Source organism: Micromonospora sp. NPDC051924, from assembly GCF_055586005.1.
Genome location: NZ_JBVJJA010000041.1, coordinates 1 through 55,777, shown reverse-complemented (window position 1 = coordinate 55,777; position 55,777 = coordinate 1). Strand labels below are relative to the sequence as shown.

Annotated in this window: 56 protein-coding genes and 4 tRNA genes (1 of these 60 cut by a window edge); 7 read left to right on the top strand and 53 right to left on the bottom strand. The window is 71.4% G+C overall.

The annotated features are described in order from the left end of the window. The 40 genes from rplX to ACZ6S5_RS26990 all read right to left on the bottom strand — a co-directional run. Positions 1-21: the start of a 50S ribosomal protein L24 gene (rplX, locus tag ACZ6S5_RS27185; protein WP_007465276.1), read on the bottom strand. It extends 300 nt beyond the left edge of the window; the window shows 21 of its 321 coding nt (coding positions 1-21); its start codon is at positions 19-21; its stop codon lies beyond the left edge, outside the window. Continuing rightward, entirely contained in the window at positions 18-386 is a 369-nt protein-coding gene (gene rplN / locus ACZ6S5_RS27180) for a 50S ribosomal protein L14 (protein WP_007073026.1), read from the bottom strand. Before rplN ends, rplX begins: the two co-directional genes overlap by 4 nt. 97 nt (positions 387-483) lie before the next feature. Further along, positions 484-762 (bottom strand): 30S ribosomal protein S17, encoded by a 279-nt coding sequence (gene rpsQ, locus ACZ6S5_RS27175; protein WP_466004872.1) that lies wholly within the window; start codon positions 760-762, stop codon positions 484-486. After that, positions 759-995: a 50S ribosomal protein L29 gene (rpmC, locus tag ACZ6S5_RS27170; RefSeq protein ID WP_466004870.1), complete on the bottom strand. Its 237-nt coding sequence runs from the start codon at positions 993-995 to the stop codon at positions 759-761. Before rpmC ends, rpsQ begins: the two co-directional genes overlap by 4 nt. Next, a complete protein-coding gene (gene rplP, locus ACZ6S5_RS27165; RefSeq protein WP_073834927.1) occupies positions 995-1,420 on the bottom strand; it encodes a 50S ribosomal protein L16 in 426 nt (141 codons plus the stop codon). Before rplP ends, rpmC begins: the two co-directional genes overlap by 1 nt. A gap of 3 nt (positions 1,421-1,423) precedes the next feature. Beyond that, complete coding sequence (rpsC, locus tag ACZ6S5_RS27160) at positions 1,424-2,281, bottom strand: 30S ribosomal protein S3 (protein ID WP_466004868.1); 858 nt, start codon at positions 2,279-2,281, stop codon at positions 1,424-1,426. Beyond that, on the bottom strand, positions 2,281-2,736 hold the full coding sequence (gene rplV, locus ACZ6S5_RS27155; RefSeq protein ID WP_073834929.1) for a 50S ribosomal protein L22: 456 nt from the start codon (positions 2,734-2,736) through the stop codon (positions 2,281-2,283). The genes rpsC and rplV overlap by 1 nt, the downstream gene beginning before the upstream one ends. A gap of 40 nt (positions 2,737-2,776) precedes the next feature. Further along, complete coding sequence (rpsS, locus tag ACZ6S5_RS27150; RefSeq protein ID WP_007073032.1) at positions 2,777-3,058, bottom strand: 30S ribosomal protein S19; 282 nt, start codon at positions 3,056-3,058, stop codon at positions 2,777-2,779. 12 nt (positions 3,059-3,070) lie between these two features. Next, a complete protein-coding gene (gene rplB / locus ACZ6S5_RS27145) occupies positions 3,071-3,910 on the bottom strand; it encodes a 50S ribosomal protein L2 (RefSeq protein ID WP_046567215.1) in 840 nt (279 codons plus the stop codon). Positions 3,911-3,922: 12 nt separating this feature from the next. Further along, entirely contained in the window at positions 3,923-4,225 is a 303-nt protein-coding gene (gene rplW / locus ACZ6S5_RS27140; protein WP_073834931.1) for a 50S ribosomal protein L23, read from the bottom strand. Next, positions 4,222-4,872, bottom strand: a complete 651-nt coding sequence (gene rplD, locus ACZ6S5_RS27135) for a 50S ribosomal protein L4 (protein ID WP_466004866.1) — start codon at positions 4,870-4,872, stop codon at positions 4,222-4,224. Before rplD ends, rplW begins: the two co-directional genes overlap by 4 nt. Continuing rightward, positions 4,869-5,534, bottom strand: coding sequence for a 50S ribosomal protein L3 (gene rplC, locus ACZ6S5_RS27130; RefSeq protein WP_466004864.1), 666 nt, complete (start codon positions 5,532-5,534; stop codon positions 4,869-4,871). The genes rplD and rplC overlap by 4 nt, the downstream gene beginning before the upstream one ends. An 11-nt stretch (positions 5,535-5,545) precedes the next feature. Continuing rightward, a complete protein-coding gene (gene rpsJ / locus ACZ6S5_RS27125) occupies positions 5,546-5,854 on the bottom strand; it encodes a 30S ribosomal protein S10 (protein WP_007073037.1) in 309 nt (102 codons plus the stop codon). Positions 5,855-6,211: 357 nt separating this feature from the next. Beyond that, positions 6,212-7,405 carry an elongation factor Tu gene (gene tuf / locus ACZ6S5_RS27120; protein ID WP_393182429.1) on the bottom strand — a complete coding sequence of 398 codons (1,194 nt, stop codon included), beginning with the start codon at positions 7,403-7,405 and terminating at the stop codon, positions 6,212-6,214. A gap of 222 nt (positions 7,406-7,627) precedes the next feature. After that, positions 7,628-9,724 carry an elongation factor G gene (gene fusA / locus ACZ6S5_RS27115; RefSeq protein WP_466004863.1) on the bottom strand — a complete coding sequence of 699 codons (2,097 nt, stop codon included), beginning with the start codon at positions 9,722-9,724 and terminating at the stop codon, positions 7,628-7,630. 75 nt (positions 9,725-9,799) lie between these two features. Further along, positions 9,800-10,270, bottom strand: a complete 471-nt coding sequence (gene rpsG / locus ACZ6S5_RS27110) for a 30S ribosomal protein S7 (RefSeq protein ID WP_088647009.1) — start codon at positions 10,268-10,270, stop codon at positions 9,800-9,802. Between the two features lies 1 nt (position 10,271). Then, a complete protein-coding gene (gene rpsL, locus ACZ6S5_RS27105; RefSeq protein WP_007465318.1) occupies positions 10,272-10,646 on the bottom strand; it encodes a 30S ribosomal protein S12 in 375 nt (124 codons plus the stop codon). Between the two features lie 533 nt (positions 10,647-11,179). Continuing rightward, the gene (locus tag ACZ6S5_RS27100) at positions 11,180-11,602 is read right to left on the bottom strand and encodes a hypothetical protein (protein ID WP_466004861.1); all 423 of its coding nucleotides are present in this window, start codon (positions 11,600-11,602) and stop codon (positions 11,180-11,182) included. Positions 11,603-12,133: 531 nt separating this feature from the next. After that, a complete protein-coding gene (locus ACZ6S5_RS27095; RefSeq protein WP_466004859.1) occupies positions 12,134-12,502 on the bottom strand; it encodes a hypothetical protein in 369 nt (122 codons plus the stop codon). Beyond that, a complete protein-coding gene (locus ACZ6S5_RS27090) occupies positions 12,438-13,760 on the bottom strand; it encodes an MFS transporter (RefSeq protein WP_466004857.1) in 1,323 nt (440 codons plus the stop codon). Before ACZ6S5_RS27090 ends, ACZ6S5_RS27095 begins: the two co-directional genes overlap by 65 nt. Beyond that, the gene (locus ACZ6S5_RS27085) at positions 13,735-14,349 is read right to left on the bottom strand and encodes an ArsR/SmtB family transcription factor (RefSeq protein WP_466004856.1); all 615 of its coding nucleotides are present in this window, start codon (positions 14,347-14,349) and stop codon (positions 13,735-13,737) included. The genes ACZ6S5_RS27090 and ACZ6S5_RS27085 overlap by 26 nt, the downstream gene beginning before the upstream one ends. Positions 14,350-14,463: 114 nt before the next feature. Then, positions 14,464-18,351 (bottom strand): DNA-directed RNA polymerase subunit beta', encoded by a 3,888-nt coding sequence (locus ACZ6S5_RS27080; RefSeq protein WP_466004854.1) that lies wholly within the window; start codon positions 18,349-18,351, stop codon positions 14,464-14,466. Between the two features lie 81 nt (positions 18,352-18,432). Continuing rightward, positions 18,433-21,864, bottom strand: a complete 3,432-nt coding sequence (rpoB, locus tag ACZ6S5_RS27075) for a DNA-directed RNA polymerase subunit beta (RefSeq protein WP_466004853.1) — start codon at positions 21,862-21,864, stop codon at positions 18,433-18,435. Positions 21,865-22,437: 573 nt separating this feature from the next. Beyond that, on the bottom strand, positions 22,438-22,824 hold the full coding sequence (rplL, locus tag ACZ6S5_RS27070; RefSeq protein WP_431942556.1) for a 50S ribosomal protein L7/L12: 387 nt from the start codon (positions 22,822-22,824) through the stop codon (positions 22,438-22,440). A gap of 54 nt (positions 22,825-22,878) precedes the next feature. Then, positions 22,879-23,424, bottom strand: coding sequence for a 50S ribosomal protein L10 (gene rplJ, locus ACZ6S5_RS27065; protein WP_130320445.1), 546 nt, complete (start codon positions 23,422-23,424; stop codon positions 22,879-22,881). 509 nt (positions 23,425-23,933) lie between these two features. Then, complete coding sequence (locus ACZ6S5_RS27060; RefSeq protein WP_466004850.1) at positions 23,934-24,623, bottom strand: hypothetical protein; 690 nt, start codon at positions 24,621-24,623, stop codon at positions 23,934-23,936. Continuing rightward, complete coding sequence (locus ACZ6S5_RS27055; protein ID WP_466004849.1) at positions 24,620-25,618, bottom strand: ABC transporter ATP-binding protein; 999 nt, start codon at positions 25,616-25,618, stop codon at positions 24,620-24,622. The genes ACZ6S5_RS27060 and ACZ6S5_RS27055 overlap by 4 nt, the downstream gene beginning before the upstream one ends. A 77-nt stretch (positions 25,619-25,695) precedes the next feature. Next, positions 25,696-26,412 carry a 50S ribosomal protein L1 gene (gene rplA / locus ACZ6S5_RS27050; RefSeq protein ID WP_466004847.1) on the bottom strand — a complete coding sequence of 239 codons (717 nt, stop codon included), beginning with the start codon at positions 26,410-26,412 and terminating at the stop codon, positions 25,696-25,698. Between the two features lie 82 nt (positions 26,413-26,494). Continuing rightward, positions 26,495-26,926: a 50S ribosomal protein L11 gene (gene rplK / locus ACZ6S5_RS27045; protein WP_466004845.1), complete on the bottom strand. Its 432-nt coding sequence runs from the start codon at positions 26,924-26,926 to the stop codon at positions 26,495-26,497. 187 nt (positions 26,927-27,113) lie between these two features. After that, positions 27,114-27,833: a transcription termination/antitermination protein NusG gene (gene nusG / locus ACZ6S5_RS27040; protein ID WP_466004843.1), complete on the bottom strand. Its 720-nt coding sequence runs from the start codon at positions 27,831-27,833 to the stop codon at positions 27,114-27,116. A 35-nt stretch (positions 27,834-27,868) separates the two neighbouring features. Next, positions 27,869-28,264, bottom strand: coding sequence for a preprotein translocase subunit SecE (secE, locus tag ACZ6S5_RS27035; protein WP_466004842.1), 396 nt, complete (start codon positions 28,262-28,264; stop codon positions 27,869-27,871). 213 nt (positions 28,265-28,477) lie between these two features. Then, positions 28,478-28,550 (bottom strand) — tRNA-Trp (locus ACZ6S5_RS27030). Between the two features lie 128 nt (positions 28,551-28,678). Next, on the bottom strand, positions 28,679-29,071 hold the full coding sequence (locus tag ACZ6S5_RS27025) for a MaoC family dehydratase (RefSeq protein WP_452307334.1): 393 nt from the start codon (positions 29,069-29,071) through the stop codon (positions 28,679-28,681). 2 nt (positions 29,072-29,073) lie between these two features. Further along, entirely contained in the window at positions 29,074-29,520 is a 447-nt protein-coding gene (locus ACZ6S5_RS27020; protein WP_466004840.1) for an FAS1-like dehydratase domain-containing protein, read from the bottom strand. A 124-nt stretch (positions 29,521-29,644) separates the two neighbouring features. Further along, positions 29,645-29,812 carry a 50S ribosomal protein L33 gene (gene rpmG / locus ACZ6S5_RS27015; protein WP_013288652.1) on the bottom strand — a complete coding sequence of 56 codons (168 nt, stop codon included), beginning with the start codon at positions 29,810-29,812 and terminating at the stop codon, positions 29,645-29,647. A 131-nt stretch (positions 29,813-29,943) separates the two neighbouring features. After that, positions 29,944-30,016, bottom strand: a tRNA-Met gene (locus tag ACZ6S5_RS27010). A gap of 25 nt (positions 30,017-30,041) precedes the next feature. After that, positions 30,042-30,114, bottom strand: a tRNA-Thr gene (locus tag ACZ6S5_RS27005). A 96-nt stretch (positions 30,115-30,210) separates the two neighbouring features. Beyond that, positions 30,211-32,739: a putative bifunctional diguanylate cyclase/phosphodiesterase gene (locus tag ACZ6S5_RS27000; protein WP_466004838.1), complete on the bottom strand. Its 2,529-nt coding sequence runs from the start codon at positions 32,737-32,739 to the stop codon at positions 30,211-30,213. 65 nt (positions 32,740-32,804) lie between these two features. Continuing rightward, a complete protein-coding gene (locus ACZ6S5_RS26995; RefSeq protein WP_466004836.1) occupies positions 32,805-32,993 on the bottom strand; it encodes a hypothetical protein in 189 nt (62 codons plus the stop codon). Between the two features lie 543 nt (positions 32,994-33,536). After that, positions 33,537-33,620, bottom strand: a tRNA-Tyr gene (locus ACZ6S5_RS26990). 148 nt (positions 33,621-33,768) lie between these two features. Here ACZ6S5_RS26990 and ACZ6S5_RS26985 point away from each other — a divergent pair. After that, a complete protein-coding gene (locus ACZ6S5_RS26985; RefSeq protein WP_466004834.1) occupies positions 33,769-34,263 on the top strand; it encodes a YajQ family cyclic di-GMP-binding protein in 495 nt (164 codons plus the stop codon). Positions 34,264-34,420: 157 nt separating this feature from the next. Then, on the top strand, positions 34,421-34,684 hold the full coding sequence (locus ACZ6S5_RS26980; protein ID WP_466004832.1) for a zinc finger domain-containing protein: 264 nt from the start codon (positions 34,421-34,423) through the stop codon (positions 34,682-34,684). 224 nt (positions 34,685-34,908) lie between these two features. Here the strand turns inward: ACZ6S5_RS26980 and ACZ6S5_RS26975 are convergent, their stop codons facing one another. Continuing rightward, entirely contained in the window at positions 34,909-36,168 is a 1,260-nt protein-coding gene (locus ACZ6S5_RS26975; RefSeq protein WP_466004831.1) for an MFS transporter, read from the bottom strand. Positions 36,169-36,458: 290 nt separating this feature from the next. Here ACZ6S5_RS26975 and ACZ6S5_RS26970 point away from each other — a divergent pair, with 290 nt between their 5' ends. Beyond that, positions 36,459-37,655 carry an MFS transporter gene (locus tag ACZ6S5_RS26970; RefSeq protein WP_466004829.1) on the top strand — a complete coding sequence of 399 codons (1,197 nt, stop codon included), beginning with the start codon at positions 36,459-36,461 and terminating at the stop codon, positions 37,653-37,655. A gap of 58 nt (positions 37,656-37,713) precedes the next feature. Here the strand turns inward: ACZ6S5_RS26970 and htpX are convergent, their stop codons facing one another. The 7 genes from htpX to ACZ6S5_RS26935 form a co-directional block, all read right to left on the bottom strand. Beyond that, positions 37,714-38,592, bottom strand: a complete 879-nt coding sequence (htpX, locus tag ACZ6S5_RS26965) for a zinc metalloprotease HtpX (RefSeq protein ID WP_466004828.1) — start codon at positions 38,590-38,592, stop codon at positions 37,714-37,716. 152 nt (positions 38,593-38,744) lie between these two features. Beyond that, on the bottom strand, positions 38,745-40,208 hold the full coding sequence (locus ACZ6S5_RS26960) for an NADH-quinone oxidoreductase subunit N (RefSeq protein WP_466004826.1): 1,464 nt from the start codon (positions 40,206-40,208) through the stop codon (positions 38,745-38,747). Beyond that, positions 40,205-41,710 carry a complex I subunit 4 family protein gene (locus tag ACZ6S5_RS26955; protein ID WP_466004824.1) on the bottom strand — a complete coding sequence of 502 codons (1,506 nt, stop codon included), beginning with the start codon at positions 41,708-41,710 and terminating at the stop codon, positions 40,205-40,207. The genes ACZ6S5_RS26960 and ACZ6S5_RS26955 overlap by 4 nt, the downstream gene beginning before the upstream one ends. Further along, positions 41,707-43,632, bottom strand: coding sequence for an NADH-quinone oxidoreductase subunit 5 family protein (locus ACZ6S5_RS26950; RefSeq protein ID WP_466004823.1), 1,926 nt, complete (start codon positions 43,630-43,632; stop codon positions 41,707-41,709). The genes ACZ6S5_RS26955 and ACZ6S5_RS26950 overlap by 4 nt, the downstream gene beginning before the upstream one ends. Beyond that, positions 43,629-43,958, bottom strand: a complete 330-nt coding sequence (nuoK, locus tag ACZ6S5_RS26945) for an NADH-quinone oxidoreductase subunit NuoK (RefSeq protein WP_466004821.1) — start codon at positions 43,956-43,958, stop codon at positions 43,629-43,631. Before nuoK ends, ACZ6S5_RS26950 begins: the two co-directional genes overlap by 4 nt. Then, positions 43,955-44,587, bottom strand: coding sequence for an NADH-quinone oxidoreductase subunit J family protein (locus ACZ6S5_RS26940; protein ID WP_466004820.1), 633 nt, complete (start codon positions 44,585-44,587; stop codon positions 43,955-43,957). The genes nuoK and ACZ6S5_RS26940 overlap by 4 nt, the downstream gene beginning before the upstream one ends. Then, positions 44,584-45,162 (bottom strand): NuoI/complex I 23 kDa subunit family protein, encoded by a 579-nt coding sequence (locus ACZ6S5_RS26935; RefSeq protein WP_466004818.1) that lies wholly within the window; start codon positions 45,160-45,162, stop codon positions 44,584-44,586. The genes ACZ6S5_RS26940 and ACZ6S5_RS26935 overlap by 4 nt, the downstream gene beginning before the upstream one ends. Positions 45,163-45,384: 222 nt before the next feature. On the opposite strand from ACZ6S5_RS26935, the gene ACZ6S5_RS26930 reads away from it, so the two are divergent. Further along, on the top strand, positions 45,385-47,868 hold the full coding sequence (locus tag ACZ6S5_RS26930; protein WP_466004817.1) for an MSCRAMM family protein: 2,484 nt from the start codon (positions 45,385-45,387) through the stop codon (positions 47,866-47,868). A 69-nt stretch (positions 47,869-47,937) separates the two neighbouring features. Here ACZ6S5_RS26930 and ACZ6S5_RS26925 read toward each other — a convergent pair whose 3' ends face one another. Continuing rightward, entirely contained in the window at positions 47,938-48,345 is a 408-nt protein-coding gene (locus ACZ6S5_RS26925) for an ester cyclase (protein WP_466004815.1), read from the bottom strand. Positions 48,346-48,427: 82 nt separating this feature from the next. On the opposite strand from ACZ6S5_RS26925, the gene ACZ6S5_RS26920 reads away from it, so the two are divergent. Next, the gene (locus tag ACZ6S5_RS26920; protein ID WP_466004813.1) at positions 48,428-49,474 is read left to right on the top strand and encodes a glutathione S-transferase family protein; all 1,047 of its coding nucleotides are present in this window, start codon (positions 48,428-48,430) and stop codon (positions 49,472-49,474) included. A gap of 106 nt (positions 49,475-49,580) precedes the next feature. On the opposite strand, the gene nuoH is transcribed toward ACZ6S5_RS26920, so the two are convergent. Continuing rightward, a complete protein-coding gene (gene nuoH / locus ACZ6S5_RS26915) occupies positions 49,581-50,543 on the bottom strand; it encodes an NADH-quinone oxidoreductase subunit NuoH (protein ID WP_466004811.1) in 963 nt (320 codons plus the stop codon). Next, a complete protein-coding gene (locus ACZ6S5_RS26910; RefSeq protein WP_466004810.1) occupies positions 50,543-51,361 on the bottom strand; it encodes an NADH-quinone oxidoreductase subunit C in 819 nt (272 codons plus the stop codon). Before ACZ6S5_RS26910 ends, nuoH begins: the two co-directional genes overlap by 1 nt. 114 nt (positions 51,362-51,475) lie before the next feature. Here ACZ6S5_RS26910 and ACZ6S5_RS26905 point away from each other — a divergent pair, with 114 nt between their 5' ends. Beyond that, the gene (locus ACZ6S5_RS26905; RefSeq protein WP_466004809.1) at positions 51,476-52,522 is read left to right on the top strand and encodes a glucose 1-dehydrogenase; all 1,047 of its coding nucleotides are present in this window, start codon (positions 51,476-51,478) and stop codon (positions 52,520-52,522) included. 34 nt (positions 52,523-52,556) lie between these two features. Here the strand turns inward: ACZ6S5_RS26905 and ACZ6S5_RS26900 are convergent, their stop codons facing one another. Both ACZ6S5_RS26900 and ACZ6S5_RS26895 read right to left on the bottom strand, forming a co-directional pair. After that, positions 52,557-53,873 carry a DUF2252 domain-containing protein gene (locus tag ACZ6S5_RS26900; protein ID WP_466004807.1) on the bottom strand — a complete coding sequence of 439 codons (1,317 nt, stop codon included), beginning with the start codon at positions 53,871-53,873 and terminating at the stop codon, positions 52,557-52,559. A gap of 36 nt (positions 53,874-53,909) precedes the next feature. Beyond that, complete coding sequence (locus ACZ6S5_RS26895) at positions 53,910-54,470, bottom strand: NADH-quinone oxidoreductase subunit B (protein ID WP_466004805.1); 561 nt, start codon at positions 54,468-54,470, stop codon at positions 53,910-53,912. A 237-nt stretch (positions 54,471-54,707) separates the two neighbouring features. On the opposite strand from ACZ6S5_RS26895, the gene ACZ6S5_RS26890 reads away from it, so the two are divergent. Next, positions 54,708-55,634 carry a hypothetical protein gene (locus ACZ6S5_RS26890; protein ID WP_466004804.1) on the top strand — a complete coding sequence of 309 codons (927 nt, stop codon included), beginning with the start codon at positions 54,708-54,710 and terminating at the stop codon, positions 55,632-55,634. Positions 55,635-55,777 lie beyond the last annotated feature (143 nt).

Sequence of the window (55,777 nt, the reverse complement as noted above, 5' to 3'; positions counted from 1 at the left end):
CTTCTTGACCTTCACGGTCACAACACCTCCGGCGCGAGAGAGATGATCTTCATGAACCGCTTGTCCCGCAGCTCGCGCCCCACCGGGCCGAAGATACGGGTACCGCGCGGGTCCCCACCGTCCTTGATGATGACGGCGGCGTTCTCGTCGAAGCGGATGTACGAGCCGTCCGGCCGCCGCTTCTCCTTGGCGGTGCGAACGACGACGGCCTTGACGACGTCGCCCTTCTTCACACCGGCACCGGGGATCGCGTCCTTGACCGTGGCCACGATGACGTCGCCGATGCTCGCGTAGCGCCGACCGGAGCCACCGAGAACCCGGATGCACAGGATCTCCCGGGCACCCGTGTTGTCGGCGACGCGCAGTCGCGACTCCTGCTGAATCACGTCTATCTCCTATGTCTGCCGGTTCTCCGGCCGCCCAGGGACGGCCGGAGCCTGGCGGAACCTGCGCCCGACCATGCCGGCCGAGCTCGAGCCTTCGCTACTTGGCCTTCTCGAGGATCTCCACGAGCCGCCAGCGCTTGGTGGCGGAGAGCGGCCGGGTCTCCATGATCAGGACCCGGTCGCCGATGCCGGCGGAGTTCTGCTCGTCGTGGACCTTCAGCTTGCTGGTACGGCGCATGATCTTGCCGTACAGCGCGTGCTTGACCCGGTCCTCGACCTCGACCACGACGGTCTTTTCCATCTTGTCGCTGACCACGAGGCCCTCACGCACCTTGCGGCGGGCCCGCGCGGCGGCGGCGGTGGTGTTCTCACTCATGATGCAGTCACCTCAGTCGGCGCGGTCGAGAGACCCAGCTCACGCTCACGCATGATCGTGTAGATCCGGGCGATCTCCCGACGGATGACCTGCAGCCGCCGGTTGTTGTCCAGCTGCCCGGTTGCGGCCTGCACGCGGAGGTTGAACAGCTCCGCCTTGGCCTCACGCAGCTTCGTGACCAGCTCCTCCTCGGAGAGCTCACGCAGCTCGGAAGGCTTGACGCCCGCTGCCATCAGGATTCACCCACTTCGCGCGTAACAATGCGGCACTTCATCGGGAGCTTGTGGATCGCGCGACGCATCGCCTCTCGCGCGATCTGCTCGTTGGGGAAGGACATCTCGAAGAGAACCCGCCCCGGCTTGACGTTGGCGACCCACCACTCGGGCGAACCCTTACCGGAACCCATCCGGGTTTCCGCCGGCTTCTTGGTGAGGGCCTGGTCCGGGAAGATCGTGATCCAGACCTTTCCACCACGCTTGATGTGGCGGGTCATCGCGATACGCGCCGACTCGATCTGGCGGTTCGTCACGTACGCCGGCTCGAGAGCCTGGATCCCGAACTCGCCGAACACCACCCGGTTACCACCCTTGGACGCGCCGTGGCGGTCCGGGTGGTGCGGCTTGCGGAAGCCCTTCGGGGGCTTGCGCGGCATCAGCATCTGTCAGCCCTCCTGCTGCGTTTCTGCCGCGGCGGCGACGGCGGAAGCGTCCACCGGCTCGCCGCTCGGCGTCTCGGCCTGCTGCGCGATGGTGGTCGCGGCAGCGCGGCCGGCCTCGGTGCCACCGGCGGTCGTGCCGGACGAACCCGACCGGCCACGGCGCGGCCGCTCGGGGCGGTCGCCGCGGTCACGGCGCGGGCGGGACGGACCGGCCTCGGCCGGAGCCTCCCGGCCCGGGACGGCGTCGCCCTTGTAGATCCAGACCTTCACGCCGATCCGGCCGAAGGTGGTACGGGCCTCGAAGAAGCCGTACTCGATGTTGGCCCGCAGCGTGTGCAGCGGAACCCGGCCCTCGCGGTAGAACTCGGTCCGGCTCATCTCGGCGCCGCCGAGACGGCCCGAGACCTGCACTCGGATGCCCTTGCAGACCGGGTTCTTCATGGCGGACTGCATCGCCTTGCGCATGGCCCGACGGAAGCTGACCCGGCTGGACAGCTGCTCGGCGACGCCCTGGGCGACCAGCTGCGCGTCCGACTCGGGGCTCTTCACCTCGATGATGTTCAGCTGGACCTGCTTGCCGGTGAGCTTCTCCAGCTCGCCGCGGATCCGGTCGGCCTCCGCGCCCTTACGGCCGATGACGATGCCCGGCCGGGCGGTGTGGATGTCGACGCGGACCCGGTCCCGGGTGCGCTCGATGTCGACCTTGGAAATGCCGGCGCGCTCCAGGCCCTTGGACATCATCCGGCGGATCTTGACGTCCTCGCCGATGTAGTCCTTGTAGAGCTTGTCCGCGAACCAGCGGGACTTCCAGTCGGTCGAGATGCCGAGCCGGAACCCAGTGGGGTGAACCTTCTGACCCATTACTCGGCACCCTCCGTCGTGCTCTGCCCCTCGGCGGCCTCGGCCTGCTTGGCCGGAGCGGCCTTCTTCGCCGACTTCTTCGGCGCGGCCGGCGCCACCGCCTCGACCGCCACGGTGATGTGGCAGGTGCGCTTGCGGATCCGGTACGCCCGGCCCTGCGCCCGCGGCCGGAACCGCTTCATCGTCGGGCCCTCGTCGACGAACGCCTCGCTGACGAGCAGCGCGTCGGGGTCCAGCCGCTCGTTGTTCTCCGCGTTGGCGATCGCGCTCGCGAGGACCTTGTACACCTGCTCGCTCGCAGCCTGCGGCGCGAACTGCAGCACCGTGAGCGCCTCCTTCGCGGGCAGGCCGCGGACGAGGTTGACCACCCGGCGCGCCTTCATCGGCGAGATGCGCACGTGCCGCGCAACCGCCCGCGCGCCCGGAAGCACCGGAGCGTCGCCCTTTCCTGGCATCGCTGTAACCCCTTGTTCCTCTATCCGTATGCCCGCGGCGTCAGCGCCGGCGGCTCTTCCGGTCGTCCTTCTCGTGACCCTTGAACGTGCGGGTCAGCGCGAACTCGCCGAGCTTGTGCCCGACCATGGCCTCGGTCACGAAGACCGGGACGTGCTTGCGTCCGTCGTGCACGGCGATCGTGTGACCCAGCATCTCCGGGATGATCGTCGAGCGCCGCGACCAGGTCTTGATGACGTTCTTGGAGCCCTTGTCGTTCTGCGTCTCCACCTTCTTGAGCAGGTGGTCGTCGACGAACGGGCCCTTCTTCAGGCTGCGAGGCATGTCTTATCTCCCTCAGCCGCGCTTACGCGTGGCGTAGCGGCGGCGGACGATCAGCCGGTCGCTCGGCTGGCCCTTACGACGGGTGCGGCCCTCGGGCTTACCCTGCGGGTTGACCGGGTGGCGACCACCGGAGGTCTTACCCTCACCACCACCGTGCGGGTGGTCGACCGGGTTCATGGCGACACCACGGACGGTCGGGCGCTTGCCCTTCCACCGCATCCGGCCGGCCTTACCCCAGTTGATGTTCGACTGGTCGGCGTTGCCGATCTCGCCGATGCTGGCGCGGCAGCGCACGTCGACACGCCGGATCTCACCGGACGGCATGCGCAGGGTCGCGTACGCACCCTCACGGCCGAGCAGCTGGATGCCGACGCCGGCCGAGCGGGCCAGCTTGGCGCCGCCGCCCGGACGCAGCTCCACGTTGTGGATGGTGGTACCGACCGGGATGTTGCGCAGCGGCAGGTTGTTGCCCGGCTTGATGTCGGCGCCCGGGCCCGACTCCACGGCGTCGCCCTGCTTCAGGTCCTTCGGCGCGATGATGTAGCGCTTCTCGCCGTCGGCGTAGTGCAGCAGCGCGATGCGCGCGGTGCGGTTCGGGTCGTACTCGATGTGGGCGACCTTCGCCGGCACGCCGTCCTTGTCGACCCGCTTGAAGTCGATCAGACGGTACTGGCGCTTGTGGCCGCCACCGTGGTGCCGCGTGGTGATCCGGCCGTGGGCGTTGCGCCCGCCCTTCTTCGGCAGCGGAGCGAGCAGCGACTTCTCGGGCGTCGACCGGGTGATCTCGGCGAAGTCGGCGACGCTCGAGCCACGCCGGCCCGGCGTCGTCGGCTTGTACTTACGGATAGCCATTGTCTACACCCCTCAGCTGACCGGGCCGCCGAAGGCCTCGATACGGTCACCGTCAGCCAGCTTCACGATCGCCCGCTTGGTGGCCTTGCGCTGACCGAAGCCGGTCTTGGTGCGCTTGCGCTTGCCCTCGCGGTTGAGCGTGTTGACCGTCAGGACGCGGACGTTGAAGATCTGCTGGATAGCGATCTTGATCTCGGTCTTGTTCGCGTCCGGGTGCACCAGGAAGGTGTACCAGTTGCGGTTCAGCTCGCTGTAGCTCTTCTCCGAGACGACCGGCGCGACGATGATGTCGCGCGGATCGGCGATCGTGCTCACTTGCCACCCTCCTCGGTGGTCTCGGCGGGAACGCCCAGGAACTCGTCCAGGGCCTCCTTCGTGAAGACCACGTCGTCGGCCACCAGCACGTCGTACGTGTTGAGCTGGCCGGCCTCGATCAGGTGCACCCGCGGCTCGTTGCGCAGCGACACCCAGTTCAGCTCGTCGGTGCTGCTCAGCACGACCAGGACGCGACGCGCCTCGGTCAGCTTCGCCAGCGTGGCCAGCGCGGCCTTGGTCGACGGCTTCTCGCCCGAGACGAACGCCTCGACGACGTGCACCTGGCCGGCGCGGGCCCGGTCGGAGAGGGCGCCACGCAGGGCGGCGGCCTTCATCTTCTTCGGGGTCCGCTGGCTGTAGTCGCGCGGCACCGGGCCGTGGACCACGCCACCGCCGGCGAACTGCGGCGCGCGGGTCGAGCCCTGGCGGGCACGACCGGTGCCCTTCTGCTTGTACGGCTTCCTGCCTCCACCGGAGACCTCGCCGCGGGTCTTGGCCTTGTGCGTGCCCTGCCGGGCCGCCGCGAGCTGAGCCACCACGACCTGGTGCATCAGCGCGATGTTGGCCTGGACGTCGAAGATGTCGGCCGGCAGCTCGACCGAGCCGCTCTTGGCGCCTTCGACGTTGCGGACGTCAACGGTGGTCACTTGGCCGCACCGCCCTTCTTCGCCTTGGTCTTGGCCGCGGTACGGACCAGGACCAGCGCGCCCTTGGGGCCGGGGATGGCGCCGCGGACGAGCAGGAGGTTGTTCTCGGTGTCGATCGCCTGGACCGTCAGGTTCTGGACGGTGTAGCGCACGCCACCCATCCGACCGGCCATCCGGGTGCCCTTGAAGACGCGGCCCGGGGTGGCGCAGGCGCCGATGGAGCCCGGCGAGCGGTGCTTGCGCTCCACACCGTGGCTGGCGCGCAGACCGTGGAAGCCGTGCCGCTTCATCGGGCCGGCGTAGCCCTTGCCCTTGGTCTTGCCGGTGACGTCGATGGTGATGCCGGCGGGGAACTCCTCGACCGTGACCTCCTGGCCCGGCGAGTAGTCCGCGGCGTCCACGGTCCGCAGCTCGACGATGTGCCGGCGCGGGGCGACGTCCGCCTTCGCGTAGTGCCCGCTGATCGGCTTCTTGACCTTGCGCGGGTCGATCGTGCCGTACGCCAGCTGGACCGCGGAGTAACCGTCCTTCTCGGCGCTACGAACCTGGCTGATGACGCAGGGGCCGGCCTGAACCACGGTCACCGGGACAACCTTGTTGTTGTCCCAGACCTGGGTCATGCCGAGCTTCGCGCCCAGGATCCCCTTGACTTGCCTGTCCATTTGTCCGGTCCCTACAGCTTGATCTCGATGTCGACGCCAGCCGGCAGGTCGAGGCGCATGAGCGAGTCGACCGTCTTCGGGGTCGGGTCGATGATGTCGATCAGCCGCTTGTGCGTGCGCATCTCGAAGTGCTCGCGCGAGTCCTTGTACTTGTGCGGCGAGCGGATAACGCAGAAACGGTTGATCTCCGTGGGCAGCGGCACCGGGCCAGCGACCTGCGCCCCGGTACGCGTCACCGTCTCGACGATCTTCCGAGCCGAGGAGTCGACGACCTCGTGGTCATAGGCCTTGAGCCGGATGCGGATCTTCTGTCCCGCCATGGTGGCTTCTGTTCCTTCTCTCGATGCCGCTGTGTTGCGGGCGCCTGTACCGGCTGGCACAGGCCCACTTCCGCCGACCCCCGCGGTCGGGCGTGTCGCGCCCGTTGACCAGGCTCCGCCCCGGGGCTCCGGAGCGATTCTCTGACCACGCGGTGGGTCATGGCGCCGATCGCGTCACCGCGACCTGGACGCCGTGCGAGGGTGGTTGACCGCCAGGGGCGATCAACCACCCTGCGCGCGACTGTTGGTCTGCCCGGAGGTCCAGCATTGCACCGGACGCAGGCGACTAACCGTCGTTACGCAACCTGACCAGTATGCCGTACTACCGCACGGCAACGCTAATCGGGGTTACCCAGCTCACTTGATGATCTTGGTGACGCGACCCGCGCCGACCGTACGACCACCCTCGCGGATCGCGAACTTCAGGTTCTCCTCCATGGCGATGGGCTGGATCAGCTTCACCGTCATGGTGGTGTTGTCGCCCGGCATGACCATCTCGGTGCCCTCGGGCAGCGTGACGACGCCGGTGACGTCCGTGGTCCGGAAGTAGAACTGCGGACGGTAGTTCTGGAAGAACGGGGTGTGGCGGCCGCCCTCCTCCTTGGAGAGGATGTAGACCGTCGCCTCGAACTCCGTGTGCGGGGTCGTGGTGCCCGGCTTGATGACGACCATGCCGCGCTCGACGTCCTCGCGCTTGATGCCGCGGAGGAGCAGACCGACGTTCTCGCCGGCGCGGGCCTCGTCGAGCAGCTTGCGGAACATCTCGATGCCGGTGCAGGTGGTCTTCATCGACTTCTCGCGGATGCCGACGATCTCCACCTCCTCGTTCGGCTTGAGGATGCCACGCTCGGCGCGACCGGTGACGACGGTGCCACGACCGGTGATCGTGAACACGTCCTCGATCGGCATGAGGAACGGCTTGTCGGTCTCGCGCTCCGGCTGCGGGATCGCGGTGTCGACGGCGTTCATCAGGTCGAGCAGCTTGGCGGTCCACTCGGGGTCACCCTCGAGGGCCTTCAGCGCCGAGACCCGGACGACCGGCAGGTCGTCACCCGGGTACTCCTGCGAGGAGAGCAGCTCGCGGACCTCGAGCTCGACGAGCTCCAGGAGCTCCTCGTCGTCGACCATGTCGCTCTTGTTGAGCGCCACGACGATGTACGGCACGCCGACCTGGCGGGCCAGCAGCACGTGCTCGCGGGTCTGCGGCATCGGACCGTCGGTCGCGGCGACCACCAGGATCGCGCCGTCCATCTGGGCGGCACCGGTGATCATGTTCTTGATGTAGTCCGCGTGACCCGGGCAGTCCACGTGCGCGTAGTGCCGGTTGGCGGTCTGGTACTCGACGTGCGCGATCGAGATCGTGATGCCGCGGGCCTTCTCCTCCGGCGCCTTGTCGATCTCGTCGAACGGGGTGTACGGGTTGAGCTCCGGGAACTCGTCGTGCAGGACCTTGGTGATGGCCGCCGTCAGCGTCGTCTTACCGTGGTCGATGTGACCAATGGTGCCGATGTTGACGTGCGGCTTAGTCCGCTCGAACTTCGCCTTCGCCACTGGTGTCCTCCTGTGGACTTCTTGGTTCGTTCGCCCCGGTACGCCAGGTTCGGCGCTTAGGACTCTGTCGACAGCCTTTCCGGCCTGACGGCCGGAGAGCCTTGGTGGGTTCTGCGGCGATGAAGCCTACAGGCCCGGATTCACACAATCCGACCGAGGTGGTCGCGGGCGGGAGATCCCTCCCGCGACCGTCCCCGGCTCATCGGATCGGCTCAGGTGAGGTCACTCACCGGTAGCCTTGGCGATGATCTCCTTCGCGACGCTCTGCGGAACCTCGGCGTAGGAGTCGAACTGCATGCTGTAGCTAGCCCGGCCCTGGGTCTTCGACCGCAGGTCGCCGACGTAGCCGAACATCTCCGACAACGGCACCAGGGCCCGGACGATGCGGGCGCCACTGCGCTCCTCCATCGCCTGGATGATGCCGCGGCGGGAGTTGAGGTCGCCGATGACGTCACCCATGTTCTCCTCAGGAGTGGTGACCTCAACGGCCATCATCGGCTCGAGGAGAGCGGGGTCGGCCTTGCGGGCCGCCTCCTTCATCACCATCGAGCCGGCGATCTTGAATGCCATCTCGGACGAGTCGACCTCGTGGTACTGGCCGTCCAGCAGCGTCAGCTTGACACCCACCAGCGGGAAGCCGGCGAGAATGCCGTACTGCATGGCGTCCTGCGCACCCGCGTCCACCGACGGGATGAACTCCCGGGGGATGCGGCCACCGGTGACGGCGTTCGCGAACTCGTAGGTCGGCGAGTCGTTGTCCAGCGGCAGCGGCTCGATGCTCACGATCACGCGGGCGTACTGGCCGGAACCACCGGTCTGCTTCTTGTGGGTGTACTCGATCTTCTCCACCTTGCGGCGGATCGTCTCGCGGTACGCCACCTGGGGCTTACCGATGTTCGCCTCGACGTTGAACTCGCGGCGCATCCGGTCGACCAGGATGTCCAGGTGCAGCTCGCCCATGCCGGAGATGACCGTCTGACCGGTCTCCTCGTCCAGCTTGACGCGGAAGGTCGGGTCCTCCTCGGCCAGCCGCTGGATGGCGGTGCTGAGCTTCTCCTGGTCGGCCTTGGTCTTCGGCTCGATGGCGACCTCGATGACCGGCTCCGGGAAGGTCATCGACTCCAGGATGACCGGGTTCGCCGGGTCGCACAGGGTGTCACCGGTGGTGGTCTGCTTGAGACCCTGCACCGCGATGATGTCGCCAGCCTTGGCGGAGCCGCGCTCCTCCCGCTTGTTGGCGTGCATCTGGTAGATCTTGCCGATCCGCTCCTTGCGGTCCTTGGTGGAGTTGACCACCTGGGTGCCGGTCTCGACCACGCCGGAATAGACCCGGACGTAGGTGAGCTTGCCGAGGTGCTTGTCGGTCTGGATCTTGAAGGCCAGGCCCGAGAACGGCTCCGAGGTGGACGGCTTCCGCTGCATCGGGGTCTCGCCGTCGGTGGCGGTGCCCTCGATGGCCGGGACGTCCAGCGGCGACGGCAGGAAGTCGACCACGGCGTCGAGCATGGGCTGGACGCCCTTGTTCTTGAACGCCGAGCCGCAGAGCACCGGGTTGGCCTTGCTGGCGATGGTGGCGCGCCGGATGGCGGCCTTGATCTCCTCGACGGAGATCTCCTCGCCCTCCAGGTACTTCTCCATCACCGAGTCGTCGACGTCGGCCAGGGTCTCCATCAGCTTCTCGCGCCACTCCGCCGCGGAGTCGGCCAGGTCGGCCGGGATCTCCTCGATGGCGTAGTCCTCACCCTTCTGGGTCTCCCCGCGCCAGGTGAGGGCGCGCATGCCGATCAGGTCGACGACGCCGATGTGGTCGCCCTCGAGCCCGATCGGGATCTGGAGCACCAGCGGGGTGGCGTTGAGCCGGTCGATCATCATCTGCACGCAGCGGAAGAAGTCGGCGCCGGTCCGGTCGAGCTTGTTGACGAAGCACATCCGGGGGACGTGGTACTTGTCGGCCTGCCGCCAGACGTTCTCCGTCTGCGGCTCCACGCCGGCGACACCGTCGTAGACCGCGACCGCACCGTCCAGCACCCGCAGCGACCGCTCGACCTCGACCGTGAAGTCGACGTGACCGGGCGTGTCGATGATCTGGATCGTGTGGCCCTTCCACTCACACTTGGTAGCAGCAGAGGTGATGGTGATACCACGCTCCTGCTCCTGCTCCATCCAGTCCATGACGGCGGCGCCCTCGTGGACCTCACCGATCTTGTACGTGATACCGGTGTAGAACAGGATCCGCTCGGTGGTCGTGGTCTTACCGGCATCGATGTGCGCCATGATGCCGATGTTGCGTACGTTGGCGAGCGCGTCTGCGGCGGCCACTTCAATCCCTACTTATCGTCGTCTCGACACAACTGGTGGCGGTTCCGGCGCCTCGTGGGCGCCGGAACCAGGGTGTTACCAGCGGTAGTGCGCGAAGGCCTTGTTGGACTCGGCCATCTTGTGCGTGTCCTCGCGCCGCTTGACGGCGGCACCCAGACCGTTGCTCGCGTCCAGCAGCTCGTTCATCAGCCGCTCGACCATGGTCTTCTCGCGCCGGGCCTTGGAGTAGGTCACCAGCCAGCGCAGCCCGAGGGTGGTGGCCCGGGCCGGACGGACCTCGACCGGCACCTGGTAGGTCGCGCCACCGACACGGCGGCTGCGGACCTCGAGGGTCGGCTTGACGTTGTCCATCGCCCGCTTGAGGGTGACGACCGGGTCGGTGCCGGACTTCTCGCGGCAGCCCTCCAGGGCGGCGTACACGATGCGCTCGGCGAGCTGGCGCTTACCGCGCATCAGGATCTTGTTGACCAGCTGGGTGACCAGCGGCGAGTTGTACACCGGGTCAGCGACCAGCGGCTTCCGCGGAGCGGGTCCCTTACGCGGCATGTCAGCTCTTCTCCTTCTTCGCGCCGTAGCGGCTGCGCGCCTGCTTGCGGTTGCGGACACCCTGGGTGTCCAGCGAGCCGCGAACGATCTTGTACCGCACGCCGGGGAGGTCCTTCACACGGCCGCCGCGAACGAGCACGATCGAGTGCTCCTGCAGGTTGTGGCCGACGCCCGGGATGTAGGCGGTCACCTCGATCTGGCTGCTGAGCTTGACACGAGCGACCTTGCGCAGCGCCGAGTTCGGCTTCTTGGGGGTGGTGGTGTACACGCGGGTGCACACGCCGCGCCGCTGGGGGGACCCCTTCAGCGCCGGGGTCTTGGTCTTGGTCGTCTTGGCCTGGCGGCCCTTTCGGACCAGCTGCTGAATGGTGGGCACCGGGTTTCTCCGCTCCCTTCGGCCGCTGCGAGGCGACCGCGCCGTCTGCTCTAGCCGGCCTGATGGACGGCTCTCCTACATTCCAACCGGGGCCCCCTGACGGAGGTCCCAGCACCCGCGGTCGGGCGTGTCGCCCGGATCACGGTCCCGCTGCGGCGCTCGCGCGTCGCCCCGGGTTGTGTCACCGACACAGGGAGGTCCCCGCGCCGGATCTTGGGCTTTGGTCGTGTCGTCGCGCGATCACCGGCTGACCGGCTCCAGCGCACGCACGCATTGCCCGGGCTTGCCCGGGCACAAGGGGAAAGAGTACCTACCACAGCCGCGCAGGTCAAAACGGAGCGGTCCGGGAGAACCGCTCCGCGGTCCACCGGCCGATCGCATCGTGCCTGCCCGCCCGTGATGGGCACCTACGGCTACCAGTGTACCGGCTGCGCCCGTGGCCGGCCGGGCAGCCCCGGTTCCGCCCGCGCACCGGACGCCCCGGCACGTCCGGCGGGCCCGTTCACCCGCGGGTCAACGGCGCCGGCGGCCGATCACGTGATCTGCACCACCAGGGCGACCGCGAGCCCGAGCAGGCTGAGCAGAAGTCCCACTCCCCCGCAGCTGAGCCCCGCCACGGCCAGGCCCCGTCCGGTGAACCGGACCGCCGGCGGGGGCGCCGGCCGCCGGATCTGCCGGCGGGACAGCAGGCCCGCGACGATCGCCGCCGTCCCGGCGATGCCGCCGAGCACGGTGAACGCCCCGGCGGCCCAGGCGCCACCGTAGTCCGGCCCGGCGAAGCCGAAGCAGAACACCAGCAGCGAGACCAGGATCGAGGCGATCCCGGTGACCAGCGACCCGACGGCGAGCCCCGAGGTCACCGGGGGCACGTCCAGGTGGACCACGCCGAACGGGGTGCCGGGGACCGGGTCGACCCGCTTCGGCGGGCGCGCCGCCTCGCGCGGAGGCGGCGGCACCGCCGGACCCGGCCGCGGACCGACGGCCGGCGGCACCGGCCCCCAGCCACCGCCGGGCCCCGGCGGGCTTCCGGGGTACGTCCCGGGCGTCGGCCATCCGCCGCCGGCCGACTGCGGCGGCCCCCAGTGCGGACCGGGTCCGGACGGCAGCGCGTCCCCCCGGTGGTGGGGCGGAACGCCGGGCGGAGCCGGGGGCGGGGCGCTCGGAACCGGCGGGTACGGGCCGGCCTGCGGTCCGGCACCGGACGGCGGGGCCGGCGGCGGGGCGTATCCCACACTGGCGCCCTCGGGCGGCGCGCTCGGTCCCTCGTCGGGTCCGACCCCCGGTGCGGCCCACGGGCTGGCGGGCTCGGCGCCGGACGCGTCCGGCCCGGCGACGGACCGGGTCGGGTCGCTGCCCGGCGAAGGGGCCGGCTCCGTCACGGGGGTCCTCCTGTCGACGTGGCTCGCCCGCCGCGTGGCGGACACCGGCCAGGCTACCGTCGCGCGTCCCGGTGGCGGGGCCGGCCGCGGCGCGCTCCCCCGGCCCGGTCAGTCGATGTTCGGGGCGTAGTCGTGGCCGAAGGGAGCGTCGGCCAGCCGGACCACCCCGATCACCATCGCCGCCACCACCGCGAACGCCGCCAGCACCAGCCCGACCCAGGCCAGCCGCTCCCCCCGGCGCAGCCAGCCGGCACCGGTCAGGAACCCGCCCGAGGCGTACGCCTCCCGGCGGGCCTGCCGGGCGAGCGTGAGGGCGATGGTCGACGGCACCACCCCGCCGATGAAGAACCCGGTGAGCGCGCCGATCAACCCGAGGGCGAAGACCGCGCGGGCCTTGGTCGAGCGGACCGGCTCAGGGTCGAGCGGATGGCGCGGCGCCTGCGGGGCGACGGGCACCTGGCCGGGCACGGTCGTCATGCCCCCCATCATGCCCCGACCCGGCCCCGACCGGGCCCGCCGACGTCCCGACCGGCGGCACGGCGTACCGCCCCGCGCGGAGCAGCAGCAGTGCGGCGACCGCCACCACGGCGGCCTCGGCGAACAGCAGCACCCGGTAGTCGAGCACGCCGATCAGATACGCCCCGAGCGCGATCGAGGCGGTCTGCGGGACGGTCGTGGTCACCTCGAAGCCGGCGTACACCCGGCCCTGGAGCCGGTCGGGGGTGCTGCGCTGGAGCAGGGTGAGCAGGGCGATCGCCATGACGGTGAGCCCCGCGCCGGCGGCGACCCGGCCGGCCAGGACCGTGCCGAGCAGCGGGGTGGCGGCCAGCGCCGCGCCGGTGGCCCAGGCGAGGAACGCCGTGGCGGCGACGCGTACCTCGCCGAACCGGCGGACCGCGGCCGCGCTGGCCAGGCCACCGAGGACCGCGCCGGCCCCCTGGGCGGCCTGGAGCACCCCGAGGAACTCAGGGGACCGGTGCAGGCCCCGGTCGACGACGGCGTAGCCGGTGGACTCGGCGAAGCCGAGCACCAAGGCGAGCACCGCGGTCGCCAGCGCCACCCGACGCAGCAGCGGGTGGCCAGCGAGGTGCCGGAAGCCGGCGTTCACCTCCCCGGCCCAGTGCCGCAGCACGCCACCCGTGCGCTCCGGGCGTTCCGGGGCCGGGTCCGGCCCGCGCAGGGTGAGCAGCAGCGCCGCCGCGCCGACGAAGGTGGCCAGGTCCAGTACGGCCACCGCCGCGCCGCCGAACAGCGCGTACAGGCCGGCGCCGGCGAGCGGGGCGAGCAGCCGCAGGCTCTCCCGGACCGTACGCAGCAGCGCGTTCGCGCCGGCCAGCAGCTCACCGGGGAGCAGGGTGACGAGCAGGGCGGACTGGGCCGGTTCGATGACCAGGTGGAGGCAGCCGTAGAGGAGCATCACCGCGTAGATCAGCGGCACGTGATCGGGGCCGCGCACCGCCAGCAACGGCAGCAGGATCACCGCGCCGGCCAGGTTGGCCGCCACCAGCAGGCGGCGGCGCGGCAGCCGGTCGGCGAGCAGCCCGGCCAGCGGCGCGAGCAGTGCCGGGGCGGCGAAGAAGAGAAAGGTCAGGCCGGCCGCGCCGTCGCTGCCGGTCAGGTCCTTCACCCAGATGCCGCAGGCCAGCCACATTGCGCTGTCCCCGACCAGGGACAGCGTCTGCCCGGCGAGGTAGCGGCGGGCGCGCGGTTCAGCCAGCAGCCGTCGGATCGACATCCGCCACCTCCGGGGCCTGGACCGGGTAGCCGAAGAGGAGCAGCTCGACCGGGAGCGTCCCGGCCGGGCGGGCGCCGGGGTCGGCGCGGCGGGCGCCGGTTCGCGCGTGGAGGTCGTCGATCAACTTCTGGTAGGCGGCAGCGAATGCGGCCAGCTCGTCCGCCGTGAGGTGGAAGAGGTGCTGGTCCCCGAAAGACGCCTGATACCACTGCGGCGGGTAGGTGGGGGCGTCGTCGACGAAGCGGCGCAGCCGCTGGACGTACCGGTCGAGCAGTACCCGGTCGAGCGCCTGGGAGGCTCGGGTCCAGTCCGGGTCCTCCGGTCGGGCCGGCGCGGACCAGCCGCGGCGGGTCAGCCGCCAGGGCCGGGCCCGGCCGCGGCCGCCGCCGGCCTCCTCCACGAAGCCGTAGCGGGCCAGTTGCCGCAGGTGGAAGGAACAGGTGGTGGCGGTCTCGCCGATCAGCTCCCCCGCCTGGGTGGCGGTCAGTGGGCCGCCGCCGAGGGCCTCCATCAGGGCCAGCCGTACGGGGTGACTCAGCGCCCGCAGCTCGCGGGCGTCGGTGAGGGTGCGCGGTCCGTCGGTCTCCATGGCGTCGAGAGTATTCTCTCGACAGCTTTCTTTCGAGAGCTTTCTCTTCAGATGCTGCACCCGAGACACGACGAGGCCCCCGGCATCCGCCGAGGGCCTCGTCGTTCCTGCTGCTTAGCGGTACGACCCGAAGTCGAAGTCGTCCAGCGGCACCGCCTGGCCGCTGGCCGGCCCGAAGCCGTAGTCGGTCTCCGGGTAGCCGGTCATCGAGTAGACCTTGGCCTTCGCCTCCTCGGTCGGCTCGACCCGGACGTTGCGGTACTTGCTGATGCCCGTACCGGCCGGGATGAGCTTACCGATGATCACGTTCTCCTTGAGGCCGATCAGCGAGTCGCTGCGGGCGTGGATCGCCGCGTCCGTCAGCACCCGGGTGGTCTCCTGGAAGGAGGCCGCCGACAGCCAGGAGTCCGTGGCCAGCGAGGCCTTGGTGATACCCATCAGCACCGGGCGACCCGCAGCGGGCTCGCCGCCCTCGGAGACGAGCCGGCGGTTCTCCGACTCGAAGAGCGCCCGGTCGACCAGCACGCCCGGCAGGAACTCGGTCGAGCCGGAGTCGATGACCGTCACCCGCTTGAGCATCTGGCGGATGATGATCTCGATGTGCTTGTCGTGGATGAGCACACCCTGCGAGCGGTAGACCTCCTGGACCTCCTGGGTCAGGTGGACCTGGACCGCGCGCGGGCCGAGGATGCGCAGCAGCTCGTGCGGGTCGATGGTGCCCTCGGTGAGCTTCTCGCCGACCTCGACGTGGTCGCCGTCGTGGGCCCGCAGCTTGACCCGCTTCGAGATCTTGTCGTAAACGATCTCGTCGCTGCCGTCGTCCGGGATCACGATGATCTTCCGCGACCGCTCGCCGTCCTCGATCCGGATCCGGCCCGGGGTGTCGGCGATGGGCGCCTTACCCTTCGGCACCCGCGCCTCGAAGATCTCCTGGACACGGGGCAGACCCTGGGTGATGTCCTCACCCGCGACACCACCGGTGTGGAAGGTACGCATCGTCAGCTGCGTACCCGGCTCACCGATGGACTGGGCGGCGATGATGCCGACCGCCTCACCGATGTCGACCGACTTGCCGGTCGGCAGCGAACGGCCGTAGCAGGCCGCGCAGACGCCCAGCTTGGACTCGCAGGTGAGCACGCTGCGCACCCGGACGGTCTCCACTCCGGCCGCCACGATCCGGTCGACGCCGATCGAGTTGATGTCCTGGCCGCGCTCGGCGACCACGGTGCCGTCCGGCCCCTTGATGTCGTCGGCCAGGGTCCGGGCGTGCACGCTGGTCTCGGCGTGCGTGTGCACGACCAGCTTGCCGTCCAGCCGCTCGCCGATCTGCATCGGGATGGCGCGGTCGGTGCCGCAGTCCTCCTCGCGGATGATGACGTCCTGCGAGACGTCCACCAGACGGCGGGTCAGGTAACCCGAGTCGGCGGTACGCAGCGCGGTGTCGGCGAGACCCTTGCGGGCACCGTGCGTGGAGATGAAGTACTCCAGCACGGAGAGACCCTCGCGGTACGACGCCTTGATCGGACGCGGGATGATCTCACCCTTGGGGTTGGCCACCAGACCACGGATCGCCGCGATCTGCCGGAGCTGGAGCAGGTTACCGCGGGCCCCCGAGTTGATCATCTTCCACAGCGGGTTCTCCTGCGGCAGCGCGGTGTCCATCTCCTTGGCGACCTCATTGGTCGCCTTGGTCCAGATCTCGATGAGCTCGCCGCGACGCTCCTCGGCGGTCATCAGACCACGCTGGTACTGCTTGTCGATCCGGTCGGCTTCCTTCTCGTACCGCTCCAGGATCTCCCGCTTGCGCGGCGGAGCGATGACGTCCTCCATGCCGATGGTGACGCCGGACCAGGTGGCCCAGTGGAAACCGGCCTCCTTGAGCCCGTCCAGGGTGGCCGCCAGGGCCACCTTCGGGAAGCGCTCGGCGAGGTCGTTGACGATCGCGGAGAGCTGGCCCTTGCGGATCTCGTAGTTCACGAAGCGGTAGCCCTGCGGCAGCGTCTCGTTGAACAGGACCCGGCCGAGCGTGGTCTCCACGGTCACCGGCTCGCCCTCGACCCAGCCCTCCGGCGCGACCCACGGCTCGGCGCCGGCGCCGTTGTCGACCCCGACGAGGTCGCGCAGGCGGATCTTGACCGGAGTCTGCAGGTGCAGCTCGCCGTTGTCGAAGGCCATCCGCGCCTCGGCGTCCGAGCTGAACGCCCGGCCCTCGCCCGTGCCCCCAGGAGTGAGGTGGGTGAGGTGGTAGAGACCGATGACCATGTCCTGGGTGGGCATGGTGACCGGCTTGCCGTCGGCCGGCTTGAGGATGTTGTTCGACGACAGCATCAGGATCCGCGCCTCGGCCTGGGCCTCGGCGGACAGCGGCACGTGGACCGCCATCTGGTCACCGTCGAAGTCGGCGTTGAACGCGGTGCAGACCAGCGGGTGGATCTGGATGGCCTTGCCCTCGACCAGCTGCGGCTCGAAGGCCTGGATGCCCAGCCGGTGCAGGGTGGGCGCCCGGTTCAGCAGGACCGGGTGCTCGCCGATGACCTCCTCCAGCACGTCCCACACGACCGGCCGCTGCCGCTCGACCATCCGCTTGGCGGACTTGATGTTCTGCGCGTGGTTGAGGTCGACCAGCCGCTTCATCACGAACGGCTTGAACAGCTCCAGCGCCATCTGCTTGGGCAGACCGCACTGGTGCAGCTTGAGCTTCGGGCCGACCACGATGACCGAACGGCCGGAGTAGTCGACGCGCTTGCCCAGCAGGTTCTGGCGGAACCGACCCTGCTTGCCCTTGAGCATGTCGGAGAGCGACTTCAGCGGCCGGTTGCCCGGGCCGGTGACCGGACGACCGCGACGGCCGTTGTCGAACAGCGCGTCGACGGCCTCCTGGAGCATCCGCTTCTCGTTGTTGACGATGATCTCGGGCGCGCCGAGGTCGATCAGCCGCTTGAGGCGGTTGTTCCGGTTGATCACCCGGCGGTACAGGTCGTTCAGGTCGGAGGTCGCGAACCGGCCACCGTCCAGCTGCACCATCGGACGCAGGTCCGGCGGGATGACCGGGACGCAGTCGAGCACCATGCCGAGCGGCGAGTTGCGGGTGTTCTGGAACGCCGCCACGACCTTCAGTCGCTTGAGCGCCCGGATCTTCCGCTGGCCCTTGCCGGAGCGGATGGTCTCGCGCAGATGCTCGGCCTCGGCGCCGAGGTCCATGTTCTGGACCAGCGCCTTGATGGCCTCGGCGCCCATGCTGCCGGTGAAGTACTCGCCGAAGCGGTCGCGCAGCTCGCGGTAGAGCAGCTCGTCGGTGACCAGCTGCTTCGGCTCCAGCTTGCGGAAGGTGTCGAGGACCTCGTCGAGGCGGTCGATCTCGCGCTGGGCCCGGTCGCGGATCTGGCGCATCTCGCGCTCTCCGCCCTCCTTGACCTTGCGCCGGACGTCCGCCTTCGCGCCCTCGGCCTCCAGCTCGGCCAGGTCGGCCTCGAGCTTGGCGGCCCGCTTCTCGATCTCCGAGTCGCGGCTGTTCTCGGCCTGCCGCTTCTCGGCCAGGATCTCGTTCTCGATGGTCGAGAGGTCGCGGTGACGCGCCTCGGCGTCCACGCTCGTCACGACGTACGAGGCGAAGTAGATGATCTTCTCGAGGTCCTTCGGGGCGAGGTCCAGCAGGTAGCCCAGCCGGCTCGGCACGCCCTTGAAGTACCAGATGTGGGTCACCGGAGCGGCCAGCTCGATGTGACCCATCCGCTCCCGGCGAACCTTGGAGCGGGTCACCTCGACGCCGCAGCGCTCGCAGATGATGCCCTTGAAGCGGACCCGCTTGTACTTACCGCAGTAGCACTCCCAGTCCCGCTGCGGACCGAAGATCTTCTCGCAGAAGAGCCCGTCCTTCTCCGGCTTCAGGGTGCGGTAGTTGATGGTCTCGGGCTTCTTGACCTCACCGTGGGACCACTGACGGATGTCGTCGGCGGTGGCGAGGCCGATGCGCAGCTCGTCGAAGAAGTTGACGTCGAGCACTATGTCCCCTATGTCGTCGTCTGTACTGCCTAGCTAACGGGCGGGGTCGGGAGCCGGCGGACCGGCTCCCGACCGCTCGCCTCAGACCTCTTCGACCGAGCTCGGCTCGCGCCGGGACAGGTCGATGCCCAGCTCCTCCGCGGCCCGGAACACCTCGTCGTCGGTCTCGCGCATCTCCAGGGCCACACCGTCGCTGGAGAGCACCTCGACGTTGAGGCACAGCGACTGCAGCTCCTTGAGCAGCACCTTGAACGACTCCGGGATGCCCGGCTCCGGGATGTTCTCGCCCTTGACGATCGCCTCGTAGACCTTGACCCGGCCGAGGACGTCGTCGGACTTGATCGTCAGCAGCTCCTGCAGGGCGTAGGCGGCGCCGTACGCCTGCATCGCCCAGCACTCCATCTCACCGAAGCGCTGGCCACCGAACTGCGCCTTACCACCCAGCGGCTGCTGCGTGATCATCGAGTACGGGCCGGTCGACCGGGCGTGGATCTTGTCGTCGACCAGGTGGTTGAGCTTCAGGATGTAGACGTAGCCGACCGCGATCGGGTCCGGCAACGGCTCGCCGGAGCGACCGTCGAACAGCTGCGCCTTGCCGCTGCGCCCGATCAGCTGCTGGCCGTCCCGGTTGGGCAGGGTCGACTCGAGCAGACCGGAGATCTCCTCCTCGCGGGCACCGTCGAAGACCGGGGTGGCCACGTTGGTGTCCGGCTCGGACTCGTGCGCGTTGATCGAGCGGAGCTGGCGCTTCCAGTCGGCGTCGTCGCCGTCCACGCTCCAGCCCGTCTTGGCCACCCACCCGAGGTGGGTCTCCAGGACCTGGCCGATGTTCATCCGGGACGGCACACCGAGCGGGTTCAGCACGATGTCGACCGGGGTGCCGTCCTCCAGGAACGGCATGTCCTCGATCGGCAGGATCTTGGAGATGACGCCCTTGTTGCCGTGGCGGCCCGCGAGCTTGTCACCGTCCTGGATCTTGCGCTTCTGGGCCACGTAGACCCGGACCAGCTCGTTCACGCCCGGGGGCAGCTCGTCGCCGTCCTCGCGGGAGAAGGTACGCACGCCGATGACCGTGCCGGTCTCACCGTGCGGCACCTTCAGCGAGGTGTCCCGGACCTCGCGCGCCTTCTCGCCGAAGATCGCGCGGAGCAGCCGCTCCTCCGGGGTCAGCTCGGTCTCGCCCTTCGGGGTGACCTTGCCGACCAGGATGTCGCCGGGGACGACCTCGGCGCCGATCCGGATGATGCCGCGCTCGTCGAGGTCGGCGAGCATCTCCTCGCTGACGTTCGGGATATCGCGGGTGATCTCCTCCGGGCCGAGCTTGGTGTCCCGGGCGTCGACCTCGTGCTCCTCGATGTGGATCGAGGTGAGCACGTCCTGCTGCACGAGGCGCTGCGACAGGATGATCGCGTCCTCGTAGTTGTGGCCCTCCCAGGTCATGAACGCCACGAGCAGGTTGCGCCCGAGCGCCATCTCGCCCTCGTCGGTGCACGGACCGTCGGCGATGACCTGGCCGGCCTCGACGCGGTCGCCCTCGAAGACGACCGGCTTCTGGTTGACGCAGGAGCCGGCGTTGGAGCGGCGGAACTTGTGCAGCAGGTACGTCCGGCGGTGGCCGTCGTCCTGGTGAACGGTGATGTAGTCCGCGCAGAGGTCCTCGACCACACCGCCGACCTCGGCGACGACCACGTCGCCGGCGTCCACGGCCGCGCGGTACTCCATGCCCGTGCCGACCAGCGGGGACTCCGCCTTGACCAGCGGCACCGCCTGGCGCTGCATGTTCGCGCCCATGAGCGCGCGGTTGGCGTCGTCGTGCTCGAGGAACGGGATCATCGCCGTCGCGACCGAGGTCATCTGCCGCGGCGACACGTCCATGTAGTCGACGGCCGCCGGCGCCACGTCCTCGGTCTCGCCGCCCTTACGGCGGACCAGGACGCGGTCCTCGGCGAACGACCCGTCGGACTTCAGCGGGGCGTTGGCCTGCGCCTTGACGAACCGGTCCTCCTCGTCCGCGGTCAGGTAGTCGATCTGGTCGGTGACCCGACCGTCGATGACCTTCCGGTACGGCGTCTCGATGAAGCCGAACGGGTTGACCCGGGCGAAGGTGGAGAGCGCGCCGATCAGACCGATGTTCGGGCCTTCCGGCGTCTCGATCGGGCACATCCGGCCGTAGTGGGACGGGTGCACGTCGCGGACCTCGAAGCCGGCCCGCTCCCGGGACAGACCACCCGGACCGAGCGCGCTCAGCCGGCGCCGGTGGGTCAGGCCCGCCAGCGGGTTGGTCTGGTCCATGAACTGGGACAGCTGCGACGTACCGAAGAACTCCTTGATCGCCGCCACCACCGGGCGGATGTTGATCAGGGTCTGCGGCGTGATCGCCTCGACGTCCTGGGTGGTCATCCGCTCGCGGACGACCCGCTCCATCCGGGACAGGCCGACCCGGACCTGGTTCTGGATCAGCTCGCCCACGGTACGCAGGCGACGGTTGCCGAAGTGGTCGATGTCGTCGGCCTCGTAGCCCTCCTCACCGGCGTGCAGCCGGCACAGGTATTCCACGGTGGCGACGATGTCGTCCTCGGTCAGCGTCCCGGTGGTGATCGGGACGCCGATCTCGAGCTTCTTGTTGAACTTGTACCGCCCGACCTTGGCCAGGTCGTACCGCTTCGGGTTGAAGAAGAGGTTGTCCAGCAGGGTCTGGGCGTTCTCGCGGGTCGGCGGCTCGCCCGGACGGAGCTTGCGGTAGATGTCCAGCAGCGCCTCGTCCTGACCGCCGATGTGATCCTTCTCGAGCGTGGTCATCATCAGCTCGGACCAGCCGAACTTCTCGCGGATCTGCTCCGCGGACCACCCGATGGCCTTGAGCAGGACGGTGACGGCCTGCCGGCGCTTGCGGTCGATGCGGACGCCGACCGTGTCGCGCTTGTCGATGTCGAACTCCAGCCAGGCACCCCGGCTCGGGATGACCTTGACGCTGGAGAGGTCGCGGTCGGAGGTCTTGTCCGGCTGCTTGTCGAAGTACACGCCCGGCGAGCGGACGAGCTGGCTGACCACGACGCGCTCGGTGCCGTTGATGATGAAGGTGCCCTTCGGCGTCATCATCGGGAAGTCACCCATGAACACCGTCTGGCTCTTGATCTCGCCAGTGGTGTTGTTGGTGAACTCCGCGGTCACGAACAGCGGCGCGCAGTAGGTCAGGTCCTTCTCCTTGCACTCCTCGATCGAGGCCTTGACCTCGTCGAAGCGCGGAGCCGAGAAGGAGAGCGACATGGTGCCGGAGAAGTCCTCAATGGGACTGATCTCGTCGAGGATCTCCGCGAGACCCGAGCGTGCGTGCGGGTCGTCCGCCGACCGGCCCTGCCAAGCCTCGTTGCCGACGAGCCAGTCGAAGGACTCGTTCTGGATGGCGAGGAGGTTGGGGACCTCGAGGTGTTCGGTGATCCGACCGAATGAAACTCGGCGGGGCGCGAAAGCGCTCGACGTACGACTGGTCTTCGCAGGGCGGGAAGCTGCCAAGATGCGTCCTTCCGAGGACCGGTGCTGCAGAACGGCTGGTACGCGTGCACTCCAATGACCCCACCAGAAATATCCGCAATCGGACATTTCCGAGCAGGGGTCAAGTCGGAAGGCAGCGCAAACTAGCAGTGTAGCCGAGAGGCTAACCGCTGTCCAGCCCACCCCGCAGGTCATCGCGGAACTTGCCTCGGGACCTCGGAAAACCGGGTCTACCGGGCCGCTCGGAACGCGACGGTCCTGCCGGTCCGCTCGGGCGTCGCGGCGGTGGTGCTGCCGCTGGCTTTACCCAAGAGGTGGCCGTTGCAAGCGCGGAAGGTCTTGCTGGTGTCAGCGTGCCTGTCAGCCCGGTGCCGCGTCAAGGGCCGGTTACGCCTCGGGGTGTCTTTCCCACCGACGGGCTACCGACAGACGTCGCTGTGAAGCCGGTGCGAAGACCCTGTACGCCCTGCTCACGCCGCTGCCACCGGGAGCACCAACCACAGCGGGCGGCGATCCGTTCCCGGATCACCGCCCGCCGCGACGCGGTTGTGCCCCGGCTCACGTGAGCCGGACGCGCGTCAGGTCAACGCAAGGTCACTTGAGGGTGACCTTGGCGCCCTCGCCCTCGAGCTTGGCCTTGGCCTTCTCGGCGGTCTCCTTGTTGGCCTTCTCCAGAACGGCCTTCGGAGCGGCCTCGACCAGGTCCTTGGCCTCCTTGAGGCCCAGGCCGGTCAGCTCACGCACGACCTTGATGACCTGGATCTTCTTGCCACCGTCGGCGTCGAGGATGACGTCGAACTCGTCCTTCTCCGGCTCGGCCTCGGCGGCCGGGGCACCCGGGACGGCGGCGCCGGCGACGGCAACCGGAGCGGCGGCGGTGACCTCGAAGGTCTCCTCGAACTGCTTCACGAACTCGGAGAGCTCGATCAGCGTCATCTCCTTGAACGCGTCGAGCAGCTCGTCGGTGCTGAGCTTCGCCATGTCTGGCGTCCTTTCCTGAATGGTTAACTAAGAACGTGGGTGCGCCGCGGGGCCTCAGGCCGCCTCGGCGCCCTCCTTCTCGCGCTTGTCCTGCAGAGCGGCCGCCAGACGCGCGGTCTTGGCGAGCGGAGCCTGGAACAGGGCCGCGGCCTTGCTCAGGTTGCCCTTCATGGCGCCGGCCAGCTTCGCCAGCAGCACCTCGCGGGACTCCAGGTCGGCGAGCTTCGTGACCTCGGCCGCGGAAATGGCCTTGCCCTCGAAGACACCGCCCTTGATGACGAGCTTCGGGTTGGCCTTCGCGAAGTCGCGAAGCCCCTTCGCCGCCTCGACGACGTCGCCCGAAACGAAAGTCAGCGCGGTAGGACCGGTGAACAGCTCGTCGAGGCCGGAGATGCCCGCGTCGGCCGCGGCACGCTTGGCCAGCGTGTTCTTCGCGACCGTGTAGCTGGTCTCCTTGCCGAGCGAGCGCCGCAGCTGGGTGAGCTGCGAAACCGTGAGCCCGCGGTACTCGGTCAGCACGGTGGCCCCCGCGTTGCGGAAGCTCTCGGTCAGCTCGGCGACGGCCGTGGCCTTGTCGGCCCGGATCGGCTTGTCCGCCATGTCCCTCCTCTCTCGTTGCTCGGAGCTGGTACGCCGGCGACGAGCGGAGGCTCGCGACGGCGGCGGAGGCATCACGACAACGAGAAAAGCCCCGGCGCAGGGCGCACGGGGCGAGGGCCGGCATCATGGGCGCAGTCGGCGGACCACGCACAACACCGATTTTCGCTTGCCGCCCTACGCGGGTCGCCCGTCATCGCGGGACCTTCGACCGTGCCAGGGCACGGTGACCAGCGGTCTTTGGGTGGAACTACGCGACAAGGTTACGCGACGTGTGCCAGTACCGCCAAATCGCCCCCGACGTGCCCCCGGTCACCCGTTCCGTCCGCTTGATCGACTCCGTTCACGGCAATCCGGGCCGACACGACGCCGGAACGCCCCGACCTGCCGCAACCGGAGTGGATCAAGGCGGCCGCGCCAGGCGGCGGGGCCGGGCGGGCCGGGTGGCGTGGGCGGGCGGACCAGGCGGGGGCCGGCCAGGCGGGCGGATCCTCGGGGCAGGCGGCGGGGGGTCAGGCGCGGGTGCGTCGGCCCCAGGCGTAACCGGCCAGGGCCACGGCGGCCCAGGCCAGCGCCCAGGCGGTCAGCAGCACGCCGGTGGCGAGCGCGAGATGGCCGGTCAGCACCCGGGCGGCCGGCATCAGCGGCGGGGCCAGCCACGGCACCGCCGAGCCGGAGAGGCCGAGGACCAGCGCGCCGACCGCACCGAGGGCGAGCACGGCGACGCCGTACCCGGCGCTGCGGGTGATCGCCCGGCTGGCCAGCGCGCCCAGCCCCACCGCGCCGGGCAGGGCGAGCAGGTGGACCCAGAGGCCGAGGGCCACCCCGGCGGCGAGCGACCGGTCCCCCGGCCCGGTCGGCCCGGTCACCCCGCCGACCAGCCACGGGAAGACCAGCGCGACGGCCACCGTGCCGAGCCCGGCCAGGGCCGCGGCGAGCAGACCGGCGGCCCGTTCCAGGGCCGGGCCGAGCACCACCTGGGCGAGCCGGCGCTGCACGTCCGGCTCCACGTCCAGCAGGATCTTGGTCTGCCAGGCCAGCACCGGGAAGAGCACCACCGCCGAGACGCCGTACGCCTCCGCCGGCTGCGCCCGGCCGCCGCCGTAGAGGACGCCGAGGGCGAGCAGGCCGGCCAGCACCGGGGCCAGCGCCCGTCCGGTACGCAAGAAGCCGGCCAGCCGCAGCCGGACCAGCGCGGTCACCGGGCCACCTCCGGCGCGGCCCCGGTCCGGTCCGGCTCGGCCGCCGGGCCGCCGTCGGGCGCGGCCGACACCGCCTCGACCGGGCCGGAGCCGCCCGTCGTCGGGACACCGCCACGATCCTCGACAGGCTCCGCCGCTGCCCCGGAGTCGAGTGGCGCCGCGCCGGGCGGGGCCGACTCGGTGCGAGGTCCGGGGCGGGTGACCGGAGGCGAGACCGCGCCGGCCGTCGCGCCGGACCCGGGTCGCGTGGCGGGGGGCGGGGCAGCGGGTTCGCGTACCCGGAGGACGTGATGGCCCTCGGCGCGCAACCGGGCGACGGCGGCGGCGAGCCCGGTGGTCGGGACGGCCAGCTCGACCACCGCGACGGTCGCGGCCCCGGCCAGCGGCTCCTCGGTCACCGCGCCGTCGGCGACCGTCCAGTGCCGGGCGCCCGGCAGCCGGACCGTCTCGCCACGGTGGTCGCTGACCAGCACCGTTCCGCCGTCGGCGAGGACCTCGTCGACCACCTCCGGGACCAGCCCGCGGGCGGCGGCGTCCAGCCCCTCCCAGGGCTCGTCGAGGACGAGCAGGCCGGGCGGGCGCAGCAGGGCCTGGGCCAGGCCGACCTTCTGGGCGGTCCCCTTGGAGAGCTGCGGCAGCCGGACGTCGTGGAACCGGGTCAGGCCGAGCCGGTCGACCCAGTGCCGCACCGCCCGGTCGGCCTCGGGACCGGAGAGCCCGGCCACCCGGCCCATCGCGGTGAGGTACGCGCCCACGGTGAACGGCTGGTCGGCGGGGAACCGCTCGGGCACCCAGCCGACAACGCCGGGCCGGTCGACCACCCGGCCCCGGGTCGGACGGAGCACGCCCGCCGCGAGCTGGAGCAGGGTGGACTTGCCGACGCCGTTACGCCCGAGCACCACCGCCACCTCGCCCGGACCGATCCCTACGTCGGTCTCCCGCAGCACCCACGGACCGCGCCGCTGGTACCGCAGCCAGACCCCCTCCAGCCGCATGCGCCGAGCCTCCCACACCGGAAAGCCGGACGGGGCCCCGCCACCAGGGTGGCGGGGCCCCGTCAGGGCAGTCGTGCTCAGGCCTCGGCCGCAGCCTCGGTCAGGTTCTTCACCGCGTTCGGGTCGACCGGGACGCCCGGGCCCATGGTGGTGGTGAGGGTGACCTTCTTCAGGTACTTGCCCTTGGCCGCGGACGGCTTCGAGCGCAGGACCTCGTCCAGCACCGCGGCGTAGTTGTCGATCAGCTGGGACTCGGAGAACGAGGCCTTGCCGATGATCAGGTGGAGGTTGGAGTGCTTGTCCACCCGGAAGGTGATCTTACCGCCCTTGATGTCCGCGACGGCCTTGGTGACGTCCATGGTCACCGTGCCGGTCTTCGGGTTCGGCATCAGGCCGCGCGGGCCCAGGATCCGCGCGATCCGGCCGATCTTGGCCATCTGGTCCGGGGTGGCGATCGCCGCGTCGAAGTCCAGCCAACCGCCCTGGATACGGGCGACCAGCTCGTCGGTGCCCACCTCGTCCGCACCCGCCGCGGCGGCCTCCTCGGCCTTCGCGCCGGCGGCGAAGACGATCACGCGGGCGGTCTTACCGGTGCCGTGCGGCAGGTTGACCGTGCCGCGGACCATCTGGTCCGCCTTGCGGGGGTCGACGCCGAGGCGCATCGCGACCTCGACCGTGGCGTCGAACTTGACGTTGGTGGTCTCCTTGGCCAGCTTGACGGCCTCGGCGGGAGAGTAGAGCTTCGACCGGTCGATGACCTCGGCGGCCTTGCGGTAGCTCTTGCTGCGCTGCATTTCTCGTTACTCCTGTGGTCTATGGCGGGCCGCGGTGTCCGCGCGCCCTCCCACGAACTGATCGGGAAAGTGCTGACCGACGTCAGTCGTTGACGACGATACCCATCGACCGGGCGGTGCCGGCGATGATCTTCGCAGCCTGGTCGATGTCGTTGGCGTTGAGGTCGACCATCTTCTTCTCGGCGATCTCGCGCACCTGGGTCATGGTCACGGAGCCGACCTTGTCCTTCTGCGGGACGCCCGAACCCTTCTCCACACCGGCGGCCTTGAGCAGCAGCCGGGCGGCGGGCGGGGTCTTCAGGACGAAGGTGAAGGTCCGGTCCTCGTAGACGCTGATCTCGGCGGGGACGATGTCGCCCCGCTGCGCCTCGGTCTGCGCGTTGTAGGACTTGCAGAACTCCATGATGTTCACGCCGTGCTGGCCGAGCGCGGGGCCGACCGGCGGCGCCGGCGTGGCCTGGCCAGCCTTCAGCTGAAGCGTGAACGTCTTGACGAGCTTCTTCTTCGGAGGCATGTCTCTTCCTGGGGCTTGGAACTGGGATTTTCGCCGGCCCGCGGGCGCGCACGGTCAGCGCGGTGCGGACAGCCGACGTTCTAGGGTAGCGCAGACTTCCGCCGCCCCCGCCGCCGAGGTCCGACGGGCCGCGAAAACGACACACCGGCGGCGGACCGGAAGGCCCACCGCCGGTGCGCGGCGTACGTCAGATCTTGGCGACCTGGTTGAAGTTCAGCTCGACCGGCGTCTCCCGACCGAAGATCGAGACCAGCACCTTCAGCTTCTGCTGGTCGGCGTTGATCTCGCTGATCGTCGCCGGCAGCGAGGCGAACGCCCCGTCGGTGACGGTGACCGAGTCGCCGACCTCGAAGTCGAGGACCTTGACCTCGGGCTTCGCCTTCTTCTCCACGGCCTCGACCGCCGGGGCCAGCCACTTCAGCACCTCGTCGAGGCTCAGCGGCGCCGGGCGGTCGGCCCGGTCGGTCGCTCCGACGAAGCCGGTGACCCCCGGGGTGTTCCGGACGCAGGAGTAGGACTCGGCGGTCAGCTCCATCCGGACCAGGATGTAGCCCGGGAAGACCTTCGCCTGGACCTGCGACCGCTTGCCGTTCTTGACCTCGACCTCTTCCCGGGTCGGCACCTCGACCTGGTAGATGAAGTCCTCCATGTCGAGGGAGGTGATCCGGGTCTCGAGGTTGGTCTTGACCTTGTTCTCGTAGCCGGCGTAGGAGTGCACCACGTACCAGTCACCGGGGGCGTAGCGCAGCTTCTGGCGCAGCTCGGCGACCGGGTCGAACTCCTCGTCCACCGGCTCGGCGGTCGGGAATTCCGGCTCGCTGGCGGCCTCGACCGACTCCTCGTTGGCCGCCGTCGCCACCGCGGACTGCTCGTCCGGGGTCTCGGCGGTCTCGTCGTACTCAGGCACGCTCGCTCACTTCCGTCACTATCGCTGTTGGCCTGTCAGCTCTTGCCGCCGAAGACGAACAGCACCGCCTTCGCGAAGCCGTAGTCCAGGCCGGCCACGATCGCCAGCATCACCGCGACGAAGGTGACCACCACGGCCGTGTAGGTCAGCAGCTCCTTGCGGGTCGGCCAGATGACCTTACGCAGCTCGGCCACGACCTCGCGGAAGAACCGCGCGATGCGGGCGAAGAGCCCGATCCGCTCGGTGTCCTTCCGGGTCTTGCGGCCCTCGGTCGACTCGGCGCGGGCCCGCTTACGGGTAGCGGTGCCACCCCGGGAGACCGACTCGTCCTCCGCGTTGGTGGCGTCGTCGTCGGCCACGTCGTCGACAACCGCGTCCTCTTCCAGACGCTCGTCGCCGGCGTCCTCGCCGCGCCGCTTGCTCTCGGCCACTTCGCCCTCCGTGCGGGATATCGGGTCGCACGCCGATGAGCGTGCGCAGCGTGTGGTCACGCCGGCCGGACCAACCGTCCCGCGACGGGCCGCGGCCGGCGGACCGACCGGATGGGCCCCGAATGCCTCGGAACCACCCCGCCGGTGCCACCACCACGGGCCGGACGCCGCCGTACGGGCGGCGCGACCCACGGAACGGTCAGGCCTGAGGCGCAGGGGTGACAGGACTTGAACCTGCAGCCTGCGGTTTTGGAGACCGCTGCTCTGCCAATTGAGCTACACCCCTGTGCGGCAACGATCACCCCACCCGAGCACGCAGTGCCAGGCAGGGGTCACTTGCCCCACGGCGGACCAGTGTACGGGTAGTCGTGCGACTTTCCCAACCGGTCTGCCCCTCGCGCGTCGACAGATCCCTCAGCGAGGCGTCCGGACGGTCGCCCGGGCCTGCGACAGCACCTTCTCGCCGAGGCAGGTCGCGGTCACGTCAAGCCTGGTCAGGCCGTCCTCGGTGACCTCCTTGACCACCGCGGAGACCTCGATCTCAGTGCCCTCGTCGGTGTCGGGGACGACCACCGGGCGGGTGAACCGGACGCCGAAGTCGACCACCGCGTCCGGCGCGCCGGCCCAGGCGGTGACCGCCCGGCCGACCAGCGCCATGGTGAACATGCCGTGGGCGATGACCCCGGGCAGGCCCACCTTGGTGGCGGTCCGGTCGCTCCAGTGGATCGGGTTGAAGTCGCCCGAGGCGCCCGCGTAGCGGACCAGGTCCGCACGGGTCACCCGGAAGGTCTGGGTGGGCAGCTCCATGGTCAGGCCTCTCCGCGTACGACGATCTTGGACCAGACGGCGACCACCGGCTCGCCGGCGGCGGTGCTCACGTCGGTGCGGGTGGTCAGGAAGCCGTGCCCGCCCCGGGTGGTGACCTCCTCGATGGTGTTGACGCAGATCAGCTCGTCGCCGGCCACCACCGGCCGGGTGTACGCGAAGCGCTGGTCGCCGTGCACCACCCGGCTGTAGTCCACGCCGAGCGCCGGGTCCTCGATGATCTGCCGGCTGGCGGGCATGGTGACGACCACCGGGAAGGTCGGCGGGGCGACCACGTCGGGGTGCCCGAGCGCCCGGGCCGCCTCCGGGTCGTGGTGGGCCGGGTCGGTGGCGCCGATGGCGGTGGCGAACTCGCGGATCTTTTCTCGGCCCACCTGATAGGGGGCGGTCGGCGGATAGGTCCGGCCGACGAAGGACGGGTCCAGGGACATGCCGCGAACCTACACGTAAAACACGAACGCCGATCCGTACGGGACGGGCGGCGCGGGGCCGCCATCCGTGCGGATCGGCGTTCGGAGGAGCTGGGGGGCCTGGACCGGCAGGGCCGGCCGTGGGTCAGCGGGTCTCGCGGTGGACCGTGTGCTTGCCGTCCCGGGGGCAGAACTTCTTCAGCTCGATGCGGTCCGGGTCGTTACGACGGTTCTTGCGCGTGATGTAGTTGCGCTCCTTGCACTCCACACACGCCAAAGTGATCTTCGGCCGGACATCGGTCGCCTTCGCCACGGCGGAGTGCCTTCCTCGCTAACGGGTAACAACTACGGCGCATCAGCCTACGCGCTGACGGCGTAGACATGCAAAATGGGCACCTGTGGCGCCCATCCCACCGACCACCGGGTGGACCCGGAGGACGAGAGTAGCGGTGGCCGGACTTGAACCGGCGACACAGCGATTATGAGCCGCTTGCTCTGCCATCTGAGCTACACCGCCGTGGCGGGTCCAGCCGGACCCTTTGAGCCCCCTTACGGAATCGAACCGTAGACCTTCTCCTTACCATGGAGACGCTCTGCCGACTGAGCTAAGGGGGCCTGCTTGATCACCCCGTGGGGTGTCGCGCAGGAGAAACAGTACACGACCTCGCCGCCGAGGTGAAATCGGATCCCCCCTTGCCGCGTCCCCGCAGCTCAGGGCACCACCCGCAGGCGTGGCAGCTCGCCGGCGGGGACCGGCTCCGGGTCGACCTGGGCGGCGAACCAGGCCTCCAGCCGCTCGTACGGCAGCGGCCGGCTGAACAGGAACCCCTGCCCGATCTCGCAGCCGATGTCCTGGAGCAGCTCCAGGGTCAGCTCGCTCTCCACGCCCTCGGCCACCACGGCCAGACCGAACTGCTGGGAGAGGGTCACCACGGCGTTCACGATCGCCAGGTCGCCCGGATCGGTCGCCATGCCCTGCACGAACGAGCGGTCGACCTTCACCTCGTGCACCGGCAGCCGGCGCAGCTGGGCCAGGGACGAGTTCCCGGTGCCGAAGTCGTCCACCGAGAGCCGGACGCCGAGGTCGCGCAGGCGCCGCAGGGTCGGAATCGGGCGTTCGGTGCCATCGAGCACACCGGCCTCGGTGATCTCCAGGGTGAGCCGCTGCGGCGGTACGTCGTACTCGTCGAGCAGCTCCCGGACCAGCGAGGGGAAGTGCTGGTCGGTGAGGGTACGGGCGGCGAGGTTGACCGAGACGGCCAGCGGCTGCCCGCCCTGCTGCCAGTCGCGGCTGCGCCGCAGGCTCTCCCGGAGCACGAACTCGGTGAGCCGGCCCAGTTGGCCGGTGTGCTCGGCCACCGCGACGAAATCGTCCGGGGCCACCGTGCCGTGCGCCGGATGCTCCCAGCGGGCCAGGCACTCCACCCCGACCAGGCGGCGGTCCCGCAGCGTCACCTTCGGCTGGAAGTAGACCTCCAGCTCACCGTCGTCCAAGGCCCGGCGCAGGTCGCCGGCGAGGCCCAGCCGGCGCAGCGACCGGGACTCCAGCGCCGGACTGTAGAGCTGGACGCTGCCGGGGACCGACTTGGCCGCCGTCGTCGCGAGGTCGACCCGCTGCAGCAGGGCCAGCGCGTCGCTGCCGTGGTCGGGATGCACGGCCACCCCGACGGCGGTGTCGACGTCCAGGGTCAGCGCGTCGAAGACCATCTCGTCGCGGATCTGCTCGCGCAGCTGCCCGGCCAGGTCCAGTGCCGCCTCGGTGCTCTCCAGCCGCAGGGTCACCAGGAACTCGTCGCCGCCGGCCCGGCCGACCAGGGCCGAGGAGGGCGCACAGGCGCGCAGCCGCTCGGCGACCTCGACGAGGACCTTGTCGCCGGCCGCGTGGCCGAGCGACTCGTTGACCTGACGCAGGCGGTCGACGTCGAACAGCAGCAGCGCCACCACCTCGCCGGGTGCCCTGATCTTGACCGCCTCGGCGACCGCCGCGGTGAGCCGTCGACGGTTGGGCAGCTTGGTGAGCGCGTCGTGCTCCGCGTCGTGCCGCAGGCGGTCGACCAGCCGAGAGTTCTCCAGAGCGACGGCGGCGTGCGCGGCGACGGTCTCGAAGACCGCCACGTCCCGCTGGGTGAAGTGCAGCGGGTCGCCGAGCCGGTTGGTCACCTCGAGGGTGCCGATCACCACCCGGCCGGAGCGGAGCGGCACCGCCACCGTGTCCTTGACGCCGTGCTCGGCTAGCCGGTCGCGGAACTCCGGGTCGCTGCTGACGCCTCGCCCCACGGTGATGGGACGAGCCGTGTCGACGGCCTTCTGCCGCAGCTCCGGCGGAGTGGGCGCGGTGTCGAGCAGGCCGGGGTCGTCGACCCGGGCGGTGAGCAGGGTTTCCGGGTGCCGGCCCTGCGCGGGCAGCCAAATGGTGGCGTACTCGGCCTGGAGCAGGGCCCGGACCCGGCCGAGCAGGGCGTCGGCGAGGGTCCCGTCCTGGCCGCTGGCGGAGATTGCCCGGCTCAGCTCGTACATCCCGGTGAGGGTGCGGTGCTGCTGGAAGAACTCTGCGTACGACCGGTAGACCACCCCGAGCCCGGCGGCCAGCGCCGCGAGGGGCACCAGCGACCACCACGACTGGTCGAGCAACATCAGCACAACCAGGCCGGCCGAGACGTTGATGCCGGCGGTGAGCGTGATCGAGGGCAGCGCACGGACGGTTTCCCGGCCGGCGTGCCAGCCGACGAGCAGGGTCTGGACCGCGGCGATCGAGGTGACGCCGACCAGGATCACCATGCTGATCGCGAGGCAGAGCCCGAGCCAGGTATAAGGGCCGACGCCGTGGGCCGGGGGCAAGATGTGCAGGACCAGGGCACCCAGCGAGGTGCCCGCCGCGGCGCGGGCGACGTTGAACCAGAGTTTCGGCGCGGCCATCCGGTGCCGCAGGTGGGTGACCAGCGACGACAGGGTGTAGATGAGGACGACGGTGAGCGGCGGCAGGAAGTAGAACGCCAGCACCAGCGGCAGTTCGGTGAGGGTCATGCCCAGCGACTGGCGGCGGATCACCACGCCGACCACCGGCCCGCTGGCGAGCAGCATGAGGACCAGCAGGAGGGCTGCCGGCGCCCAGCCGCCGAAAGGCCGATCGGTGATCAGCCCGGTGACCGTCGCGCAGATGACCGCGACAAGCACCAGCGGAGCGGTGATGATCCAGGCGTCTTCCGAAGACCGGCGTCTCGGCGTGCCGCGCCCGCTCATCCCGCTCCCTGTCCAGCGCTTGTCCGGAGACTGCCGTCAGCTCACAGCGGTCGACCGGGCGACGCTCACATCCAGATGACGTCCGTCAGATGAAGATCGGTCAGACCCGAGTCGACGACGGCGACACCGGCCAGGGCGGCAAAGAGGAGGAGCGAGCCAAACAGTCGGCCCAACCTACGACCAGACATGATTGCTCCTGTCAGAGGTGTCACGAGGATGGTGGAGACTCCACGATCGTGCCACAGGGCCAGCATCCAGGAAAGGAGAGGGACGGTCGCTGGACCGGCCGCGGGTCAGGTTTCACCGTTCGGCCCACGCAACTCGACACACCTGGCCAGATCAGGGCACCCGGACCGGACGGACCCGTTCGTCCACTGCGGATTCCGACCTAACCCGCAAATCGATCATCGCCTCGGCGGGGTCTCCTCCTCGTGACGCTCCCCGAGCATGGCGGGAACCCGCCGCGTACCGCCAATGTGCCCGGCCATAGGTCACCATACATGGGTCGCCGGGGAAAACCAGAGTCCCCAGTGCGTCATATTCCCGGCACCCGCCGACCACCGCCGGCCAGCGCCGGGCCGGCACTGTCGGGTCCGACCGCGCCGACTCGGCATGCGGCAAACCCGGCTCCCGGCGCTCTCGAGACCCCCGGATACCGCAACCCGAGACCTCAGCGGCGGGGCGCGCCGGCGCTTGAGCGACGAGGATCAGCCCCGAAGAAGATCGGGCGTGGGCTCCGCCCCGACAGAAAAGGCCCTTGACTCGCGTTTCCGCAGGTCAAGGGCCTTGCCGTTCCCTGGTGGCGGGTAGAGGATTCGAACCTCTGTAGCTTTCGCGACGGATTTACAGTCCGCTCCCATTGGCCGCTCGGGCAACCCGCCAGGGCGCTCCACCGCGTCGGAACGCGGCAGCGGAAGCAAGGATAGCGGTTGCCCCCGGGGCCGCCGCAACCGGGTACCGTCAGGGGGTCCCACCGCTGGTCAGCGGGGGACGGAACAGGACATACCGCCGGACAGCAGGAGCATGAGCATGGCAGCCAACCCGTCGTTCGACATCGTAAGCAAGGTCGACCGGCAGGAGGTCGACAACGCCCTCCGCCAGGCGGAGAAGGAGCTCGCGACGCGGTTCGACTTCCGCGGCACCGGCGCCGAGATCTCCTGGTCGGGCGAGGAGGCGATCAACCTCCAGGCGGAGACCGAGGAGCGGGTCCGGGCCGCCCTGGAGGTCTTCAAGGAGAAGCTGGTCAAGCGGAACATCTCGCTCAAGTCGCTGGACGCCGGTGACCCGCGCTCGTCGGGCAAGATCTTCAAGATCGACGCCAAGGTGATCCAGGGCATCGACTCGGACAAGGCCAAGGCCATCAGCAAGAAGATCCGGGACGAGGGCCCGAAGGGCGTCCAGGCGCAGATCCAGGGCGACCAGCTCCGCGTCACCGGCAAGAAGAAGGACGACCTGCAGGCCGTCATCGCGCTGCTCAAGGGCGAGGACTTTGGCGTCGCCCTGCAGTTCACCAACTACCGGTGAGGAGGCCCCGGCCGGCCTGACGATTGGCCGACCACGCCTTGCCACCTGGGTAGGCGCCGTCACCAGGGTCGCCGGAGGTCGATCGTGATCGACCTCCGGCGGCCTGGTGACGGTCGCACGCCGGTTTGCCGCCTCCCCCGGCGGGGACTACCCCGCCGTGTCGGAACCGCTGGAACTTGCGCGTAGCGCGATCTACCGGACCCACGAGGCTGCCGTTCGGCACGGGGACGACTCGCTGCACGAGGCGGCCAGGGACATCACCCTCGCCGCCCGTGCAATGGGCTACGAGTTGGGACCGGTCGAGGAGTACCGGCCGTGTCCGGTCTGTCGGGCAGAGCCGGGGGCGCATTGCATCACCACGCCCGGCCACGACATGGTCGACGGCAGCCATCCGGAGCGGTTCCAGGACGAGACCCCGTAGACAGGACGAGGATAGGCGGAAAGGCCCGTTCCGGGATCAGATGGTGAAGCGGAGCCAGCACGGCCCGGCCGGGTCGCAACCGCCGACCCCGCTCAGCGCGAGAAGATCAGCAGCAGGACCACCGTGAGGATCGCGCTGATCAGGATCGAGCCGAGGCACCCAATCCGGTTCGAGAAGAAGACGAACATTCCGGGCGAATACCCGTCGGCGCGCGTCTGATCCCCTCAGGCCGCGAGCGACTGTTCGGCGCGTACCGCGCGGGCCTCGGCGCGGGCGATGGGGCCGGCGGGCAGCGCGGCGAGGACGGCCCCGACGGCGACCGCCGCCCCGGCGAAGAGGAAGGCCCAGGGCACGCCGCCGGCCTGGTCGACGATCAGCCCGGCCACCGCGCCGCCGGCGGCGCTCGCCGCCACCGACATGGTGACCACCCAGGTGTACGCCTCATTGAGCATGCCGGCCGGGGCGATCCGGCCGACCAGGGTGTTCTCCAGGGTCAGCGCGGGGGCGATGGTGGCCCCGCCGAGCACCAGGGCGACCCCGAGGGCGAGCGGGGTGGGCATCACTGCGAAGACCGCGAAACTGGCCGCCACCGCGCCGAGCAGCCAGGCGAACTGGCGGGTCATGTTGGCCGCCGGCCGGCGCACCCCGAACCAGAAGCCGCCCGCGGCGCTGCCGATGCCCCAGACGGCCAGCAGCAGGCCGGCGAGGCTCTCCGGGTCGTCGGCGGTGGCGTTCCCGGCGAAGGCCGGGACGATCACCCCGGCGGCCCCGAACGCGATGCCGAGGCTGGCGACGCAGAGCAGCAGGGCCGGGAAGCCGCCGACCCGCAGCGGACCGAGGCCCTTGGCGTGGTGCTCGCGCGGGTGCGGCCGCCAGGCCCGCATCACCCGGCCGAGCGCGACGGCGGTGGTCCCGACCAGGGTGACCACGGCCGCCCCGACCAGGGCCGCGGTGGCGTCGGCGAGCAGCACGAACGCCGCGACCAGCAGCGGGCCGAGCACGAAGACGACCTCGAAGAGGGAGGTCTCCGCGGCGAGCGCGGTGTTGCGCAGGTGGGTACGGCCGGAGGCCGGCGCGGTGAGGTCGTTCCAGGCGCCCCGGATGGCCGCGGTGAGCGGCGGGTAGGTGGCCCCGGCGACCCCGGCGGCCAGGTAGATCAGCGCCAGGTTGCCGGCCCCGGACCGACTGGCCCCGAGCAGCCCGAACAGGGCGAGCGGGTGGGCGACGGCGGTGACCAGCAGCACCGGGGTGGGGCCGACCCGGTCAGCGATCCGCCCGGCGACCGGGCTGAGCGCGGCCCCGGCGAGGGCGTAGATGCCGCCGGCGACGGCCGCGAGGGAGTACCGGTCGGTCACCTCCTCGACCACGAGCAGGAGCGCCAACGGGGTCATGCCGATCCCGAGCCGGCCGACGATGCCGAGGACCAGCAGCATCGGCGCGCCGGGGATCCGCCATACCCCCAGGTACTGGCGCAGAGCGGCCAAGGGTGCACCTCCGGTCGGGAGCAGGTAACGAGTGGGAACCTTTCTGACCCTAACGCCGCAGGTCGCTGCGGGGGTGGTCGGCTCGCTCACACCGCCGACCCGGTCCGGGGCTGACCTCCTGACCGGAACGCGGTAGTTTCTGATCGACCCGAGTCCATGCCAGTTCAGGCTCCGCCCCCAATGACGCACGGAGGTCCGGTGACCGGCACCCCCATCGAACCGCCCTGGATAGGGACCCACTCGTCGCCACCCGACGCCAAGCCGGCAGCGGAAGCGGATCAGATCCACTGATGACCGACGCCGACGAACGACTCGCACCACCGCCCCGGTACCGCGACCTGTTCCACCACCCGGTCGCTTCGCGGCTCGTCACCGCTCGGGGCATCTCCGAGTTGGGGGACTTCATCGGGCTCGCCGCCCTGCTGCTGCTGGCGTACGACCAGACCCGCTCGGTGCTCGGCCCGGCCGCTGTGTACGCCGCTCGGGCCCTGCCCGCGCTGCTGGTCGCCACCGTGTTCAGCGGCTGGCTCGACGTGCCGGCCCGGCGCACCATGCTGGTCTGGCTCTCGCTGGCCGGCGCGGCGCTGATCGCGATCCCGACCGTGTCGCCCCAGCCGCTGCCGGCGATCGTGGCGGCCGGCCTGCTGGGCGCGGTCCGGGCCGCGTACTCCAGCGTCAACGTGGCGATCGTCGCCGAGGCGGTGGACGGCCCGCTGCGGCTGCCGCTGTTCGGCCTCTCCGCCTTCGCCAACCTGGCGGGCCAGGTGGTCGGCCTGCTCGCCGGGGCCAGCGTGACCATGGCGCTCGGCGCGCGGATGGCGCTCCTGATCGACCTGGTGTCGTTCCTGATCGCCACGGTCGTGCTGGCCGGGTTGCCCGCCGGCCGGGGCGTCCGCCGGGGGCCCCGGCCACCGGCCACCGCCGGGGTACGCACCATCGTCGGTCACCCGGTGCTGCGCGGCGTCGCCCTGCTCACCCTCGGCACCGTGCTCTCCGGCGGGCTGCCGGAGACGCTCGCCCCCCACCTGGCCGGCGGCGGGTGGCGACCGGTCGTGCTGGCCGCCTCGGCGTTCGGCGGCGCGGTCTTCGTGCTGCTGTCGGCCCGGCGGCCCTGGCTGGCCCGGGTGGGCGGCCAGGTGGTGACGGCCGTCGCCTTGGCCGGGGCGCTGCTGCTGGCCGGTGCGCTGGTCGCGCTCGACGCGCCGGTCTGGGGGTTGGCGGCGGCGAACGCGTTGATCGGCGCGGGTGGCGGCTGGCTGATCGGGGCGCAGGCCACCTTCGCCCGACTCGCCCCGAAGGAACGGATGGGGCAGGTGGAGGCGACCATCGTGGCCGCCAACATCGTCGTCTCCGGCTGCGGCATCTTCCTGCTGGGCAGCGCCGCCCAACTGTTCGGCCCGGCGCTCGCGTACCTGGCGGCGGGGGTGGTGCTGCTCGGCGTCGTGCTGCTCAACCGACCCGACCGGTTGCCTCAGGCCACCTCCTGAGACGACTCCGCCCGCGTCCGGGGCCGGACGCGGGCGGGATCTCGTCGGTCGGGTCAGGTCAGCGCTGGAACTGCACCGGCCCGCTATTGCGGGCGAGCTGCTCCAGCCGGGCGACCCGCTGCTCCATCGGCGGGTGGGTGGAGAACATGGCGGCGAGGCCGCCACCCCGCTTGAACGGGTTGTCGATCATCAGGTGGGCGGTGCTGGTGAGCTGGCCCTGCGGCGGCAGCGGGCGCATCTGCGTACCCATGTGGATCTTGCGCAGGGCGCTGGCCAGCGCCAGCGGGTCGCGGCTCAGCTCGGCACCGGACTGGTCGGCCTGGTACTCGCGGCTCCGGCTGATCGCGAGCTGGATCAGGGTGGCCGCGATCGGGCCGAGGATCAGGGTGAGCAGCAGCACCGCCGGGTTCGGGGCGTCCTCGTCGTCCGACGAGCCCAGCGGGATGAACCAGGCGATGTTGGCCAGCATGGTGATGATGCCGGCGAGCCCGGCCGCCACGCTGGAGATGAGGATGTCCCGGTTGTAGACGTGGGACAGCTCGTGCCCGATCACGCCGCGCAGCTCGCGGTAGTCGAGGATCTCCACGATGCCCTGGGTGACGCAGACCGCCGCGTGCTGCGGGTTGCGCCCGGTCGCGAACGCGTTGGGCTGCGCGGTGGGGCTGACGTACAGGCGGGGCATCGGCTGGCCCGCCTGGGTGGAGAGCTCCCGCACCATCCGGTACAGCTCGGGGAACTGTGCCTCGCTGACCGGTTGCGCCCGCATCGAGCGCAGGGCGAGCTTGTCGGAGTAGAAGTAGGTCACGCCGTTCATCAGCAACGAGACGACGACGGCGATGACGAGGCCGCCGCTCCCGCCGAACCAGTAGCCGACCGCGAGGATCAGCGAGGTCAACAGGCCGAGCAGCGCTGCGGTCTTGAGACGGTTGTGATGCACGATCGCTCCTTCGGTGCGCGGCCCCGCGCCGGGGACCGCTGCCCGGTTCAACAACACCGGTACCCGTCAACCATCCAGCCCATGGCTGAAAGTTGGCTGAGGATTTCTGTGCGTCCGCTGTGCCAGCCGCCCATCAAGGGACGAACCATCACTCAGCGGGCGGCGACGTCCAGCACGAGCTGCGGGGCGAAGCCGACCACCACGGCCAGCGCGGTGGCCACCCCGAGGGCGACCACGACCAGCCGGGCCGGGCGGGCCGGGACCGGGCCGGGCGCCGCGTACAGGGTGGCGGCCAGCCGCAGGTAGTAGGCGAGGCCGAGGACCGCGTTCACCGCCACCACCAGGGCCAGCCAGCCGGCGTGCCCGGCCAGCAGCGCCCGGACCACGGTCACCTTGGCGAAGAGCCCGGCCAGGCCGGGCGGCAGCCCGGCCAGCCCGATCAGGGCGAGCGCGAACGCCCCACCCACCCACGGGTGGCGGCGGGCCGCACCGCGCAGGTCGTCCAGCGTGCCCCCGTCCCCGTCCGCCGGCCGCAGCGCCACCACCGCCGCGAACGCGGCCAGCTCCAGCAGCACGAAGAAGACGGCGTACGCGACGGCCGCGGCGTACGCGCCGGCCCGGGCGTCGGCGGTGCGCCCGCCGGCCAGCGCCAGCGCGCCGAGCGGGGCGAGGATGTAGCCGGCCTGGGCCACCGACGACCAGGCGAGCAGCCGGACCGTCCGCCGCTGGCGCAGCGCCACCAGGTTGCCGACGGTCATGGTGAGCACCGCCAGCAGCGCCAGCACCGGACCGGTGACCGTGGCCGGCAGCGCCCGCTGCACCACCGCCAGCAGGGCCACCACCCCGCCCAGCTTGGAGGCCGTCGACAGGTAGGCGGCCACCGGCAGCGGCGCGCCGTCGTACGTGGCCGGGGCCCAGGCGTGGAACGGCACCGCGGCCACCTTGAACGCCAGCCCGGCCACCACCAGCGCCACCGCGACCGCGGTCAGCGGCAGGTCGAGCAGGTCGTCCCGGCCGGCCAGGGTGGCGCCGAGCCGGTCCAGATGCAACACGCCGGTCACCGCGTAGAGCAGCGCCGCGCCGAGCAGAGTCAGCGTCGTGGCCACCACGCTGACCACGAAGAAGGTCACCGCCGCCTCGGCGCCGGCCAGGCTGCCCCTGCGCAACCCGACCAGGACGTACAGCGGCAGGGTGAGCGTCTCCAGCGCCACGATCAGGGTGATCAGGTCGCCGGCCGCGCCGAGCACCACGCCGCCGGTCATCGCGCAGGCGAGGAGGAAGCAGTATTCCCCGACCGGCGTCCGGCCGGCTCGCAGCAGCGGACCGGAGATCGCCAGCACCCCGAGGGTGAGCAGGGCGAACACCACGGCCACCAGGGCGGCCCGGCCGCCGTACAGCCAGGAGCAGTCCGCCCCGACGCAGAAGGTGCGCCGCTCGTCCCCGGCGCCGACCAGGGCCGCGCCGAGCGCGGTGGCCGCCGACCCGACCGCGGCCACCGCCACCGTGACGGCGGCGCGGGCCACCAGCAGGTCGGCCAGGAGCACCAGCACGGCCGTGCCGCCGGCCAGGTAGGCCGGCAGCAGCGCCACGTGGTCCACGCTCTGCACGAGACTCATTTGAGGACTCCCACCAGGGCGCCGACCGGGCCGGAGGCGTACGACAGGACGAGGGCCGGGGCCAGACCGACGGCGAGCGCGAGCAGCACCAGCGGCGCCCAGGCGGTCAGCTCCGCCCCGGCCAGGCCCGGCGCGACCCCGGCGACGGCCGGGCTGGGCCGGCCGTGGCTGACCCGGCGCAGCAGCCGCAGGAAGTACGCCGCGGTCAGCGCCCCGCCGAGCGCGGCCAGCACGGCGAGCGTGGTCCACAGCCCGCCGCCCCGCCGGACGGCGGCCACCACGGCGAACGCCTCGCCCCAGAAGCCGGCCAGCCCGGGCAGCCCGAGCGAGGCGATCGCCGCGAACCCGAGCAGCCCGGCCAGCCGGGGCGCGGTCTCGCGCAGCCCGGACAGGTCGGCGAGCGAGCCCGCCCGGGTACGGTCCTTGATCGCCCCGGCCAGGAAGAAGAGCAGCCCGGTGATCACGCCGTGCGCGATGTTGCCGATCAGCGCGGCCTGCAGGCCGGTGGCGGTGAGCGTGGCGACCCCGAGCAGCACGAAGCCCATGTGCCCGACGCTGGAGTAGGCGATCAGCCGCTTCAGCTCGTCCTGGGCCAGGCAGACCAGGCCACCGACCAGGATCGCCGCGACGGCGAGCACCCCGAGCACCGGGGCGGCCCAGCGGGCGCCCTCCGGGGCCACCCCGACCGCCACTCGGATCAGGCCGTACGTGCCCATCTTCAGCAGCACCCCGGCGAGGATCACGCTGCCGACGGTGGGGGCCTGGGTGTGCGCGTCCGGCAGCCAGGAGTGCAGCGGCCAGAGCGGGCTCTTCACCGCGAAGGCGAGCGCCAGCAGGGTGAACGCGGCGAGTTGGGTGCCCCGCGAGAGGCCGGCCCCGCCGGTCAGCCTGACCAGGTCGGCGGTGCCGGCCGCGGCGACCACCACGTAGACGCCGACCAGCAGCAGCACCGAGCCGAACAGGGTGTAGAGGGCGAACTTGCGGGCCGCCCGCCGCCGGTCGTCGCCGCCCCAGCCGGCGATGACCGCGTACATGGGCAGCAGGACGACCTCGAAGAAGAGGAAGAAGAGCACCAGATCGAGGGCGAGGAAGGTGCCGAGGATGCCCACCTCGACCACGAGCAGCAGCGCCACCAGGGCCCGCCCGCTGCCACCGCCCTCGGGCACCCGCCACAGCGTGTACCCGCAGCAGAGCAGGGTCAGCAGGGCGGTCAGCACCACCAGCGGCCAGGAGATGCCGTCCACGCCCAGGTGGAAGCGCAGGTCCAGGTCCGGTGCCCAGGGCAGGTCGAGCTGGTGCCAGGGCTGCACCGCCGGGCGTGGCCCGTAACCGAACCAGCCGTGGTCGCCGCCGACCAGCGGCAGGGCGGCGAGCAGGGTCAGGCCGGCGGCGACCGTGCCGGCCAGCCGACCGGCCCGGTCACCCGGGACGAGGGCCGCCGCGACCGCGCCCAGCACCGGCAGCGCGAGCACCGCCACCAGCAGGAACTGTCCCCACGTCATGCGGCCACCCCGATCAGTGCGACGGCGATGCCGATCAGGAGGGCGCCGGCCAGCACGGCGGTCGCCGCCCGGGGCAGCGCCGCCCGGTGCAGGGCGGCCAGCCCGCCGCCCAGCTCCACGGCGGCGCGCCCGCTTCCCTCGACCAGGCCGTCCACGCCGAGTTCGTCCCCGGTGCGCACCACCCCGGCGAGCGCGGTCGTCGGGCGTACGACGAGGGCCTGCTGAACGTCGTCGAGCCGGAACGCCCGGGCGAACACCGGCCGCAGCGGACCCAGGAAGCGGGCCGGGTCGGCAGCCGGGTCGCGGCGCCAGCCGGCCCAGGCGACGCCCGCGCCGACCAGCAGCAGCATCAGCGGGAGCAGCAGGTTAGGTGCCAGGTGGACCAGCTCGACGGCCTCCCCGGAGGCGTCGGCCGGCACCCGGAGTCGGTCGGCGAACCACGGCGCGAAGGCGGCCAGCCCGAGCAGCGCGGCCGGCACCGCGAGCAGCAGGACCGGCCAGCGCAGCACCGCCGGCGGGTCGTGCGGCTCCGCGAGCGGGATGCGGGTCGCGCCGAGGAAGGTCCGCAGCAGCAGGCGGGTCGCGTACCAGGCGGTGACCGCGACGCCGAGCAGCCCGGCCAGCCAGACCAGCCAGCCCACCCAGGCCGGGCCGGGGCCGGCGTCGTCCAGCGCGGCGGCCTCGGCGGCGGCGAGCACCCCGTCCTTGCTCCAGAAGCCGGAGAGCGGCGGCACCCCGGCGAGCGCGCCGAGGCCGATCACCATGCACCAGAAGGTCACCGGCATGGCGGTCCGCAGCCCGCCCATCCGGGACATCAGCGTGGTGCCGACCGCGTGGATCACCGCGCCCGCGGCGAGGAACAGCAGCGCCTTGAACGCGGCGTGGCTGAGCAGGTGGAACAGGGCCGCGGCGGGGGCCCCGACGGCGAGCGCGCCGGTCATGTAGCCGATCTGGGAGACCGTCGACCAGGCCAGCACCCGCTTGATGTCGTCCTGCGCGGTGGCCGCGAACGCGCCCAGCAGCAGGGTCACCGCCGCCATCACGCCGAGCACCGCGAGGGCGGCCGGGGCCTGCGCGAAGAGCGGGAAGAGCCGGGCCACCGCGTACACCCCGGCGGCGACCATGGTGGCCGCGTGGATCAGCGCGGAGATCGGGGTGGGGCCGGCCATCGCGTCCGGCAGCCAGGTGTGCAGCGGGAACTGGGCGCTCTTGCCGGCGACCCCGGCGAGCAGCAGCAGGCACGCGGCGGTGAGGGTGCCGGTGGAGTGGTGGTGGGCGAGCACGTCGGCAATCCGGAAGCTGCCGGCCGAGACGCCGAGCAGCGCGATGCCGAGCAGGAAGCCGACGTCACCCACCCGGGTGACCAGGAACGCCTTCACGGCGGCGGCCGGCGCCTCGGGCAGCCGCCGGTCGTGGGCGATGAGCAGGTAGGAGCAGATGCCCATCACCTCCCAGCCGACCAGCAGCAGGATCAGGTCGCCGGCCACCACCACGGTCAGCATCGCCGCGGTGAAGAGGCTGATCTGCGCCGCGTACGGGGGGTAGCGGTGGTCCACCTCGACGTCGTCGTGCGGGCCGCGCCTCAGGTAGCCGATCGAGTAGACCTGCACGGCCAGGGCCACCGCGGCGACCGCCGTGGCGACCAGCACCGCCGCGCCGTCCAGCCGGTAGCCGAGGGTGACCCGCAGGCCGCCGAGGTCGACCCAGGTGGTCGCGGCCTCGACCGGGTGGTCCACCCGGACCAGCAGCGCCACCGCCGCGACCAGGGCCACCGCCGCGCCGGTCACCCCGAGCGCGATCGCCGCCCGCCGCGCCCGGTCCTCGCCGGTGGCCGCGCCGCGCGGGGCCGGCGGCAGCAGCAACCCGAGCAGACCGGCGAGCAGGGGTACGCCGGGCAGCGCCACCGCGAGCAGTCCGGTCACTTCTCCCCCTCCGGCGTCGGCGGCTCGGTGAGCGGCACGTCGTCCACGGTGACGCTGGCCCGCAGCCGGTAGAGCTGGAGCACGATGGCCAGCCCGACACCGATCTCGGCGGCGGCGAGCACGATCACGAAGAGCGCGAAGACCTGGCCGGAGTGCGGCAACTGGGCGCGGACCGTGGTGTCGGCGGTGACCAGGATCAGGTTCACCGCGTTCAGCATCAGCTCCACGGCCATCAGCACCAGCACGGCGTTGCGGCGGCGCAGCACGCCGTACACCCCGAGGCCGAACAGGAACGCGGCGGTGACGTACGGGACGACCGGTCTCACGCGCGCCCGCCCTCCTCACCGACGGCGACGGCCGGTGCGGTCCGGACCGGGTCGCCGCCGGTGGCCGGGCCGCCGGGTCGCGGAGCCGCCGGTCGGCCACGTCCGGCCGGCGTGCCGGCCGACGTCGCGCCCGGACGGCCGATCTCGGGGCGGGACAGGACGATCGCGCCGACCAGGGCGGCGAGCAGCAGCACCGAGAGCACCTCGAACGGCAGCACCCAGGAGCGGAAGACCTGCTCACCGAGGCGGTCGGCGGTGCCCGCGACCGGCAGGTCCACCCGGGACCAGCGGAACGCGTCGATCAGCAGCACCGCGAGGCCGAGGCCGCTGCCGGCGCCGACCAGTGCGGCCGGCCAGCCGGGTCGGTCCAGGTCGGCGGAGGCGCCGATCGGGGCCCGGGTGAGCATCACCGCGAACAGCAGCAGCACCACCACCGCCCCGACGTAGATCAGCACCTGCACCCAGGCCACCAGCTCGGCGGTGAGCACCAGGTAGTCGCCGGCCAGCGCGCCCAGGCAGACCACCAGCCAGAGGCCGGCCCGGACCAGGTGCCGGGTGCCCACCACCAGCGCGCCCGCGCCCACCGCCACCGCACCGAGGGCGAGCAGCAGCACGTCCGCACCCGTCATGACGGCGTACCTCCCTGCTCCGCGCCGGGTTCGGGGCGGGCCGGGGCCGGACGCGCGGCGGGGGCCGCGGCCTTGCGGGCGGCGGTGGTCTCCTCCTTCGAGTGGTCGCCCTGCGGGTCGTGGGCCGGCGGCGGCGGCACGGTGGCCATCCACTCGCCGAGGTGGTCCTTGTCGTGCAGCAGATCCTTGATGTCGTACTCGGCGTACTCGAACTCGGGTGACCAGTAGAGCGCGTCGAAGGGGCAGACCTCGACGCAGATGCCGCAGTACATGCAGAGCGAGAAGTCGATGTCGAACCGGTCGAGGACGTTGCGCTGCCGGGGGCGGGCGGCACCGGGCACCACCATCTCCTCCTTGTGGGAGTCGATGTAGATGCACCAGTCCGGGCACTCCCGGGCGCAGAGCATGCAGACCGTGCAGTTCTCGGTCAGCAGCGCGATCACGCCCCGCGAACGCGGCGGCAGCTCGGGGGCGACGTCCGGGTACTGCTGGGTGGTCGAGCGGCGGGTCATCGTCTTCAACGTGACCGCCAGCCCCTTCACCAGCCCCTCGCCGGGCACGCTCCGCTCGCTCATGCCGCCCATCCTGCCCTGTGCCCACGGCCCGCGCGACCACCACCCGGCTCTTGCCGGTCGCGGGGTGATCAGACCGGTCGGTGGAGGCGCCGGTCCCGCCGATCGGGTGGTTCCCCCCACCGATCGGCTTGACCAGTGTGTTTTCGCCCCCGGACGGGACGTCGAACGCTTCGTTGATCATCTATCCTGCGGCGGCCGACGAGCCCGGGAGGACCACGGCAGATGAGACTCAGCAAGAGGTGGACGCGGGCCCTCGCCGCGACCGCCGTCATCGCCGCCGTCCTGGCGGCCGCACCGGCCGCGCAGGCCGTGCCGACCTGGACCGTCACCGGTACGGTCACCGACCGGACGACCGGCGCACCGCTGCCCGGCGCCTGCCTCACCCTGTTCAACGCGCCCGACAAGCCGATCGCCACCCGCTGCGCGGACGAGCAGGGGCGCTACATCTTCTCCGGCCTGACCCGCGTCACGCCGGCCAGGCTGCGGGCGCAGGCAGCGGGCCACGCGGACCTGTGGTGGCCGTCCGACCCGGACTACTACAACGCGCTCTCGATCAGCTATTCGACGACCAGCACCACGATCGAGGCGAACCTCGCGCTGCTGACCTCGGTCGGCGGCTTCGCCGGCCGGATCACCCAGCCCGACGGCAGCCCGGCGTACGCCTCGGACGTGACTGCTGTCGCCGTCGGCGGCGACTACTGGGCGGCGAAGGCGGCGACCGACGGCGACGGCCGGTACCGGCTCGGGAACCTCCCGCCCGGCTCCTACCGCCTGATGATCGGGCCCCGGGGCCTGCAGCCGACCCAGTGGCTGCCCGGCACGGGGACCCCACCCGAGGCCACCGTGTACGACGTGACCCCCGGCGGGACGACGACCGTGGACGGGCAGTACGTCACGAGGACGAGCACCACCGAAGGTGGCGTGCTGGTCGGCACCGTGACGGCCGCCGCGACCGGCACTCCGGTCGCCGGCGCCTGCGTGACCGCCGTCGCGCCCTGGAACGGGCAGGACGTCGCCACGGCGTGCACCGACGCCACCGGCCGCTACCGGATCGCGACGCTGTCCCTCAGTGGAGGCTACAAGCTGCGAATCCGGGCGGACGGCTACCCCGAGCAGTGGGCGCCGAACGCGACGGACAGCCGCAACGCCTCCATCTACTGGCCCGTCCTGGGCAAGGAGATCGCCGTCAACGTCGCCCTGCGACTGGGCGGCGGCACGATCCGGGGTCAGGTCACCGACTACGCCGGCGCCAGTCCGGCGCTGAACACGACGGTGCGGGCGGCGGCCGTCGACGGCTCCTGGTCGGCCTGGACCCTGGTGATCGACGGGCAGTACCAGCTCGACCGGGTGCCGCCCGGTGACTACCGGATCTCGCTCAAGCCGCTGGACCGCGGCGTTCAGTACCACCCAGGGAAGGCGACGCCGGACGAGGCGACCGTCGTGCACGTCACCGACGGCGAGGTCACCACGGTGGACGAGCAACTCGTGCCGCCGGGTGTCCTCGAGGTGGTGCTGAAGGACTCGGTCACCGGAGCGCCGGTGACCGGCTGCGTCCGGATGATCAACGCGCAGGACGTGCTCTGCGGCACCGGCACGATCACCTTCGCCAAGGCGTGGGCCACCGGCACGACACCGGAGCAGCTGCTGATCGAGGCCCGGCCGACCCACTGGACGAAGACGATCTCTTCGGTGCGGACGGCAAGTGGCGAGACCACCCGGGTCATCGCCGCGCTCGAGCCGGGCGCCGTCCTGGAGACCTCCGTCGTCGACGCCAGGGACGGCTCCGTGCCCCCACAGACCTGCGTCTATCCGATCAGCGCCGGGAAGCTGAACACCGCGGCTACGCGGCGGGACGCGGGGCCCTCGTGGTGTTCCGACACCACCGGCAAGGTCCGCATCGGTCCGTTGCCGGGCGGGCCGGTGCAGCTGATGGTCGTGCCGCCCGCGCCGTACGGCGCGCAGTGGTACGCCGAGAGCGGCGGCACCGGTGACCGCCGGGTTGCGACCAGCTACGCGATGAAGGTCGGCCGCACGGTCACCGCGCCGCCGATCCGGCTGGACCGGGCCGGGACCGTGACCGGCCGGGTCAAGGACCGGTACGGCAACCTGCTCCGCACCTGCCTGCATCCGTTCGGCCGGCAACCCGACCTCGAGGCTGTGCCGCTGGTCAGCTGCGCCGACTGGACCGGCAGCTACCTCTTCGACCGTCTCGGTCCGTACCGCTGGCCATTGTCCGCGGACGGCCAGGTCGACTCGGGCGCCCCCGCCTGGTCCGGCAACGCGACCAACCGATTCGACGCCGCCCTGGTCCAGCTGGGCTCCGGCGCCAGCACCACGGCGCCGGACATCGTGCTGCCACGGGCCGCCCAGATCCGGAGCCTGGACCTCGGCCGGACGGCCACGTCGAGCGACGCGTTCGAGATCTACCAGGCGACCACCGGCGACCGGATCGTGTCTCCCGTCGCCGTCGGCGGGGTAGCCGCGACTCCGCTGCCGGCCGGGCCGCTGCTGGTGCGGCTGCTGCCCACCGGCGGCACGCCCTGCTGGTACGTCGGGCCGCGCACCGGTCCCCGGGTGCACGGCAGCCAGGGACCGACGCCGGTCATCCTCACCGAGGGGCAGGTGGTCGACCTCCGGCTGGTGCCGGGCGACACCTGCAAGCCGGTCCGGACCGACATCCGTACCGACGCGGTCCGACCGCGCTGACCGTCGCCCGCTGAACGGCCAGGGCGGGCCGGACCGGTGATGCCGGTCCGGCCCGCCCGGCCTGTGCGGTCAGGCCGGCGGGAGCATCTCCACGCCGAGCTGCTGGAGCAGTTGGAACAGCTCGTTGACGCTCCACACGTCGACAATCCGGCCGGCCTCGTCGAAGCGTAGGAAGGACGCGCCCGAATAGCTGACCACCCGCCCGGTGGGCGGCACCGGGCCGAACCGCCCGGCCTGGGTGCCGGCGGCCCGCCAGTGCACCGCCACCCGGTCACCGGCGGCCACCAGCTCGACGATCTTGTAGCGGAGGTCGGGGAAGGCCGCCCGCCGGTCCCGGTGCCAGGCCAGCGTGGCCGCCGGCCCGGTCCCGCCCAGCCCCGGGCAGTCCGCGGCGATCAGGTCGTACGCACTCTCCTCGCGGCCGGCGTTCCACACGTCGGCGATGAAGCGTCGGGCCGCCGCCTCCACATCCGTCACCGCGGCAGCCTACTTCCGCTCGGCCTGACGGCAACCGCCGGAGCGACCATGATGGGAGCGGAAGACATCCTCGGGAGGCGGCGTGGGCGGCAGTGATGACGAGATCCTGGAGCGCACGGGCGGCAGGTACGTGGAGCCGGGCGGCGAGTTCACCCGGGACCAGCGGTACATCGCCACCCGGATCACCGCCGACGGGCGGGACGGCTGGCCGGTGGAGCCCGGACGCTACCGGCTCGCGGTGAGCCGGGCGTGTCCGTGGGCGAACCGGCTGATCATCGTCCGCCGGCTGCTCGGGCTGGAGGACGCCGTCTCGATGGCGGTGGCCGGTCCGACCCACGACAAGCGGAGCTGGACCTTCGACCTCGATCCGGGCGGCCGGGACCCGATGCTCGGCATCGAACGGCTGGCCGAGGCGTACTTCAAGCGGTTCCCCGGGTACGAGCGCGGCATCACCGTGCCGGCGATCGTGGACGTGCCGACCGGGCAGGTGGTCACCAACGACTACGCGCAGATGAGCCTGGACCTGTCGACGGAGTGGACCGCGTACCACCGCGCCGGGGCGCCCGAGCTCTACCCGGAACGGCTGCGGGACGAGATCGACGCGGTCAACAAGGTGGTCTTCGCGGACGTGAACAACGGGGTCTACCGGTGCGGCTTCGCCGGCAGCCAGGAGGCGTACGAGAAGGCGTACCACCGGCTCTTCGACCGGCTGGACCGGCTGAGCGAACGGCTGGCCGGGCAGCGCTACCTGGCCGGTGACACAATCACCGAGGCCGACGTCCGGCTCTTCACCACGCTGGTCCGTTTCGACCCGGTCTACCACGGCCACTTCAAGTGCAACCGGCAGAAGCTGACCGAGATGCCGGTGCTCTGGGCGTACGCCCGGGATCTCTTCCAGACCCCCGGCTTCGGCGACACCATCGACTTCGACCACATCAAGCGGCACTACTACGAGGTGCACCGGGACATCAACCCGACCGGCGTCGTGCCGCTCGGCCCCGACCTGTCGAACTGGCTCACCCCGCACGGTCGGGAGGAGCTCGGTGGCCGCCCCTTCGGCGACGGCACTCCGCCCGCGCCGCCCGCCCCCGCCGAGCGCGTCGACCCCGCCCACACGCCGCTGCACTGACCGCCGCCTCTCCCCGCGTCGATCTTGCAGTTCAGGTTGGCATTACGGGTCATTCCGCCCTACTTGTCCCCACCGAAAGTGCAAGATCGCCGGGGCGGGAGGCGGATCAGAGGGCGAGGCGGATGGCGGCCGTCAGGACCAGCTGGGCCAGGGCCAGGGGGACCAGGACCAGCCAGCACAGGCGCTGGAGCTGGTCCTCGCGCAGCCGTGGGTAGGAGACCCGCAGCCAGATGATCACGAACGCGACGGCGAACACCTTGAGCAGGGTCCACAGCCAGCCGAGCTGGGCGTCGGCGAACGGGCCCTGCCAGCCGCCGAGGAAGAGCACGGTGGTCAGGGCGGCGATCACCACGATGCCGACGTACTCGGCGAGCAGGAAGAACGCGAAGCGCAGGCCGGTGTACTCGGTCATGTAGCCGAAGACCAGCTCGGAGTCGGCCACCGGCATGTCGAACGGGGGCCGTCGGATCTCCGCCAGCCCGGCGACGAAGAACACCACCAGCGCCGGCGCCTGCCAGAGCAGCCACCACGGCCGCCACGCCTCGACGATGCCGGACAGGCTGAGCGTCCCCGCCGCCATCGCCACCGAGGCGGCGGAGAGCACCAGGGGCAGCTCGTAGCCGAGCAGCTGGGCGGCGCCGCGCAGCCCGCCGAGGAGGCTGTACTTGTTGGCCGAGGCCCAGGCCGACATGAGCACCGCCAGCACCCCGATGCCGACCACGGCCAGCACGAAGAACAGGCCGATGTCCAGCGGCTGCCCGACCAGGTCACCCGGACCGAGCGGGATCACCAGCAGGGCGAGCAGGTAGGGCACCAGGGCCACCGCGGGGGCCAGCCGGAACACCGGCCGGTCCGCGTCGCGCGGGGTGACGTCCTCCTTCTGCACGAACTTGACGCCGTCGGCCACGAGCTGCGCCCAGCCGTGGAAGCCGCCCGCGTACATCGGGCCGAGCCGGCCCTGCATGTGCGCCATCACCTTGTGCTCGGTCTGCCCGACGATCAGCGGCAGGGTGAGGAACGCGACCAGCACGCCCGCCACCCGGAGGACCAGCTCCAACCAGGCGGGCATCAGGCCTCCCCCTCCTCGGGCGTCGCGCCGGGCTCAGGCTCCTGCCGGGGCGGACCGGTCGGCCGCTCACCCGGCGTCGGCCGGGCCGGGCGCTCACCCGGCGTCGGCCGGGCCGGGCGCTCACCCGGCGTCGGCCGGGCCGGGCGCTCGCCCGGGGCCGGGCGGGCGGGGCGTTCCCGGGCCGGGCGGGCCGGCGTACCCCCGCGCGGGCCCTCGCCCACCCCGGCCGCGCCGGCCGGCGTGGGGGCGGTGCCCCACTCCCCCGGCGCCGGTACGCCCGGCGGGCGCATCGGCCGGCGGCCGCCGCCGGCCTCAGACTCGCCCGGCTCCTTCGCGCCCGGCCAGGGCTTGGCCACCCGGGAGGCGAGCACGAACTCCTTGCGCAGCGGGTGCCCCTCGAACTCCGGCGGCAGCAGCAGCGGCCGCAGCTCGCCGTGCCCGTCGAAGGTGATGCCGAACATCTCGTACGTCTCGCGCTCGTGCCAGGCCGCACCGGGGAACAGGTCCACCACCGAGGCCACCGTCGGCGTCGCCCGGGGCACCCGGGTCCGCAGCAGCAGCCCGTGCCGGTGCCGGGTGGACCAGACGTGGACCACCACGTCGAAGCCCTCGGCCAGCTCGTCGACCGCGGACAGCCAGTCGAAGAAGTCCAGGCGCAGCTCGGCGTCGTCGCGGGCCGCGAGGACCGCGTCCCGCCAGCTCGCCGGGGGTACGTCCACGGTGGCTCGCGCGTATCCCTGACCGCCGGAGACCGACGCGGTGGCCGCCACGGGCGCGAGCAGCTCGACCACCCGCTGGCCGACCTCTTCCGGAGTCATGCCGCTGATCCTATTGCCGGTGCCCCCGAACCGGGTCGGCGCGGCCGCGCTCTCCCGGCCGGGATCCGCCGCTTTGCCCGACGGGCGGGCGTCCGGCGGGGAAAGATGAACACCGTGCGCGCTGTGACTGTGACCCCCGGGGTACCCGACTCGCTGCGGCTGACCGACGAGTGGCCGGAACCGGCCCCGGAGGAGGGCGCGATCCTGGTGCAGGCGCTGGCGGTGGGGATCTGCGGCACCGACTACGAGATCATCGCCGGCTCCTACGGCGAGGCGCCGCCCGGCCAGGAACGCCTGGTGCTCGGACACGAGTCGCTGGGCCGGGTGGTGGAGGACCCGACAGGCACCCTGCAACCCGGCGACCTGGTGTCCGGCATCGTCCGGCACCCCGACCCGGTGCCCTGCCGGAACTGTGCGGTCGACGAGTGGGACATGTGCCGCAACGGCCAGTACACCGAGCACGGCATCAAGGGGCTGTCCGGATTCGCCCGGGAACGCTGGCGGGTGCAGCCGAAGTTCGCCATCGGGCTGGACCCGGTGCTCGCCCCGGTCGGGATGCTGCTGGAGCCGACCAGCGTGGTGGCGAAGGCGTGGGACCACATCGAGCGGATCGGCTCCCGGGCCGAGTGGAAGCCGCAGATCGTCCTGGTCACCGGGGCCGGGCCGATCGGCCTGCTGGCGGCGCTGCTGGCCACCCAGCGCGGGCTGTCCGTGCACGTGCTGGACCGGAACACCACCGGGCCCAAGCCGGACCTGGTCCGGTCGCTCGGGGCCACGTACCACACCTCGCCGGTGGGCGAGCTGGACTTCGAGCCGGACGTGGTGGTCGAGTGCACCGGCGCACCCAGCGTGGTGATGGACGCGATGTGCAAGGTCGGGCCGACCGGGATCGTCTGCCTCACCGGCGTGTCCAGCGGCGGGCGGACCATCGACTTCGACGCGGGGGCGCTCAACCGGGCGCTGGTGCTGGAGAACAACGTGGTCTTCGGCTCGGTGAACGCCAACCGGCGGCACTGGGACCTGGCCGCCGAGGCGCTCGCCCGGGCCGACCAGGCCTGGCTGAGCTCGCTGATCACCCGCCGGGTGCCGGTCTCCGAGTACGCCGAGGCCTACACCTCGGGCGGCGAGGACATCAAGGTGGTGCTCAACTTCGAGCAGTGAGGGGCGGGGGCACCGCGTCGCCCCGCCCCGCCGCTCAGATGCCGGGGAGCCGGCCGTTGCGGAACAGGTCCACGAAGAGCTGGTGGTCCTCCCGGGCCCGGATCCCGTACGCGTGCGCGAAGTCGACCAGGTAGTCGACGAAACCGTCGGCGTCGGCGTCCACCACCGCCACGATCGACTCCTCGGTCGAGTAGTCGACCAGGTCGTGGCTGGACTCGTCGTCGGCGACCGAGTGCATCCGGGCCACCGCCCGGCCCAGGTCGGTGAGGACGCCGCGCAACTCCTCCGGCTCGTTCACGTCGGCCCAGTCCAGGTCGGCCGCGTACGGGGAGACCTCGGCGACGAGCTGGCCGACCCCGTGCAGCTCGGTGAAGCCGACCCACGGGTCGGCGTGCGCCTGCAGCGCCCGCTGCGACTCGGCGGTCCGGTGCCCCTGGTGCCGGAAGTACGACCGGACCCGCTCGTCGTCGATGTGCCGCGTCACCGCCGGCACCTGGGCCTGCTTCATGTAGATGACCACGTCGTTCTCCAACGCCTGGGTGTGCCCCTCCAGCAACAGGTTGTACGACGGCAGCCCGGCCGAGCCGATGCCCACGCCCTTGCGCAGCACCACGTCCTTGATGTTGGCGGCGACCGGGCGGAGCCGGGCGGTCGCCTCCGGCAGCGTGCCCAGGTAGTCGTGGAACGCGGCGCAGACCTTCTCCCGGGTCTCGGCGTCGATCTCGAAGACGCCGTCGCCGAGGGAGAACCGGCGCTCGTAGTTGTCGATGGTGGTCTGCGCGGCGAGCAGGTCGACCCGGGTGTTCAGCCGCGCCTGCTGGAGCACCCGGCGCAGCACGCCGTCCGCGTTCTCCAGGGTGATCGAGCCGATCGCGTCGTCCCCACCGGCGGCGATGGCCCGCAGCTCGGTCAGGTACGAGCGGGCGAAGGCTGCCACCAGCTCGCCGATCACCCGGTCGGAGAGCGCCTTGGCGTAGCCGAGCAGGGCCACGCTGGCCGCGAAGCGCTTCAGGTCCCAGGAGAACGGCCCGACGTACGCCTCGTCGAAGTCGTTGACGTTGAACACCAGCTGCCCGGAGCCGTTCATGTAGGTGCCGAAGTTCTCCGCGTGCAGGTCGCCGTGGATCCACACCCGGCTGGTCCGCTCGTCCAGGAACCGGTCGCTGCCGAAGTCGCCGCGCTGGTCGGCGTAGAAGAGCGAGGCGCTGCCCCGGTAGAAGGCGAACGGAGAGGCGGCCATCTTGCGGAACTTGCGGCGGAAGGCCGCCGGGTCGAGCGCCATCGACGCGCCGAACTCCTCGGTCAGCACGTCGATGATGAAGGCGGAGCGCTTGTCCGCGGACTGGGTCATGGTCCGCAGGCTAGCCCTCGGTCGCCACCCCTCGGCTCAGCCGGCCGGGGGACGTACGGGTGGCGCGGTGAGCGATTCCACCGGGCGGGGTGCGGCGTCCACCGGCGGGGTGAGGCGGTCCGGACGGCTGACCCCGCCCAGGCCGGACTCCTCGGCGGCGATCTTCTCCTGGAGGCGGAGGATGCCGTGCAGCAGCGCCTCCGGGCGGGGCGGACAGCCGGGCACGTAGACGTCGACCGGGATGAGCTGGTCGACCCCCTTGGTCACCGAATACGAGTCCCAGTACGGGCCGCCGCAGTTGGAGCAGGCGCCGAAGGAGATCACATACTTCGGCTCGGGCATCTGGTCGTAGAGCCGCTTGATCGCCGGGGCCATCTTGTCGGTGACCGTGCCCGAGACCACCATCAGGTCGGCCTGCCGGGGACCGTGGGCGAACGGGATGACGCCGAGCCGCATGAAGTCGTGCCGGCCCATGCTGGTGGCGATGAACTCGATGGCGCAGCAGGCCAGGCCGAAGTTGAACACCCAGAGCGAGTAGCGGCGGCCCCAGTTCAGCACGAACCGGATGGGCTCGCCGAGCACCGCCGGCAACTGCACCTCGGGCCTCCCTCGCCTGTCCTCGACATGACAGTCAACCACAGCCCGCCGCCGACCCGCCCCGGGCAACCTGCACCGCACGGGCCAAGCCGTGGTGACGGGTGGTCGGCCTGTCCGTTACCCGACGCTCAGCACGCCGCAACCGACTGCAACCGTTCGAGGGGTCCTGGGGTGTCTTGCCCGTAACACCGTCGCCGGGAATCGTCGACGGCACCACGGGGATCCGGAGGAACGGACATGACCAGGACCATCACCCGCCGGCTGCTGGTCGGCATCCTCGGCGCGGGGATCGCGCTGTCGGGTGCGGCGGCGCCGGCCGTCGCCGCGCCGGGCGACAGCTCCGTGTCGGTCGGCCGGCTCGTGCTCGAGCCCACCGACCGGGGGTACGCCGGCAGCCTGCCGGTGACCGTCACCTACCGCGGCGCGGAGGCCGCCTACCTCGACCTGACCATCACCGAACCGGTGCCCGGCGCGTTCGTCGGGCTGACGCCCGCCGACCCGTGCTTCTACAGCAGCGCAAAGCCGGTACGGACGATCTACTGCCACGTGCCGGACGGCGCGCTCCAGCCCGGCGAGCGGCGCCAGTTCACGGTCGACTTCCGGGTCCTCACCACCGTGCGGCCGTACGCGATGTTCACGTCCGGCGGCCAGCTCACCGTCACCACCGGGGATCCGAACCCGGCGAACGACACCGCGAGCTTCACCGCCCTGTTCCGCTCGACCACCGGCTCGCTGGGTGAGCCCCAGCCGTACGTGCGGGACACCCGGACGGACGCGTCGGTGTCGGCGGGCCCGGCCACCCTCGACCGGCAGGAGGACGGGAGCTGGTTCGGCCGGGTGCCGGTGACCGTACGGGTCGCCGGTGACGCGGCCCACGACGCGTACTGGCTCGCGCCGACACTGCCCGCCGGGGTCCGGGTCGTCGGTATCGAGCCGGAGGAGGTCTGCGCGGGGCACTGCGCGGTACCCGGTGGCCAGTTCATGCCGGGCGAGGAGCGGATGATGTCGCTGCTGCTCCGGGCGCCGGCCGAGGTCGCGCCCGGTGACGTCGGGCCGGGATCGGTGCGGCTGTACGCCACCTTCAGCTGGGGCGACGAACTCACCGACGTGGACCCTGCCGACAACACCGCCACCTTCGACATCACCGCCGTCACCGCCGGCTGACGACGATGAGCCAGGCAGAGGCGGGGGGGGGGGGGGGGGGGGGGGGGGGGGGGGGGGGGAGCGGGGGGGGGGGGGGGGGGGGGGGGGGGGGGGAGGGGGGGGGGGGGGGGGGGGGGGGGGGGGGAGGGGGAGGTCTGTCTCAG

Coding starts and splice junctions, on each gene's coding strand:
- rpsQ (WP_466004872.1), bottom strand. CDS start 762: ATGAGTGAGAACACCACCGCCGCCGCCGCGCGGGCCCGCCGCAAGGTG.
- rpmC (WP_466004870.1), bottom strand. CDS start 995: ATGGCAGCGGGCGTCAAGCCTTCCGAGCTGCGTGAGCTCTCCGAGGAG.
- rplP (WP_073834927.1), bottom strand. CDS start 1,420: ATGCTGATGCCGCGCAAGCCCCCGAAGGGCTTCCGCAAGCCGCACCAC.
- rpsC (WP_466004868.1), bottom strand. CDS start 2,281: ATGGGTCAGAAGGTTCACCCCACTGGGTTCCGGCTCGGCATCTCGACC.
- rplV (WP_073834929.1), bottom strand. CDS start 2,736: ATGCCAGGAAAGGGCGACGCTCCGGTGCTTCCGGGCGCGCGGGCGGTT.
- rpsS (WP_007073032.1), bottom strand. CDS start 3,058: ATGCCTCGCAGCCTGAAGAAGGGCCCGTTCGTCGACGACCACCTGCTC.
- rplB (WP_046567215.1), bottom strand. CDS start 3,910: ATGGCTATCCGTAAGTACAAGCCGACGACGCCGGGCCGGCGTGGCTCG.
- rplC (WP_466004864.1), bottom strand. CDS start 5,534: ATGGACAGGCAAGTCAAGGGGATCCTGGGCGCGAAGCTCGGCATGACC.
- rpsJ (WP_007073037.1), bottom strand. CDS start 5,854: ATGGCGGGACAGAAGATCCGCATCCGGCTCAAGGCCTATGACCACGAG.
- rpsG (WP_088647009.1), bottom strand. CDS start 10,270: ATGCCGCGTAAGGGACCCGCTCCGCGGAAGCCGCTGGTCGCTGACCCG.
- ACZ6S5_RS27095 (WP_466004859.1), bottom strand. CDS start 12,502: ATGACGACCGTGCCCGGCCAGGTGCCCGTCGCCCCGCAGGCGCCGCGC.
- ACZ6S5_RS27090 (WP_466004857.1), bottom strand. CDS start 13,760: ATGTCGATCCGACGGCTGCTGGCTGAACCGCGCGCCCGCCGCTACCTC.
- ACZ6S5_RS27085 (WP_466004856.1), bottom strand. CDS start 14,349: ATGGAGACCGACGGACCGCGCACCCTCACCGACGCCCGCGAGCTGCGG.
- rplL (WP_431942556.1), bottom strand. CDS start 22,824: ATGGCGAAGCTCAGCACCGACGAGCTGCTCGACGCGTTCAAGGAGATG.
- rplJ (WP_130320445.1), bottom strand. CDS start 23,424: ATGGCGGACAAGCCGATCCGGGCCGACAAGGCCACGGCCGTCGCCGAG.
- ACZ6S5_RS27055 (WP_466004849.1), bottom strand. CDS start 25,618: ATGCGGCTGGAGGGGGTCTGGCTGCGGTACCAGCGGCGCGGTCCGTGG.
- rplA (WP_466004847.1), bottom strand. CDS start 26,412: ATGCAGCGCAGCAAGAGCTACCGCAAGGCCGCCGAGGTCATCGACCGG.
- rplK (WP_466004845.1), bottom strand. CDS start 26,926: ATGCCTCCGAAGAAGAAGCTCGTCAAGACGTTCACGCTTCAGCTGAAG.
- ACZ6S5_RS27025 (WP_452307334.1), bottom strand. CDS start 29,071: ATGGAGCTGCCCACCCAGACCTTCCGGGTGACCCGTGCGGACCTGGTC.
- ACZ6S5_RS27020 (WP_466004840.1), bottom strand. CDS start 29,520: ATGTCCCTGGACCCGTCCTTCGTCGGCCGGACCTATCCGCCGACCGCC.
- ACZ6S5_RS27000 (WP_466004838.1), bottom strand. CDS start 32,739: ATGAGCGGGCGCGGCACGCCGAGACGCCGGTCTTCGGAAGACGCCTGG.
- ACZ6S5_RS26995 (WP_466004836.1), bottom strand. CDS start 32,993: ATGCTGGCCCTGTGGCACGATCGTGGAGTCTCCACCATCCTCGTGACA.
- ACZ6S5_RS26985 (WP_466004834.1), top strand. CDS start 33,769: ATGGCAGCCAACCCGTCGTTCGACATCGTAAGCAAGGTCGACCGGCAG.
- ACZ6S5_RS26970 (WP_466004829.1), top strand. CDS start 36,459: ATGACCGACGCCGACGAACGACTCGCACCACCGCCCCGGTACCGCGAC.
- ACZ6S5_RS26960 (WP_466004826.1), bottom strand. CDS start 40,208: ATGAGTCTCGTGCAGAGCGTGGACCACGTGGCGCTGCTGCCGGCCTAC.
- ACZ6S5_RS26955 (WP_466004824.1), bottom strand. CDS start 41,710: ATGACGTGGGGACAGTTCCTGCTGGTGGCGGTGCTCGCGCTGCCGGTG.
- ACZ6S5_RS26940 (WP_466004820.1), bottom strand. CDS start 44,587: ATGACGGGTGCGGACGTGCTGCTGCTCGCCCTCGGTGCGGTGGCGGTG.
- ACZ6S5_RS26935 (WP_466004818.1), bottom strand. CDS start 45,162: ATGAGCGAGCGGAGCGTGCCCGGCGAGGGGCTGGTGAAGGGGCTGGCG.
- ACZ6S5_RS26930 (WP_466004817.1), top strand. CDS start 45,385: ATGAGACTCAGCAAGAGGTGGACGCGGGCCCTCGCCGCGACCGCCGTC.
- nuoH (WP_466004811.1), bottom strand. CDS start 50,543: ATGCCCGCCTGGTTGGAGCTGGTCCTCCGGGTGGCGGGCGTGCTGGTC.
- ACZ6S5_RS26910 (WP_466004810.1), bottom strand. CDS start 51,361: ATGACTCCGGAAGAGGTCGGCCAGCGGGTGGTCGAGCTGCTCGCGCCC.
- ACZ6S5_RS26900 (WP_466004807.1), bottom strand. CDS start 53,873: ATGACCCAGTCCGCGGACAAGCGCTCCGCCTTCATCATCGACGTGCTG.
- ACZ6S5_RS26890 (WP_466004804.1), top strand. CDS start 54,708: ATGACCAGGACCATCACCCGCCGGCTGCTGGTCGGCATCCTCGGCGCG.